This window comes from Achromobacter pulmonis, assembly GCF_002885955.2.
Classification (GTDB): domain Bacteria; phylum Pseudomonadota; class Gammaproteobacteria; order Burkholderiales; family Burkholderiaceae_B; genus Achromobacter; species Achromobacter pulmonis_A.
In genome coordinates this window covers 772,934-827,538 of record NZ_POQS01000002.1, presented here as the reverse complement: position 1 = coordinate 827,538, position 54,605 = coordinate 772,934, and the positions used below count along the sequence as shown (strand labels likewise).

Sequence of the window (54,605 nt, the reverse complement as noted above, 5' to 3'; positions counted from 1 at the left end):
ATTCCGCACTGGCGCGCAAAGTCGATCAGTTCAAGCAGCGTCTGTACGTTCAGTTTTTCCATAATGCGCGTCTTGTGCGTGCTGACCGTTTTGTTGCTGATGAAAAGCGCTTCGCCGATTTCTTTGTTTGACATGCCGCGGGCCAGCATCTGCATGATGACAATCTCCTTGTCCGAGAGACGGCTCAGCCGATCCACGTTGTCGGCCGTACCGGCCTGCCGCGCGGAGTGCGGGCCCTCGGTGTTGGGAAAGACGGTGTAGCCGGCCAGGACGGCTTCGACGCAGCGAAGGATTTCGGATATTTCCTGCGACTTGCTGACGTAGCCGTTGGCCCCGGCGAGTTTTACGCGCGGTGCAAAAACCGACTGGTCCTGTCCTGATACCACCAGGATGCGGATGTCCGGTTGGATGGACTTGATCCGCGGAATCACGTCCAACCCGTTGATCTTCGGAATGTCGATATCCAGAATGACCAAACCAGGGTGGTTGTCCTTGACGGTCTGTATGGTGGACTGGCCGTTGTCGGCTTCCAGTATGCCTGTTACGCCCAACACCTGACTCAGGTGCGTCTTCAGGACCAGGCGCAACGAAGGGTGGTCGTCTACGACGAGTACTGTGGTCAAGTGCGACTCCGTTCTGTAAGGGGCGGAAAGGCGGGCGCGGGGCGGGAAGGCCGGATCGTCCGGTTTGCGTCAATGGGATTCATCGGTCCATCTCCCTATGCACTTGCGCAGCGTGGAAAGGCTGACGGGTTTGACCAGGAAGTCATTGAGGCCGGCTTGCCGAAGGCGCTCCACGTATTCACTCTGGACGTCGGCGCTCAGCCCCACCACGGGGAGGGTCCGTATGCGGGCATCGTCGTGCGCGCGAACCCGACGCGTCAATTCGAAGCCGTCCATGTCGGGCATGTGGCAATCCGTTAGCATCAACGCGTATGGCGCCCGTTCCAGTTGGTTCAACGCCTGCCTGCCGTCCGAGACCACATCCGCCTGCCACCCCAGCTTGTCCACCATATTTCGAATCACGATCTGATAAGGCAAATGGTCTTCCACGATCAGTATTCGGCGCGTTTCAAGAACGGCGCCATTTTCCCGTAGCGCCGCCGGGGATTTGGTAACAGGATGCTCCGTCTGCAACGCACTGAGACAGGTGCGCGCCAGTTCGCCAAACAACACCGGCCCGCCGGCCAGCATCTGCGCCGGGGACGTCCCTGGCGGCAAGGTCTCCGGCGCATATCCGCCCGGCGCGAAGTAAAGCGTGGCTGGCAGCGGCGAGGGTCCCGGTTGCGGCAATTCGACGATATGCAGGTCGGCGGCGCCGGGAGGCTCGACCGGCCGCATGCCCAATGCGCGCGCATATGCCTGAAGGGCGGCGTCGTCCGCTGCGCGGTGCACCTCGATGCGGATACGCTTGCCGGCCAGTATGGAGTCGGGCGGATCCAGCTGCAGGATGTGCAGGGGCAAGGTGACGTCGAACCGGCTGCCGACGCCTTCGGTGCTCTGCACTTGAATGCTTCCCCCCATCAGGCGGCTCAGGCGCATGCAGATCGCCAGCCCCAGGCCGCTGCCTCCGTATTGGCGCACGGTCGACGCATCGGCCTGCGAAAAAGGGCGGAACAACCGGCTCTGCGCTTCGGCCGAAATCCCGATGCCGGTATCCGAAACCGAGATCAGGACCGTCTGAACGGATGCGGCTGCCGCGGACCCGGCGGGCGCCGTCCTGACCAGGATGCTGATTCCGCCGGCCACGGTGAACTTGATGGCGTTGCCGATCAGGTTCAGGAGAATCTGCTTCACCCGCACCGGGTCGCCCCGATATTGCGCCGCGATCTCGGGTGCGACGCATGCGTCCAGCGTCAATCCCTTCTCCCGGGCCTTGGCCGAGAAGATATGCGTCACCTGGTCCAGCACCTCGCGCAGGCTGTACGGTATCGATTCGACCGGCACCGGACCGTCCTCCAGGCGGGAGAAATCCAGGATATCGCCCAGGATTTCGATCAGAAGCCGGGAGGCGCTGTCCGCCAGGTCGACCTGCTGGCGCTGATAGTCGTCCATGGGCGTATCGCGCAACAACTCGAGCGCGCCCAGCGTCGTCGCCAGCGGCGTGCGGATTTCGTGACTCATCGCAGCCAGAAAGCGGGACTTCGCCTGGGCATTTGCGTCGGCCTCAGCCTTGGCGCGGCTGAGCGCCTCTGCATCACGGTGCTCCTGCGTGACATCCAGCAGGTAGCCGTTCCAGAGGACCGAGCCGTCGGCGAGACGCCGGGGCAGGGCAGTGCCGACTCTCACCCATCCGTCATCGCCCGCGCGGTGCGTTGCCAGGTCGATCTGTATCGGCTTGCCGCCGTCGCGGGATGCGTCCACTGCCGCGTCGGCGGCAGGCCAGTAGTCTTCCAGGATGTTGGGCAGATTTCCCCTGCCGGACTGCTGGCGGATCTCGCGCGACGACATACGCAGGAACCTCTCGGTTTGGCCCACCAAATACGGGATCCAGCGATGGCCGCCGGGCTCCTCGCGGATCCGGAAAAATGCCATGGGCAGGGTTCGCGTCAGGTCTTCTACGGTGTCCCGGATTTCGCGGGCCTCGCGTTCGGCCGACAGGCGCGCGCTGGCATCGACAAGCGCCACCAGGGCGCCGCGAGGCGCGTCGTCATCGCCGCGAAAGGGCTGCACGATCAACATTCCTTCGATGGCCCGGCCGTCGGCGGCGTGTACTTCGATGACTTCGGCGATCGCCCTGTCCGCCACGGCGCATTGGGCGGCGAAGGCTTCCAACTGAGCCCCCAGCGACCCGGCCGCGCCATGCAGCGAGCCGGCCTTCGCCCCAATCAGCCGGCTGCGGTCCAGCCCCACCATGTTTTCGAAAGCCCGGTTCACGGTCAGGTATCGGTTCATGCCGTCGAGCGCTGCGACGAGCGTGGGGGTGGCGTCCAGCAGACGGGTCTGCATCTCGCGAGACGCCCGGGCTTCCCGCGCGTCGAGGCGCAGGCGCCGGGCTTCGGCCAGCATCTTCCGCAGGAAATGCAGCAAGACCAGTATGGCGGCGAAAAGCAGGAGGGCAATGCCGCTCAGGAACGCTTCCATAAAGGTCGACATGGCCTCGGGGTTCTCCGAAAGGAAGCCGGCTTGCCCGCTGCCGCCGGCGGACCACAAGCCCTGCGAATTTTGTTACTACATCATCACGGTGCAATATTCGCACAACGATTTTGTAACATAATTGTCGGGTATGTCGGTGGCGTCGGCGCGAAACAGACGTGCATTCCGTGGCGGCGCCCGGAAAGGCGGCGAGAGGATCCCACGGATGGACACCGGTCAGAAGAATTCATCCAGCAAGGCGTAAAACTCGAGGCGCCGCTCGTCGCGCTCGGCGCCGTACAGCTGAAAGAATGGGCTGACCCATTCCGATCCCAGATTGCGCTCGATGCTGCGTGCCGCAAGCGCCAGGTCCTGAAAACGGTCGCTGAACCCGAGGCGGCCGCAGTCGAGAAAACCTGTGAACCGGCCGGCTTCGGCCATGAAGTTCGGCAGGCAGGCATCGCCGTGGGTCACGACCAAGTCTGGCGTGCCCCGGGGCTTCAACGACAAAAGCTCTTCAAACAGATCCGTGGCGGTTCGCCCCAGCCGTTTCTGATCGAAATCCGTTTCGTCGACGAGGCCGGCGCTAATGCGATCCTTTGCGGCGGCCATGCGCCGCTCCAGACGATGGTCGAAGGGGCATTCTGCGACGGGCTCCTGATGCAAAGCGCGCAATGCCATCGAGACAATGCCTATGATTTGCGCCGGCGAAAGCTCGCCGGCGCTGGCCAGATCCAGTCCGGGCAGCGCGCTCATGAGCAGCCAGTGACGATTGTTCTCCTCCATCGTGTCCAGAACCAGAGGGGCGGGCAGGCCACGCTGGTTCAGCCAGCGGAGGCGAGCGATCTCGTCGGGAAGCTCGCTTAGCGCGCCGACCGGCTCCGACTTCAGGAACAGATCCCGTCCGCCGCCGAGGCGAACTCGGAACACGTCGGCGCCCGACTCTCCAATCGACTGGCGTTCGATTGGCGCTCCCCGGAACTTTTCGCCCCATTTGGCGGGAATACTCATGTGCTCGTCACTCCTTCGATGGCGGGATGAATAGGGGCAGGTTACTGCGCCGGGCCGGCGCAGAGGCGCGCGTAGCTCTGGAGTCGGCGGCATCGTCGCTCGCTGATCCTCACCAACACAAACGCGTCTTTCCGACATATATGTCCGCCTTCGGGCGGTCGTTTCTAATTATGGAGGCGGCGGTAGCGGTGCTGATAATTGGGGTTTATCGCGCCCAGTCGGTCCCGCAAGGCGCCTTGGGCTATTTCGTCCTGTACGAGATCCATAGAGGGGGAGAACTGCCGATACCAGTATTACCTATGGCCTTGTTATAGGACGGAGCCAATAGAACAATCCACTTCGAACTTTACTTCGAATGGATAGGCCGTATGAGAATCTCGTTTTTGCACACCATCGACACTAGCGAAGCCGTCTTCGGACTCGCGGCGATGAAAGCCGGTTGGTCATCGGATCAAATTCGTCATGCGACTCGCGAGGATCTGCGGCAGGCAATGGCGCAACAGTCGGCGCCAAACTGTGGCGCGCACGGCCGGGTCCACGAAGCGGTGCGGAGTTTGATGGCCGAGGCCGACGCGGTAATCGTGACGTGCGCGACGCTCGGCCCCGCAATCGACACGATGGGAGAAACCTCCGTTCCCATCATCCGGGCAGATGCGGCCCTGGCCAAAGCGGCGTCGCGCGCCGGCAGAAACCTCGTCGTGCTCTGTGCGGTCGAATCGAGCGTTGCGCCGAACCGAGAGCTCTTCGAGCTCCATGCGGCCGCCACCGGCGCTAGTGTGACTGTTCGCTTGATACCCAACGCCTGGGCGCTCTACCAAGAAGGCGAAACAGCCGCATGCATGGCGGCATGTGCGGAAGCGGCGGATGAAGCGTATGCCCAAGGCTTTGATGTCGTGGCGTACGCTCATCCATGGATGGCTGAGTCTGTGGAATTGATGAGAAGCAAGTGCCGACCGGTCCACGGTGTACAAGCGGCGCTGGACGCCGTGACTGATGCGCACTAACCCCCGCAACGTCCGCCAATGCAACGGGCCGCCCTAGGGCGGCCTGTATTGATTGTGGCGCTGGTCTCGTGCGGCTCTGCCATCCCCTCGCAGCGCGGACGTTATCGACGTAGGCGATCTGATCTGATCTGATTTCCGGCGCGCTGCGCAAAATCCCCGCCTCAATACTTCTGATTTCCGACCGGACGCCGCACCGCGGGCTCTAGAGTGATTCCCGACCTAAACGGACCGGGGAATCGCCATGACCAAACTGGAAATCTACGACCACCGCGCGCTGGCGCTGGTGCCTCCCGACGCCGTGCTTGAAGTCCTGGCCACAGGCTGCACCTGGAGCGAGGGGCCGGTCTGGATGCAGGAGGATGGCAGCGTGCTGTGGAGCGATATTCCGAAGAACCGCATGATGCGCTGGCATCCCGACGGCGGCGGGCGCGTGTGGCGCCAGCCGGCGGATTTCGTCAATGGCCATACGCGTGAGGCGGGCGGGTCGCTGCTGCATTGTTCGCACGGCCGGCGCGCCGTTCTGCGTACGCGCTTCGGGCCCGACCTGGCGCCGCTGGGTAATGAAATCGTGGTCGACCGCTACGAAGGAAAGCGGCTCAATTCGCCCAACGACGTGGTGGTCAAATCGGACGGAACCATCTGGTTCACGGATCCCCCCTACGGCATTCTCTCCAACCATGAGGGATACAAAGCAGATTCCGAGTTGGGAGACAACTTCGTGTTCCGGTTCGATCCGGCAAGCGCCATTCTGGAAGTCGTCAGCGACTTCGTCGAGGAACCCAATGGCCTGGCTTTTTCGCCGGACGAGTCGGTGCTCTATGTGTCCGACACCTCGGCTGCGCTGCGCACCGATGGCGGCGGCAATCATCACATCGTGGCCTTCGACGTCGCCGGTGGCCGCCGCCTGCAAAACCCCAGGGTGTTCGCGCAGGTCGACCCGGGTGTGCCCGATGGTTTGCGGGTCGACATGCAGGGCTGGGTCTACACCAGCAGCGGCGACAGCGTCCAGGTCTATGGCGCCGACGGAAGGCGGCTGGCAAAGATTCCGGTGCCGGAGAAGGTCGGCAACGTGGCGTTTGGCGGGACGGGGATGAACCAGCTGTTCATTTGCGCCAGTACGTCGTTGTATCGCATCACCCTGAACACCAAGGGAATTCCATGAAGACGAAGCGCAAACACGGCAGGGCGGAACATCGGGCTGTTGGGCGGGAGGTCCTGTTGCTGGTCGAGAAATGCAGCCACTGCTTCAGCACCTATGACCTGGCCACGGGCGAGCGCATCGCCTCCGTCGCGCTGCCCGACTATCCGCACGAATTCGTCATCGACAGCCATTGCCGCTACGCCTATGTCGGCCACTATGGGGTGGAGCATTCCGGCGTGGCCGGCCCTGGCGGGCATTCGGTGTTCCAGATCGACATCCGCGCGTCCGAACTGGTGCGCACCATCGATCTATCTCCCTACAACCGGCTGCACGGCCTGCAGATCGACGCGCAGGACCGCCTGTACGCGCTCAGCGAGGAACGCTCCACGCTCTTGGTGCTGGACACGCCGCAGACGGACGCCGCGCCCAGGCGCGCGGTGGGCAGCGGCGGGGTCAAGAGCCGTCTGCTGGCGCTGTCTCGCGACGGGCAGACGGCCTATTGCATGAACCTGCTGTCGCATACGGTCGCCAAGGTGCGTCCCTGGGACCCGCTGGCCGCGCCGGTGCTGTGCCAGCCCGGCGAAAAGCCCGAGGGCTGCTGTCTCAGCGCGGACGAGCAGACGCTCTATGTGACGAACCGCTGGAGCAATACGCTGGCGGCGATCGACACCGCCTCGATGACGGTCAAGCGCGAGGCGCCGTCCAGGAACGATCCCACGCGCCTGTACCGCTATCGCGACGGCCGCATGCTCGTCACCAACTACGGCGAGCGCAGCCTGTCCATCGTCGATCCGGACACCTTGCAGGAACTGGCGCACGTGCCAACCGAAGCGCGCGCCATCGCCTTGTCCTTCCATCCGTCCAGGCCGCTGGCCTATGTCTCGCTGGACGATGACAGGGTGGGGCTCTTCAACCTGGAAACCCGCGCGTTCGAAAGCTATATCGCCACGCAGCGCGAACCCGACGTGTCCAGGGTCGTGTACCTGTAGGGGGCGGCGGGACCCGGGAGGAGCGTGTCGCGATGACCAAGTCTATTTGGGCCTGGCTGATGATGCCGCTGTCCGGGTCGGCCACGCACAGCATCGCGGATTGGGCCGCCTGGCATGCGCGGCTGATGGTGCTGGCCTGGGGCATCCTGTTTCCGGTGGGCGCTTTCGCGGCGCGCTTCTACAAGGTATCGGCGCATCAGGACTGGCCCAGGCAGCTGGACAACAAGGCGTGGTGGCTGGCGCATCGCGCGATCCAGAGCCTTGCCGTGGCGACCATGACGGCGGGTTTGCTCCTGGCCTTCGGTTCGGGCCGGGGCGAGAGCGCGGCCGCGGTGGTGCACGGCTGGCTCGGTTGGCTGCTGTGCGCGGCGGGGTGGCTGCAGGTGGCGGCCGGCCTGTTGCGCGGCAGCAAGGGCGGGCCTACCGATGTCCGGATGCGCGGCGACCACTACGACATGAGCCGCTGGCGGCTTGGCTTCGAACGCCTGCACAAGGCGGGTGGCTGGCTGGCCATCGTGGTCGCGGTGCCGACCATCGCGATCGGGCTGGCGGTGGCGGACGCGCCGCGCTGGATGGCGCTGGTGCTGGCGTGCTGGTGGGCCGCGCTGCTCGTCTGGTTCTGCCGGATGCAGCGGCAGGGGCGCTGCATGGACACTTACCAGGCCATCTGGGGGCCGGACGAGCGCCATCCCGGCAACCGGATCGCGCCCGTGGGCTGGGGCGTGCGGCGCTACTCGGCGCAATCCTGGCTGGAGCGGCCGGGCCGCTGCAAGAAACACTGACGGCGAGGTGGCGGCATGCCTGGGCTCGAACTGAACAATGTGGTCAAGCGTTATGGCGACGTGACCGTCGTGCAGCAGATGAATCTGTCGGTCCATGAGGGCGAGTTCATGGTGCTGCTGGGCGAGTCGGGCTGCGGCAAGAGCACGACGCTGAGGATGATCGCCGGCCTGGAGGAGGTCTCCGAAGGCGAGATCCGCATAGGCGGGCGCGCGGTGACCCATCTGGCGCCCCGCGACCGGGACATCGCGATGGTGTTCCAGAACTATGCGCTGTATCCGCACATGAGCGCGGGCGAGAACATGTCGTTCTCGCTGCGCCTGGCCCGCCAGCCCGCGGCCGAGGTCCAGGTCCGGGTGCAGGAGGCCGCCAGGATCCTGAACATCGAGCATCTGCTCGACCGCAAGCCCAAGGCGCTGTCGGGCGGCCAGCGCCAGCGCGTGGCCATCGGCCGGGCCATCGTGCGCGAGCCGCAGGTGTTCCTGTTCGACGAACCGCTGTCCAACCTGGACGCCAAGCTGCGCGGGCACATGCGGGCGGAACTGGCCATCCTGCATCGGCGCCTGGGCAAGACCACCGTATACGTGACTCACGACCAGACCGAGGCCATGACCCTGGCCACGCGCATCGCGATATTCGACCGCGGCCGGATACGGCAGGTGGATACGCCGGCCGAGGTGTTTTCCCGGCCGGCGAATCTGTTCGTCGCGGGTTTCATCGGCATGCCCACCATGAATTTCTTCAACGCGCGCGCCAGTGTCGAAGACGGCCGGATGCTGTTGCGCGGCGAAGGCTTCGCCTGGCCCGCGCCGCAATGGCTGGCGGCGGCCGCGCCGCGGCCGGACCAGGCGCTGACCCTGGGACTGCGGCCGCAAAGCCTGCGCGCCGGGGCCGGCGGACCGGCGCCGCTGAACGTGCTGGTCGACGTGGTCGAGTACCTGGGCACCGAGAGCCTGGTGACCGGGCACATGAATACCCCGGGCGGGCAGCGCGTGTCGGCAGTCTTGCCCGGCAACGCGAAAGCGCGGTTGCAGCAGGCGCTGGCGCTGCAATTCAGCGACGAAGACCTGCACGTATTCGATACCGACAGCGGCCTCAGCCTGCGCGGCTAGAAAAGGCCCATTGCATTTCTTTCCACCTATCAGGAGACAAGCATGAAGCGACGCGATTTCATGAAAAGCAGCGCCATTGCGGTATTCGGCGCCGGCCTGCCGTTGAGCGGCGCGATGGCGCAGAACCGTTACGCCAAGTACGCGGGGCAGACGGTGGTGTTCAGCATTCCGGCGCACCCGCACTATGACGCCATGCTCAAGATCCTGCCGCGGTTCACCAAGGAGACGGGCATCAAGGTCGAGACCGACCGGCTGGCCATGGGCCGCATGAAGGAAAAGCAGCTGCTGGAGATGGCCAAGGCCCAGGGCGACTACGACCTGGGCTGCTATGTGGTGATGTGGAAGGGCGAGTACGTGTCCAAGGACCTGATCCATCCGCTGGACCCGTTCTTCCAGAACGCGGCGCTGGTCGATCCAGCTTACGACATTCATGACATCGTCCCGATCTACCTGGAGAACCTGGGCCTGGTGGGCGGCCCCAAGGGCTATCTGGCCGGGCCGGGCGCCAAGCTGTATGGCCTGCCCTATGGCGCGGAAACCTCGGTGCTGGCCTACCGCCGCGATCTTTTCTCCAAGCATGACCTCAAGCCGCCGGCCAATTACGACGAGTTCCGCGCCTTGCTGCCGCTGGTCAGGCAAAAGACCGGCATCGGCGCGCTGGCCTCGCGCGGGCAGGCGGGCCACCAGGCGGTGCACGCATGGCTGCTGCACCTGAATCCGCTGGGCGGCAGCGTGTTCGACGACGAATGGCATCCGCGCTTCAACGACGAAGCGGGCCTGGCGGCGCTGAAGTTCCTGCAGGAAGTCGTGGCCACCGGCCCGGCGGGCATTCCCGGCTATGGCCAGGGCGAAAGCAACACCGCTTTCCTGCAGGGCCAGGCGGCCATGTACCTGGATTCCACGCTGCTGGCCGGCCTGGTCAACGACCCGGCCAAGTCCCGCGTGGCCGGCAAGGTGGGCTGGGCGCTGCATCCCATGGGCACGCGCCGCGCCTCGCAGTCCGGCGGTCTGGGCCTGGCCGTGGCCAAAAACGCCAGGAACGCCGACGCCGCCTTCCTGCTCATGCAGTGGCTGACTTCCAAGGCGCAGGACAAGGCGGTGACGGCCGCCGGCGGCGTGCCCATCCGCAATTCGACCCTGGGCGACGCGGAACTGATGCGCAAGTATCCGGAATTCGTCATCTTCAAGGAGGCGCTCAAGTACTCGAACCCGGACTGGCGGCCCATCATCGCGGTCTGGGACAAGATCAACGTGCAGGCGCTGGGCGTGGGCATATCCGAGGCCCTGACGGGCAAGAAGACCGCGCAGGCCGCGCTGGACGACATGGTGCCGCAGGTCACGCAGATCATGCGCGAAGCCGGCTACAAGGTCTGAGGCCCGCATGCGCACTCCCTCCTGGGCGCCTGTCCTGTACCTAGGGCCGGCGGTCGTGGTGATGGCGGCGGCCTGCCTGTATCCGGTGATCTCGGCGTTTCAGCTGGGGCTGCACGACTGGAGCATGGGCACGCCCTGGAGCGAGGCGCGCTGGACCGGCCTGGACAATTTCGTTTCGGCGTTTTCCAACGCCCGGGTGTGGTCTTCGCTGTGGACCACGCTGCTGTTCGCGGCGGTATGCGTCAGCGCCGAAATGGCGCTGGGCATCGCGCTGGCCCTGGCGCTGGAGCGGCCGGTGCGGGGCACGGCCGTGTTCCGCACGCTTTTCATCCTGCCCATGATGATCGCGCCGGTGGCGGTGGGGCTGGTGTGGCGCTACATCTTCGACGCGCAGTTCGGCCCGGTCAACGCGGCGCTGGCGCTGCTGCGGATCGCGCCCGTGGCGTGGCTGGCCGAGCCGGCGCTGGCCTTCATCGCCATCGTGGTGGCCGACATCTGGCAATGGACGCCGTTCGTTTTCATCATGATGGTCGCGGCGGTGGCCAACGTGGACGCCGCCGTCATCGAGGCCGCGCGCCTGGACGGGGCGCGCTGGTGGCAGATGACCTTCCGGGTCAAGCTGCCCATGATTTCGCACGTGATCGCCATCACGCTGATGATGCGGCTGATCGACGCCTTCCGGGTGCTGGAAGTGGTGTACGTGCTGACCTTCGGCGGCCCGGGGGACTCCACCGAGATTCTTGCGCTGCACATCTACAAGACGGCCTTCGTCGGGCAGCAGCTGGGCGTGGCCGCGGCCATTTCCGTGCTGCTGCTCGTGGTGGTGGCCGTGCTGTCCTGGGGCGCGCTGCGCCTGTCCAATCCCTTGAAAGCGGACCGCTGACGCCCGCCATGAACCGATCCGTATTCCCGCGCTGTCTGCACTATGCGGCGCTCGTCGTGCTGGCGGCGCTGTGCGTGGCGCCGATCGCCATCATCTTCGCCACCAGCCTGCGCCAGCAGGTGGACATCTTCGCCGAACCGCTGAACTTCATTTTCGCGCCCACGCTGGAGAACTACCGCGCCGTGCTGAAGGAAGAGCGCTTTTCCCGCTACCTGGCCAACAGCCTGATCGTGGGCCTGGCGTCGACCGCCATCACGCTGCTGCTGGGCTGTATGGCGGCTTATGGGCTGGCGCGTCTTCGCTTCCGCGGCCGCGCCACGGTGGCTTATGTCACCTTGCTGCTGCGCACGGTGCCGCTGGCGGTGCTGGCGATTCCGGTATTCATGATCTGGAATGCCTGGCATCTGGTGGACAGTCTGGCCGGACTGGTGCTGCTGTACGTGGCGGTCAACCTGCCTTTCACCATCTGGCTGCTGTACGGGTTCGTGCTGCAGGTGCCGGTGGAGCTGGAGGAGGCCGCCGCCATCGACGGCTGCGGCCCGGTCCGCGTGTTCGTCAAGGTGATCCTGCCGCTGATGGCGCCGGGGCTGGCCGCGGCCTCCATCTTCACGTTCCGGATCGCCTGGAACGAGTTCATCCTGGCTTTGGTGCTGAGCGGCCGGCAGACGCGCACGCTGCCGGTGGCCGCCTCGCTCTACATTACCGACATCGGGGTGGACTGGGGACGGGTCATGGCCATGGGCGGGCTGATCGCCATCCCGCCGCTCATTTTCACGTTCGTGGCCGCGCGCCAGATCATCACCGGGCTGACGGCGGGCGCGGTCAAGGGCTAGCCCGCTGCCAGCTCGCCGCCCGGGCCGGCCGGTATTTGGAGCTGCCTCGGCGGGCTTGCTATAAAGACGGCTGCAGGATTTTTGCAGGGGTAGTCCAATGTCAGTTCAATCCATGGGCCGCTACGGCGCCGCGCTGTGCCTGGCCATGCTGGTTTCCGGGTGTTCGATGTTCGGTTCGGACAAGCCGCAGGCGCAGTCGCAGCGGCAGACCTCCAGCGCGTCCAAGGTCACCGCCGAGTGCAAGGCGAACCGCAAAAAATGCCTGTACGAGGGCGCCTACGAATCCGGCGAGCGCGATTATGCGGAAGACGAAGCCAGGCGCCTGAACCTGGCCGAAGTCGAACGGCTGCGGCGCATGGGCCGCTGAGCGCGCCACGGGAGCCGGACATGGACGACGTGCTGGCGGACGGCAATTACCGGGGCTGGTCCTACGTGATCTGCGCCACGCGGTCGGGCGCCCAGGCCGAGTGGACGGTGTACATCGAGGGCATCGCCGACCCTGCCGGCGATCCGCGCCAGGACATGGCCGACGTGGGCGGCAGCTTCGCGAGCAGCGACGAGGCCATCGCCACCGCGCACTCTTTCATGCACAGCTTCATCGACGCGGCGCAGGGGCAGGACTAGCGCGCGAAACAAAAACCCGCCGGGTTTCAGCGGGTCTGGTGCTGCTAGCCTTCGTGCCTGCTTTTCTTCCTGCGTCGGTTGGCGGCTCGGAGTATTTCTCCTGATTCGAGCCGGTACACGCCGTCACCTTCCATGGCCACTGCGCCGCCGGTGGACAGGCGGCAGACCAGGACGGTGGATGCATCGGCGTCGGGACCTGTCGTGGGCTGCTGAACGAGATGCCTCTCGATCCGATACTGGACTCCCGCTGCGGAGACCGCGATCACATCCTCCAATCGTCTGCACGATATTGACATGATGACCCTCCCTCGCGCCATCTTGAAACCGATGGCGCCGGAGTCATCGTCACAACAGGGTCCGGTGCTGTCAATGCCGCAATCCCGCATTCCAACGGGCTTGCGGCGGGCCTTCCCAGGGAGCTTCGTGCATACGCACGAGCCGGGGCATGCATCTGGGCTAGGGCGTTTCTAGCCCGGATTCGCGCTTGAAAACCGGCGCGGCCTATTCCAGTTTCACTTTGGCGGCTTCGACGACCGCGCGCCATTTCTTGTGGTCGGCGGCGATGGTCTGCGAGAACTGCGCCGGCGTGGTCGGCATGGCGGTGGCGCCCTGCGCCGCCAGGGCGTTCTGCACATCCTGCAGCGCAAGAATATTGTTCAGCTCCTTGTTCAGCGTCTGGATGATGGGGGCGGGCGTATTGGCCGGCGCGAGCAGGCCGTACCAGACGCGCACGTCGAAGTCGGGATAGCCGAGCTCGGCCACGGTGGGCACGTCGGGCATGGCGGCGCTGCGCTTGAGCGAAGTCACGGCCAGCGGCACGGCCGAGCCGGCCTTGATCTGCGGCGCGGCCGAGGGAATGGAGGTGAAGATCACGGGCACCTGGCCGCCCAGCAGGTCGGCCATCGCCGGGCCGGACCCTTTGTAGGGCACGTGGACCAGCTTGATGCCGGCGTCCAGTTGCAGCAGTTCGGCGGCCAGGTGGGTGATGGTGCCGGCGCCGGGCGATCCGTAGTTGATGGTGTTGGGCGCCTTCCGCGCGGCTTCGATGAGCTGCTTGAGGGACTGGTAGGGGCCGTTTTTGGCCGCCACCACCACCAGCGGCGCTTCGCCCACGATGCCGATGGGCGCGAAATCCTTGAGCGGATCGTAGGACAGCTTGCTGTAGAGCGAAGGCGCCACCGCCAGGTTGTCGACCTGGCCCATGACGATCTCGTAGCCGTCGGGCTTGGCGCGGGCGGCGGTGCCGATGCCGATGGTGCCGCCTGCGCCCGGACGGTTCTCGGCGACGACGTTCCATTTGACCGAATCCGACAGCTTGGCGGCCACGGTGCGCGACAGGAAGTCGGTGCCTCCGCCGGGCGTGAACGGCACGATGATCCGTATGGGCTGGCTGGGATACGGGTCCGCCGCGGCGGCGGGGGCGCAGGCGGCGAGCGTGCAGGCCGAGAACATCAAGGCTCGTAGCATCATGGTTCTAGTCTCCATTACCTCTTGGTGGGACGCGTCCGGTCGTGATCGCCGGACGTCGCTAGATGGCGCCGGCGGCGCGCAACTCCTGAATCCGGGATTCGGGCAGGCCCAGCCCGCGCAGCACCTCGTCGGTGTCCGCGCCCAATGGCGGCGCGGGGCTGCGCGCCCGGCACGGCGCCTGCGCGAACTTGATCGGAAAGCCCAGCATGCGCACCTGCTGGCCGTCCGGGTGCGGGACGTCGATGGCCATTTCCTGGTCGGCGACCTGCGGATCGTCGAAGACTTCGCGCAGGTTCAGCACCTGCCCGCAGGGCACGCCGTACTGGTTGAGGCGCTCTATCCAGTAGCGGCTGCTTTGCTGGCGGGTGCGGGCCTCGATCGCGGCCTTGATGGAGGCGCGGTTCCGCATGCGGTCGGCGTTGGTCCGGAACTCGGGGTGCGAGCGCAGCGACCGCAGCTCCAGCGCGTCCAGGAACTTCTCGTACATGGCGTCGTTGGACGGCGCGATCGCGACCTGGCCGTCGGCGGTCTCGAACAGGCCGTAGGGCGCGACGATGCCATGGTCGTTGCCGGTGCGCGGCGGCAGTTCGCCGCTGGCGAAGTAGTTGGCCGCCTGGAAGCTGAGCAGGCCGATCATGCTGGACATCAGGCTGACGCTGATGGCGTCGCCGCGGCCGGTGCGCTCGCGGCGCAGCAGCGCGGCCAGCACGCCCAGCGCGCCGTTCATGCCCGCGACCAGGTCGCTGACCGGCGGGCCGGCGCGCATGGGCGGATCGTTTTCGCCGCCGTTCAGGCTCATGAAGCCGCTCATCGCCTGGGCGATGAAGTCGAAGGCGGGGCGGTCGCGGTAGGGGCCGGACGTGCCGAAGCCGTTGATGCTGCAATGGATGAGGTCGGGACGCAGCGCCTGCAGGGCGGCGGCGCCGAAGCCCATTTTCTCCATGATGCCGGGGCGGTAGTTTTCGACCAGCACGTCGCAGCTCGGGATCAGCCGGCGCAGGATGCTCTTGCCTTCCTCGGTGTACAGGTCGAGGGTGACCGATTTTTTGTTGCGGTTGTAGTTGGCGAAGTACCAGCTCAGGCCGTCGCGGATCACGCCCTGGGCGCGCACCGGATCGCCTTCGCCGGGCGATTCGATCTTGATGACTTCGGCTCCCATGTCGGCCAGGATGGAGGTGCAGTAGGGACCCGAGATGATGCGCGTCAGGTCCAGGACGCGGATTCCGGTCAGCGGCATGCGGGCTCCTCAACCGATGGCGCCGGCCGCGGCGCCGTAGTCGTGCAGATGCAGCCGCGGACCGGCCTTCATGAGCTGCCCGGGCAGTTGCCGCCCGACCACCCGTTCCAGCCGCCGCGCCACCTCGATCAGCGCGCGCAGGTCGATGCCGCTGTCCACGCCCATTTCGTCGAGCAGGTAGACCAGGTCTTCGGTGCAGATGTTGCCCGTGGCGCCGGGCGCGAACGGGCAGCCGCCCAGGCCGCCCAGCGAGGACTCATACGACGTCACGCCCGCGCGCAGCCCTTCGGCCACGTTCACCAGGCCGATGCCGCGCGTGTTGTGGAAGTGCAGCGAGATCGCCACGTCGGGATGCGCGTCGCGCAACGCCTCGACCGTGCGGCGCACCAGCCGGGGCGCGGCCATGCCGGTGGTGTCGCCCAGGGTGACCGCATCGAAGCCCAGCCGGGCGAAGTGGCCGAAGATGCTCTTGACGCGCGCCAGGTCCACGTCGCCTTCGAACGGACAGCCGAAGGCCACGGCGATGGCGCCCTTGCGGCGGATCGGCCGGTCCTGCAGGGCTTCGGCGATTTCCTCGATGTCGCGCAGCGACTGCGCGATGGGGCGGTTCAGGTTCTTGGTGTTGTGGCTTTCGGTGGCCGACACGAACACGACGATCTCGTCGGCCTGCGATTGCAGCGCGTTCTGCACGCCCTTGAGATTGGGCGCCAGCGCGCCCAGCACCACGCCCGGGCGCTTGCGGACCTGCGCCAGCAGTTCGCGGGCGTCGCGCAGTTGCGGGACCGCGCGCGGCGAGACGAAGGAGGTCGCCTCGAAGTGCCTGACGCCCGCGTCGATCAGCGCGTTCAGTATCTCCGCCTTGGTTTCGGTGGGCACGAATTCGGGCTCGATCTGCAGCCCGTCGCGCATGCCGACTTCGACGATTTCAACCCGGTCTGGAAGGCTCACGGCGTTTGTCTCCTGGTATCCGTTCCATTGATTGCCGCCCATATTCAGGGATGGGCGGGCGCCGGACAATTCGCGAATATTCAGCGGGCCATCGCGCAACGCGATGGCTCGGGCCGGGGCGCTACCGCCGCGCCGCGGCTTCGGCGATCAGGTGGTCGAGCAGCAGGCGGGCGGCGCCGGACAGCGATTCATTGCTGCGCACGCACAGCTTCAGCTGGCGCCGCGCCCAGGCGTCGGTCAGCGTAATCATGCGCAGTTCGTCGCAGGTGTATGCGGACAGCGCCTTGACGGGCACGATGCCGATGCCGAGTTCGGCGCGCACCATGGACACCAGCGCATCGTAGGACGTGACCTGGAAGCGCAGCCGCAACCTGCGGTTGATGGCGGCGGCCTCGCGCGTGAACAGGTAGTTGGCCGCGCTGCCGCGGTGCATGCCGACGTGGTCGTAATCCAGCGTGTCGGCGAACGCGACCCGCTCGTGCCGCGCCAGCGGGTGCCCGGCGGGCGCCACCAGCGCCATGACGTCGCGGTGGTAGGGGTAGATGTCCAGGCCGCTTTCGTCGTCGGACTGTGTGTAGACGCCGATGTCGGCGGCGTTCTCGGCCACGGCGCGCGTCACGCCGGCGCTGATGGATTCCTCCAGGTCGATCTGCACCTGGGGATGCCGCAGCATGAAGCGGCGCAGCTCCATGGGCAGGAACTGGGCGATGGAAGACAGGTTGGCCGCCACCCGCACCCGGCCGCGCAGGCCGGCCGAGTAATCGCGGATTTCGTCAGCCAGGTCCTGTGTCTGGTGCAGCAGCATGCGCGCGCGCCGCGCCAGCGCATGCGCGGCGCTGGTGGGCGCGACGCCGCGCGCATGGCGCTGGAACAGCGGCACGTCGAGTGTGCGTTCGAGTTCGGAAAGGCGCTTGGACAGGGCAGACGGCGCGATATGCTCGCGCGCCGCGGCGGCCGCGATGCTGCCTTCTTCCAGCACGGCCAGGAACACCTGCAGGGAATACAGGTCCAGGCGAGGGTTCATGCGGGCGCTTGCGCTTCCCAGGCCGGATTCCAGACGACTTCCCAGACGTGGCCGTCGGGGTCCTGGAAGTAGCCGGCGTAGCCGCCCCAGAAGGTGTCCTGGGCGGATTTGAGGATATGGGCGCCGGCGGCCCGCGCCCGGGCCATGACGCGATCGACTTCCTCGCGCGAGCCCACGTTGTGGCCCAGCGTCAGATCGGTCGGCGCCGCCGCGCTGCGAGGCAGGCCGGTGTCGTGCGCGATGCTGCTGCGCGGCCACAGCGCCAGCCGCAGGCCGGGCTGCATGTCGATGAACACGACCGCGCCGTGCTCGAACTCCTGTCCGATGATGCCCGGTGTGGGCAGGCCCAGCCCGTCGCGGTAGAAGCGCAGGGCGGCGTCGAGATCGTCGACGCCGAGGGTGATGACGCTGATGCTGGGGCGCATGGCATCTCCTTGGCTGGGCGCGCCGGCGCGTCAGGAACGGGCCCGGCGGACGGCGGCCTCTTTCTTGGCGCGCGGCTTGGACGCGGTTTTGGCGGGTTGATCCGGGGCGTCGAATTCCTGTTTGTTGCGTTCGCCGCGCGGGGTGTTTTCGGGATGGGGTTTGGGAAAAGCCCAGGGCTTGGTTTTCTGAACCATTGCATGTACTCCTTGCACAGGCGGAACAGTAGCATTAGCCGCGGCCATGGGTAACTGAGGGTTGACGTCAATATTCATTACATCGCGATGCGGGAAGGAAAAAATACGATCGATTCGACCCTATCCCGCATGCGATTGTTCCCGGCGCCTGCCGGCTTACGCGGCGTCCTCGGGCAGTCCTTCCTGGCGGATGCGTTCGAACTGTTCGCGCACCCGGCGCGCCCACTCATCGACGGCGCTGCGCATGTCGTCCACGGTCGGCTCGTGGTCGGCCGGCAGATTGGCGCCGGTCACCGTTCCCACCGAAGCGATCAGCAGTTCGTTGCTGCCGGCGTCGCGCACCGTGGCCTCGACCAGCAGGCGCACCGATTGGTCGCGGAATCCGGCCGCCTTGACGCCCTGGCCGATCAGAAAGCCGATGGGGATGTACTCCATGGCGCGCGGGTCGCGATCGTTCCTGAAGGTGCCGGTAATGGCCGCGCGCACGCGCATCGCGCGCGGCGCGGGCGTATCCAGCAGTCGATAGCCGGCCTGCGAGAATTCGCGCCGCAGCGCTTCGTTCACATAAGCCAGCGCGCGCTCGCGCAGGGCCGGGTCGCTGCTCAGCTTCAGATCGTCGGGCCGGTCGCCCTGGATGTATTCCACTTTTTCAAGAATGAGTTTCTTGTCGTACTGGCTGCTCAGCGCCGGACCCGGACGCACCCAGACCCGGCCGGCGCTCCATTCGGGATCCTCGCGCATTTGCTGCTGGCTGGCGCCCAGCGAGGTGGAATAGTCCTGGGCGTCAGGCAGGTTGGTGCAGCCGGCCAGCCCGACGGCCGTGCAACAGGCGGCAATGGTAAGGCGGATATTCATGTTTCTTTTTTTCCAGAATAGACAAATGCCTGGTGCGCAAAGGGATGCTTGGCTGCATCTTTATTGCGTAGCGGGCGGGCAATTATTGCTTGCCTAGGCGCAAAAACAGGCGTGGCTCCATTGCAAAACACTTTTGTGGCGTTAGATGTGGGGCCACGATGGTGCTATGTTGCCGTTTCCCCCATTCCTCCTACTGAGCGCACCATGTACCTGCCGTCCGCCTTCAAGGAAACGTCGCTCGACGTCCAGCACGATTTCATCCGCGCCCATCCGCTGGGCGTGCTGACCACGGCGGGCGAGGGCGGCTTGATGGCCAACCACATTCCCTGTCTGCTCTATTCCGAAGGGCCTTGCGGCGTGTTGCGCCTGCATATGGCGCGCGCCAATCCGCAGCTGTCCGACCTGGCCGCGGGGCGCGAATGCATGGTCGTGTTCCATGGCCCGCAGGCCTATGTTTCGCCGTCCTGGTATCCCAGCAAGGCCGAGACGCACAAGGTCGTGCCGACCTGGAATTTCGTCGCCGTGCATGCCTGGGGCACGCCGGTCATCCAGGACGATCCGGCCTGGCTGCGGGCCCAGCTCGACGCGCTCACCGACAGCCAGGAGCGGGGCCGCGCGCAGCCCTGGCGCGTGGACGACGCGCCGGCAGATTTCATCGCCGCGCAGATGCGCGCCATCGTCGGCGTGGAGATCCGCCTTTCGCGCACCGAAGGCAAGTGGAAGCTCAGCCAGAACCGCACGCCGGCCGACCGCCAGGGCGTGGCGCAAGGCCTGGCGCAGGACGGCCTGGAACTCATGGCCGGACTGGTTGCGCGCGCCGGCCGGCCGGATTGAGCCGCCCGAGCGCGAAGCAGGCGATGGCCGCGGCCTGCAGGCAGGCCGCCACGGCCAGGAACCAGGCCAGCGGATAGGCGGCCTGCGCCGAAAGCGCGCGCAGCACGCCGAACAGCGCAGGCGCGAATGCATAGGCGCCTTGCGCCATCGCCACGATCAGCGGCACCACGCGCTGCGCGTCCTCGCGCGAGAATTCGGCCTGGGCGATCAAGGGCGGCAGCGACGTGGCGTTGCCGATGCCCGAGCCGAACAGCAGCACGCCCAGCCACACGGCCCACAGGTGCTGGCCGGCCAGCATCAGGATCAGCGAACCGCAGATCTGGATGGCGTAGGCCAGGCAGGCCACCTTGCGGCGGTCGGCGCCGGCGGGCATCAGCCATCCCACCAGCGTGCGTCCCGCGATCGCGGCGGCCGTGGCCAGGCCCATCGCCACGCCGGCCGTCTGCGCGCCCAGCAAGGGCGCCAGCAGCGACAGCAGGTGCGCGATCAGCCCGATCTGCGCGAACAGGCCCAGCGCCATGCCCGCGGCCAGCGTCAGGAACGCGCGGTCGCGCCACAGGTCGGGCACCGGCGCGATCGGCGCGGCTGCGGCCTGCGCCTGGCCCTGCGATGCGGCGCCATCGGGCTGCTGGCCGAGTTGCTGCGGCGTGACGGCGAACACTTTGCGCGACAGCACCGCGATGATGGCCACCATCGCCAGGCCCACCCACAAGGCGGCCTGCGCGAAACCGGCATGGGCGATCAGATAGACCCACAAGGGAGAGAACACGATGCCGCCGACGCTGGCGCCGTTGTAGGCCATGCCCAGCGCCGCGGGCCGGCGCCGGACGAACCAGGGCGCGATCAGCGCATTGACCGCGGCGGCGCCCAGCGTCACCCAGCCCATGCCGCTGAACAAGGCCGACGCATACAGCTGCCACGGCCGCGCCGCGACCGCCCAGCCGGCCACGCCCAGGGCTAGCAGCACGGCGCCGCCCAGCGTCACCGCCGGCACGCCATGGCGCTTGTACAGGCGCGGCAGGTTGGCCACCACCAGCGTGCCGCAAAGAAAGTGCAGGGTCACCGCGCCGGACACGAGCGCGACGCCCCATCCGGTGCGCTGCGCCACGGCATGCAGGAACACGGGCGGGCCGTAGAAGCCGACGCCCCAGCCGAAGACCGCCAGCACGAACGTGGCGCAAAGAACGGTCCAGCCGAAGAATGCCTTGGGTTTGCTCATGGGTATCCGGCGAGGCCGGCTGTCTTGTTGAAGGAACTCGCAGTATGCTTGAGCCTGCACACGATACTTTGGCCTATAGCGAATCATGGAATCCACGTTCGCCGACATCAATCTCTCCGCGGTGGCCGGCGCCATCGCCGACCCGGCGCGCGCGCGCATGCTGTGCGCGCTGCTCGACGGCCGCGCCCGCACGGCGACCGAGCTGGCGGCGCTGGCCGACATCGGCGCGTCCACCGCCAGCAGCCATTTCCAGCGCCTGCGCGAGCAGGGGCTGGTGGAAATGGCGGTGCAGGGCAAGCACCGCTATTTCCGCCTGGCAAGCGGCGAGGTCGGCCACGCGCTGGAAGCGCTGCTGGTGGTGGCCGGCGCGGAGCGCGCGCCGTTCAAGCCCAACACGCCTTCGGCGCTGCGCGAGGCGCGCACCTGCTATGACCATATGGCCGGCACGCTGGCCGTGCGCATCCACGACGCGATGCTGGCGCGGCGCTGGCTGGAGGCCGACGGCCGCGACTACGCGCTCACGCCGCTGGGCGAGGCCGCGCTGGCGCAGATCGGCGTGGACGTGGCGCAGGCGCGCCAGCGCCGCCGCCGTTTCGCCTGCCCCTGCCTGGACTGGAGCGAACGCCGCTCGCACCTGGGCGGCGCGCTGGGCGCGGCCCTGCTGGACGCGCTGCTGCGGCGCGGCTGGATCGACAAGGACCTGGATTCCCGGGCGCTGGGCGTCACGAAAAAGGGCGAACGCCAGTTCCCCGCTTTCTTCGGCAAGCCCGAGGCCGATGGCGGCGCATGGACGCAGGGAGCGCGCGATGTCGCCGCGTAGCCGCGTCCGGTCCGCCGCACATTCCGCCGCCCGTTTCAGGCGGCGCATTGAACACAACCATTCCAAGCCGCGAATGCGGCTTTTTTTTCGTCAACCCCGACTTTGATCTGTACAGGAGGTGGCCTTGCCTACGCTGGCGCAGCACGCGCTTCGTCATGCCATGAACATCGTGACGGAGCTGCGCATCGACGTTAACCATTCCCCCCGCGAGGTGGACAACGAACTCGATGCCATACACAACCGGATGAATCGTCCTTTGGATCGCCTGCATGCCTTGCCGGAGGTCAAGACCGACATCCCTGGCATCGTGCTTCGCTATCGCGAAGCCGACGGCGAGTACTACGTGTATGTGGTGGACCTGCAGCGCGACCGGGTGGCCGGCTACACGGTGTTCAACCGCCTGATCGAAGTGGGCCGGCGCGCCGATCCCTACGTGCGGGCGCCGCACTCCAAGTACGCCGAGCCCTACCAGGGCATGGGGCTGGCCACGGCGGTCTATCGCTGGGGGCTGGACGCCGGCCTGTGCATCATGAGCGGGGCGCGCCAGTCCACCGGCGCCCACCGGCTGTGGATGCGCCTGGCGCGCGACTACGAACTGGGCTACGTGGACCTGCGGCGCAAGCGCCTGAGCTACCTGGGCAGGCAGGTGCCCGAGGCCGTGCTGCAGGACCTGCATACCCGCATGGTGCTGCTGGGCAGGGGCTGGACGCTGCCGGATTACATGCGCGCGACGGGCATGGCCTCGTGTATTGGTGTGGATATGCAACAGGTTTAGGGAAATCCCCGTGCCGCGGCTTCCGGGCCTGCGCCAGCGCGCCCGCGCATCGGCGCGCAGCCCGCGTCAGGACTGGTCCTAGGTCCGACGCGGCGCTCGCGCAAGCCGGCTTTTCATGGCCGGGCGGCAGGTTCCGCGGCGCAACAGTGTTTCAATTTTCTGCCGGAGTTACAAAACATATCTGAACTGTCATGGACAGCCGGAGTATGCTGGATCGCAGATAGAGGGATCCGAAGTGCATCAGAACAACTTGATCTACAAGGGATACCGGCTGACGGCCAAAGTGTCCCGGGGCGCCGGCGCAGAGGTCGAAGCGCCGCCCAACAGCCCCGTATTCATTGCGTCGGTGACGGTGGTCCAGGCAGGCGCCGTGCTCGAAGGCGGCGACGAATATCCGGTTCCGTGTTTCGCCGACGGCGGTTTCGTCTTCAGTCCGCGCGAAGCCGTGCATGCGGCCATTCTGCATGGCCGCGAAATCGTCGACGGCCTGACCGGCACGCCGTCCTAGCTGGAAAAGACCTCGCGCCAGTCGCGCGTCTTGGCCAGGGTGTGCACCGTGGCCGATTGTTCGAGTATGGTCACCGCCTTCTTGAACTCGTCGGCCGAAGCGCCGTCCTCCAGAATCACCATGCGCGAGTTGCGGGCGTCGGCCATCTTCACGTCAGACATCTTGCCGTGGGTCTGGTAGACCTGCGTCCAATCCATTTTCTTGCCGGCCTTCAGCGCGATCGGCTCGATGTACGTCAGCGCCGAGCTGCCCGGGGCCCGCACCCCGAAGGCGAAATCCGCGGCATGGCCGCTGCTGCCCTTGGCGCGCGCGCCCTTGACCAGCCGGTTCGCGCCCAGCGCCTGCGCCAGCGTCCGGCCCACCTGCGCGCGAAAGCGCAGCTGGCTGAACTTGGGCATCCATTTGGCGCACTGGAACGACAGCGCCATGGCCAGCTTCACCGCGTCCCACAAGGCTTCCTGCAGCTGCTCGTTGGGACCGGACGCGACGATGGCGCCGCTGTCGTCGAAATGCGCCAGGCTGACGCCGGGCGTTTCGTTCAGCAGGTCGATGCGCTTGGCCGCCAGCTCGATGCCGTAGCTGGACGCGTGCATCGCCGTCTCACAGGCGTCGGTCAGGTAGAACGAGGACTCGTCGGGATGCGCGATGAAGAACGCCGCATGCTGTCCGTCCAGGCCCAGCGTCATGGGCGATACGGCGCGGATGGCGTGCTCGCCGGCCGGCAGGACTGTCCAGCCGGAGGCTTCCAGAAAATTGCTCATAGAATCAGTTCGATTTGGCGGCCTTTGAGGGGATGCGCGAAACCGCCGGTCAGCGTCAGGTTCGCCCGCGGCAGGAAGTGCTGCATCAGCGCGGCGATGGTGTGCAGCGCGGGCACGACCGGTTCGGCATAGCCTTCGCCCTCGTCCACCCAGATGTGTTCGTGGCTGCGTTCGGCAAGCGGCTTGCGGAACTGCGGCCGGCCTTCGCCCACCAGGCTGGTGTGGAAGGAGTCGTCGGTGTCCACGCCGTACACGCGGTGCGGGCCCACGAAGAGGCTGGCGCAGAAGGCCTCGGGCAGGAAGATGGTGGCCTGCCCGTGCACGGCGGTGCGCGCGCCGCGGTAGGTCGTGCGGAAAATCACGTCTTCGCGCACTTCCCCCTTGATCCGGCAGGGGCTGGCGAATTCCATCCAGCGGATTTCGTTGGCGGCGGGCTTGGCGATCCAGGCGATCGGTTTTACGGTTTCCTTGGGTTCGGCAAGGATCTCTTGCACCTCATCGACGGTGATTAACGGTTCGAACTTCTTGGCCATGGAACGGATCTAGGGTCTGGAAAATGCGCGCGCCAGCCGGGTGCGGCGCGCAGCTGCGCGCGCGACACGGCGAGGGGGCGTAATCTTACAAGATCGCGACAGCGCCCATGCGCGGGCTGTATGGATATACAGCCGCGGCCGGCGCTACAGCGAACTGGCGGAGAAGGTGTCGCACTGCTTGAGGCTGCCGCTTTCCAGGCCGCGCTTGAACCAGCGCACCCGCTGGGCCGACGAGCCGTGCGTGAATGCGTCGGGCACCACATAGCCCTGGCTCTGCTTCTGCAGCCGGTCGTCGCCGATCGCGGTGGCCGCGCCCAGCGCCTCTTCGACGTCGCCGCCTTCAAGAATGTTGCGCGCCGCGTCGGCGCGCTGGGCCCACAGGCCCGCGAAGCAGTCGGCCTGCAGTTCCATGCGCACCGACAGCGCGTTGGCCTGCGCGGGATTGCGCCGGCGCAGGTTGTCGACCTGTTCCGAAATGCCGAGCAGATGCTGCACGTGGTGGCCGACTTCGTGCGCGATCACGTAGGCCTGGGCGAAGTCGCCCGGCGCCTTGAAGCGGTTCTGCAGCTCGTCGAAGAAGGACAGGTCGATGTAGACCTTGCTGTCGCCCGGACAGTAGAACGGCCCCATCGCCGACTGGCCCGTGCCACAGGCCGTGGGCGTGGCGCCGCGAAACAGCACCAGCTTGGGCGCCACGTACTGGCGGTTCAGGTCCTTCTGGAAAATGGCTTCCCAGGTGTCTTCGGTTTCGCCCAGCACCTTGGACACGAAGACCGCCTGGGGATCGTTGGCCGGCGGCCCCGAGGCCGGCGCCTGCTGCTGCGTGGGCGGGCCTTCGGCCATCTGCAGCACCACGCTGGGGTCCACGCCGAAATACATGGCGACCAGGGCCAGCACGATCGTGCCGATGCCGATGGTGCCCCGTCCTCCGATCCGCGGGCCGCTGGCGCGGCGGTCTTCTACGTTGTCGCTCTGGCGCGAGTTGTCTAGGCGCATTCTGATTCTCCGGGCGGGGCGGCGCTCCCGCGTTTTGCATCGCCGCGCTTCAGCCTTGGGCTTTATTGGGCTTTACTGGGCGACCTTCAAGAGTGTTAGGATAAACCCATGGCCCTGTATTTCTCCATCCATCCTGCGAATCCCCAACCGCGCCTGCTCAAGCAGGCGGCCCAATGGCTCAGCCAGGGCGGCCTGGTGGCGGTGCCCACCGACTCCAGCTACGCGGTCGTCGCCCGCCTGGACGACAAGAACGCCGCCGACGGATTGCGCCGCCTGCGGGGCCTGGACGAACGTCATCACCTCACGCTGCTGTGCCGCGACCTGGCCGAAATCGGCCACTTCGCGCGCGTGGACAACCGCCAGTACCGCCTGCTCAAGGCCGCCACGCCCGGCCCCTGGACCTTCATTCTCGAAGCCACCAAGGAAGTGCCGCGGCGCGTGTCGCATCCCTCGCGCAAGACCATAGGCATCCGCGTGCCGGACCATCCCGTCATGCTCGGCCTTTTGGAGCAGGTCGGGGCGCCCCTGCTTTCCACCACCCTCATCCCCAAGGACGAAACCGAAGCGCTGAACGACGCGGAAGTCATCCGCGAGCGCTACGAACACTCCCTGGCGGCCATCATCGACGCGGGCGCCTGCCCGCAATCGCCGACCACCGTCATCGACCTCACCGGCGACGAGCCGGTGGTGGTGCGCGTCGGGCGCGGCGATCCGGCGACGCTGGGCCTTGCCTGACCGCAGCGGCAACGCCGTCTTGCGGACCGGCGCGCGCCGGCCCGCGGCTCATCTACAATCCGGTTCGCCATGAACGACATCATCCAAACCATTGCGGTCTACGCGATTCCGGTCATTTTCGCCATCACGCTGCACGAGGCCGCGCACGGCTTCGTGGCGCGCATGTTCGGCGACCCGACCGCCCATGAGGCCGGCCGCATCAGCCTGAATCCCGCGCGCCACATCGATCCCGTCGGCACGCTGCTGGTGCCGGTGGCGATACTGCTGGCGTCCAAGCTGATGGGCAGCCCGGGCCTGCTGTTCGGCTGGGCCAAGCCGGTGCCGGTGGACTTCGGCCGGCTGCGCCGACCCAAGCAGGACATGCTGTGGGTGGCGCTGGCCGGGCCGGCCGCCAACCTGCTGATGGCGATCCTGTGGGCGTTCTCGCTGCGCCTGTTCCTGGATTCGGGCCTGCAGGAATCGTTCTGGTTCGAGATGGCGGTGGCCGGCGTCAACGTCAACCTGGTGCTGATGGCGCTGAACCTGCTGCCGATCCTGCCGCTGGACGGGGGACGCATTCTGTTCAGCCTGCTGCCCAACCGCATGGCCTGGCAGTACTCGAAAATCGAACCCTACGGGCTGGTGATCGTCATCGTGCTGCTGGTGACGGATGTGCTCTGGCTTTTCATGCGGCCGGTGCTGGCGTTGGGAACGACAATCGTTCAGTGGTTTCTATAAGATTTTGGCCAATATCCGTTAAACTCACCTGTTTCACAGATTCTGGCCTTGGGGCATCCTGCCGCGGGGCCTTGGAGCCCTACATTTATGGCATCCCCTGCAACCGCCGCAGGCGTTAATTTCCAGGGCAGCATGGTGGCCCTGGTCACCCCAATGCAGCCCGACGGCAGCCTCGACTACGCTGCCTACCGGTCGTTGATCGACTGGCATGTCCAGGAAGGAACCGACGCGCTGGTGGTGGTGGGCACCACCGGGGAGTCGCCCACGGTCTCCATGGAAGAACACGCGGAGCTGATCCGCGTCGCCGTCGAACACGCGGCGGGCCGCATCCCGGTCATCGCCGGGGTCGGCGCCAACTCCACCGACGAAGCCATCCACCTGAGCCGCCACGCCAAGGCCGTGGGCGCGCAGGCCGGCCTGTCGGTGGTTCCGTACTACAACAAGCCTTCGCAGGAAGGCCTGTACCGCCACTTCCGCGCCGTTTCGGAAGCGGTGGACCTGCCCACCATCCTGTACAACGTGCCGGGCCGTACCGTTGCCGACATGAGCAACGACACGATCCTGCGCCTGGCCGAGGTGCCGGGCATCATCGGCATCAAGGACGCCACCGGCGACATCGCGCGCGGCGGCCTGCTGCTGCGCGAGGCCCCGGCCGGCTTCCAGGTCTTCAGCGGCGATGACCCCACCGCGGCCGCCCTGATCCTGCTGGGCGCGCGCGGCAACATCTCCGTCACGGCCAACGTGGCGCCCAGGCTCATGCGCGAGCTCTGTGCCGCCGCCCTGGCCGGCGATGTGCCCAAGGTGCGTGAACTTAATGCACGCCTGGCGCGTCTGAACAAGGCTTTGTTCGTTGAAGCCAATCCCATCCCCGTCAAGTGGGCGCTGTCCGAACTGGGCCGCACCGCACTGGGCTACCGGCTGCCGCTGGTGGAACTGGGGGCGCAGCACCACGCGACGGTGCGCGCAGCGCTTCAGGATGCGGGCCTGCTCTAAATATCGTGAGGATACGTATGAACAAACGTCATGCCGGTTTGTCGGCATTGATGTCTCTGGTGTTGTTGGCCGGCTGCAGCGAGGTCAACCAGCTCCTGGGCAATGAAGAGTCCGTCAATTACAAGAGCGCAGTCACGCAGCGCGGAGAGCCCCTCAGCATTCCGCCCGATCTGACCCAGGCCAACAGCGATCCGCGCTACCGCGCGCCCGCCTCGGGCTCGACCACCTATTCGCAATTCCAGCAGCAGGGCCAGGCCCAGGCCAGCGCGCCCAAGACCAGCAACGTGCTGCCCGCGCGCAACGACATGCGCGTCGAGCGCGACGGCGACCTGCGCTGGCTGGTCGTGGACCGTCCGCCCGAGGACGTGTTCCCGCGCCTGGTGGACTTCTGGACCGAAAACGGCTTCACCGTCGCCAGCAACAACCCGAGCGCCGGCCTGATCGAAACCGACTGGGCGGAAAACCGCGCCAAGATCCCCGAAAGCTGGCTGCGTCAGGCCCTGGGCATGATCCTGGAATCGGCCTGGGATAGCGGCGAGCGCGAGAAATTCCGCACGCGCGTCGAACGCGTCAACGGCCACACCGAAGTCTACGTCAGCCATCGCCAGATGCTGGAAAAGCGCGTCGGCGTCGACGGCGGCCAGGTGCAATGGCAGAACGGCAAGGAAGATCCGGGCCTGAACGCCGCCATGCTGGCGCGCATGATGGTGTACCTGGGCTCCGACGTCGACAACGCCCGCAAGCTGGTGCAGCAGGCCGAGGCCTCGCCACAGAAGCCGGCCGTGCAGCAGGACGTGCGCGCGCAGGGCACCTCGCTGGTCGTCAGCGAATCGTTCGACCGCGCCTGGCGCCGCGTCGGCGTGGCGCTGGACGGCGGCGGCTTCGCCGTGGACGATCGCGACCGTTCGGCCGGCGACTACTTCGTCCGCTACGTCGACACCGACACCGGCGAGAAGATCGAGCAGCCCGGCTTCTTCAGCCGCATGTTCTCCGGCGACAAGAAGGCCGAGGCGCCGCAATACCGCATCCACCTGGCCGGCTCCGGCGACCAGACTCTGGTGACGGTGCTCGACGCCAACGGCGCGCGCGACAACAGCGCCACCGCCCAGCGCCTGCTGAGCGTGCTGAAGGACAAGATGTAATCGGTACGGCGCGGCGCTCGGGCGCCGCCCGGATCGAGCAAAGAGGCCCCGTCGTCATGACGGGGCCTCTTTTTTTTGCGTCCTGCCTGCGCGTGGACGCCGACGCAAGCAGGCCCCGACAGTTCGCACTGTCGGGGCCTGCCTGCTTCCTCTCCGAGCGGGGGTTCGTCGCTGAGTGGAATCAGGAAGCGGGCGTGGTGGATCCGCCCGGCGTGGTCGTGCCGCCGCCCGGCGTGGTGCCCGGGGTGGGGGCCGGAGCCGGCGTGGTGGGGGCAGGCGTGCTGGCGCCCGGAGCGGGGTTGGTCGCGGGCGCCGAAGCATCTTCCTTCTTGTTGCAGGCGCTGAGCGCAACAGCCAGCACCGACGCAATAATCAAGGTTTTGCTCATCATTTTTAGACTCCTGTAGATGACGACTCTTGAAACCCCGTTAGGGGAAACCAGTATTCAGGCTACAGGAACACGCAGGCCGATCGCGTGTGAAAGTTAAAAAGGTGGCTTCCCAACGGCAACAAACCTTTCAGCTTCGTGTTATGTCTTTCTTGATGTGACGCCGCGCACAGACCTGATTTCGTTCTGTGCAGGACGGATACGTACCCGTTTCCAGATGCTACGCCGCCACGTAGTGGATCCAGCCCGAATCCAGCCAGTCCGCCAGGCACGAGCGCGCCTCGTCGGACAGCCGCGCGCAGGACGGATCGGCGCAGTCCAGGCTGCGCGCATCGGCCAGCGCGCGCAGCGCGGTTTCGGCCGGCGCCATGGCCGTCTCGCCGTTGATGAACAGCTGCTTGCCGCGATACAGCATGCGGCTGCGGCGGTCCAGCACCAGGCGGCCGCCGGCGGGCCAGTCCTCTTCCAGATCCACGTCCATGCCTTCCGGGGCGTCGAACACGCTGAGGTTGTTCGGCTCGGTCAGCCAGCAGCCCAGAAAGCGCGAGGCCAGGGCGTCGTCGAAACGCAGCTTCTCGACGGTTTGCAGCGTCGCGGCGACCAGCGCGTCGGGCAGCGCGGCCGGCGTGTCCACGGCCGGCTGGCCGGGGTCGCGGTAGACCGCGGACAGCTTCGGGCCGGGCAGGGCGGGTTCGCCGTAAGGGCCGCCCAGGAGGCCGACGCGCGCCATGACCTGGTCGGCGGCCGCCTCCAGCAGGCCGCGCGCCAGCGTGGCCTGCGTGGGCGCGCGAAAGCCGATGGAGATGGTCATGCAGCCGTCGCCCACCGCGACGCCGTCGTGCGCGGCCTGCGGCGGCAGGTACAGCATGTCGCCGGGGGCGAGCACCGCCTTTTCCTCGGGCTCGAAGCGGCTCAGTATCTTCAGCGGCAGGCCGGGCGTGAGCGACAGGTCCTTCTGGCGTCCGTAGCGCCATTCGCGCTCGCCGGCGGCCTGCAGCAGGAACACGTCGTAGCTGTCGAAATGCGGGCCCACGCCGCCGCCGTGGCTGGCGATGCTGATCATCACGTCGTCAAGGCGGGCGTCGGGTATGAAGCGGAACAGCTGCATCAGTTCCGACGCGGCGTCGCTGTGCAGGTCCACGCTTTGCACCAGCAGCGTCCAGTCGCCTTCGTTGTCTTTGGGCAGGCGTGCGAAGGGGCCGTTCTCCATCTGCCATTCGCCGTTCTCGCGCCAGATCAGGCGCGACTCCACGTCGTCGCGGCGCGCCAGCTTCTTGATGGCGGCGATGGTGACCGGCGGCTTGAAGCCCGGGATGGCCTGGCGGATCAGGAGCGGCTTGCGCTGCCAGTAGCGGCGCATGAAGTCGTTGGGGCTCTGGTCGCCCAGCAGCGTCAAGGGTCGGTCGAGGTTCATTGGAGGTGCTTCTTCAAGCGGTAAAGGGCGTCCAGCGCTTCGCGCGGGGTGAGGCTGTCGGGGTCGATGGCGGCGAGCTCCTCGCGCAGGGCGTCCAGGACCTCGAAGGCATCGGAGCGCTCGGCCGCGGCGTCGGCCTGGGCGTCGGCCTCGGCGGCGGCCGCGAACAGGCCGAGCTGCGGCGTGGGCGCGCCCTGGGCTTCCAGGCGTTCCAGTTCGCGCGTGGCCTGGCGGATCACCGCCGGCGGCACGCCGGCGCGCTGGGCCACCTGGATACCGTAGCTGCGGCTGGCGGGGCCTTCGCGCACTTCGTGCAGGAACACGATGCCGCCGGCGGATTCGGCCGCGGCCAGGTGCACGTTGGCCGAGGCCGGCTGTTCGGCCGGCAGGCGGGTCAGTTCGAAGTAGTGGGTGGCGAACAGCGTCAGCGCGCGGTTGTGCGCCAGCAGCCGGCAGGCGATGGCCCAGGCCAGCGCCAGGCCGTCGTAGGTCGAGGTGCCGCGGCCGATCTCGTCCATCAGCACCAGGCTGTTGGGCGTGCTGGCCGAGAGGATGGCGGCGGCCTCGGTCATCTCCATCATGAAGGTCGAGCGCCCGCCGGCCAGGTCGTCGGCCGCGCCGATGCGGGTGAAGATGCGGTCGATCCGGCCGATGCGCGCGCGCGCCGCCGGCACGAAGCTGCCGATGCGCGCCAGCAGCACGATTAGCGCCACCTGCCGCATATAGGTCGATTTACCGCCCATGTTCGGGCCGGTGATCAGCAGCATGCGGCGCGCCGGCTCCAGCCGGCAGCCGTTGGGCGTGAAGCGTTCGATGGCGTGCTCGACCACCGGATGGCGGCCGGCCTCGATGTCGATGTCGGCCTGCTCGGACAGCTCGGGCGCGACCCAGTCGTGGCGGCGCGCATGCTCGGCCAGCGCCGCCAGCGTGTCCAGCTCGGCCAGCGCGGCGGCGCAGTCCGACAGCGGGCGCACGTGTTCGGCGAGCACGTCCAGCAACTGCTCGAACAGCCATTTCTCGCGCGCCAGCGAACGGTCCTGGGCCGACAGCACCTTGTCTTCCCAGGTCTTGAGTTCGGGCGTGATGTAGCGTTCGGCGTTCTTCAGCGTCTGGCGGCGGCGGTAGTCCTCGGGCACCTTGGCGGTCTGGCCCTTGGTGACTTCGATATAGAAGCCGTGCACGCGGTTGAACTCCACGCGCAGGTTGCCGATGCCGGTGCGCTCGCGCTCGCGCGCTTCGAGCTGGACCAGGAAGTCGCCGCCGTCGGCCGCCAGCGCGCGCAATTCGTCCAGCTCGGCGTCGAAGCCCGCGGCCAGCACGCCGCCGTCGCGGATGGCGACGGCGGGCTCGGCCGCAATGGCGCGCGCCAGCAGCGCGGCCAGCGCCGGGTCGACCGACAGGTGCGAGATCAATTCGCCCAGCCGCGGCGAGTCGGCCATGGGTTCGACCAGGTCGCGCAGCGCCGGCAGGGCCTGCAGCGCGTCGCGCAGGCTGGCCAGCTCGCGCGGGCGCACCGAACGCAGCGCCAGGCGCGTGGCGATGCGCTCGATGTCCGGAAAGGCGTTGAGCGCGCCGCGCAGCGATTCCAGCAGCCCGGCCGAGCCAAAGCCGGCCGCACCGAAGGTCTGCTCCACGTCCATGCGGCCGGCCAGCAGCGCGGAAATCGCCTGCTGGCGCGCCTGTGCCTGCTGGTTCTCGCGCAAGGGGTGATGCAGCCAGCGGCGCAGCAGGCGGCTGCCCATCGGCGTGCGGCAGCCGTCCAGCAGCGAGAACAGCGTGGGCGAATCTTCGCCGGACAAGGTCTGCGTCAGCTCCAGGTTGCGCCGCGTGACCGGGTCCAGCAGCACGTACTGCCCGGCGCGTTCGGCCGACAGGCTTTGCACGTGGGCCAGGGCCTGCGACTGCGTGCGGGCCGCGTAGCGCAGCAGGGCGCCGGCGGCGCAGACGCCGGCCGGCATGTCCTCGACGTCGAAACCGGCCAGCGTGTCGGTCTTGAAATGCGACAGCAGGTGCGCGCGCGCGCTGTCGGCCTCGAAGTGCCAGTCCGGCACGCGCGTGCGCGCGCATTCGAACGGAAAATCGAACTCCGCGCTGTCCGCGCAGATCACCTCGGCCGGCGCCACCCGGTGCAGTTCCGATTCCAGCTGGGCCGGCGCGCATTCGGTCACGCGGAACTCGCCGCTGGCCAGGTTCAGCCAGGCCAGGCCGGCGCGCGGCGCCCGCGCCGGGCCGGTGACGAAGGCGGCGGCCAGCGCGCGGTCGGCCTTGGCCGGCAGCAGCGCGTCATCGGTCAGCGTGCCGGGGGTCACGATGCGCACGATGCGGCGCTCGACCGGCCCCTTGGACGCGGCCGGATCGCCGATCTGCTCGCAGATGGCGACCGACTCGCCCATCGCGACCAGGCGGGCCAGGTACTGCTCCATGGCGTGCACCGGCAGGCCCGCCATCGGGATCGGCGTGCCGTTGGAAGAGCCGCGCTTGGTCAGCGTCAGATTGAGCAGCCGCGCGCCGCGCTCCGCATCTTCGTAGAACATTTCATAGAAATCGCCCATGCGGTAGAACAGCAGCAAAGGACCGGCCTCCGCCTTCAGGCGGAGGTATTGCTGCATCATGGGAGTGTGGCCCGCGAGGGCGTCGGCGGCGGAGTGGGGCGTTGCAGAATTCATGCCCGTGATTGTATCGGGCGGCGCGTGGGATGGGGGCGGCGCACGATGCCCATCCCACGGCCGGCCAAGCGTATACGGACTTGCCGCAAGCAGGATTGAACCCGCCATTCGGGGCCGGCTACAATCGACGGCAACACGGCCCGCCCCTCTGCGTCGAAAGATGTACGGGCGGGTTTTCTCGTTTTTGGGCCAGTCTCGTTTTGGGGCCAGCAATGTACGCCTATGACAAGCCCTATCTGAGCTTCGAACAGCAGCTGGCCTTGCTGAAAACGCGGGGCTTGACCGTCACCGATGACGCCGCGGCGCTGTCCTGCCTGCAGCGGATAGGGTATTACCGCTTGAGCGCCTACTGGTATCCGCTGCGCCGGATCGGGAAGTCCGCCGGCACCAGCGGACAGCCGTTACGGCGGCTCGATGAGTTTCAACCGGACAGCAGCTTCGAGCAGGTCTTGTCGCTGTACGTTTTCGACAAACGGCTGCGCCTGCTGGTGCTCGATGCCGTCGAACGTATCGAAGTTGCCTTGCGGGTGGATGTGTCCTACCTGCTGGGGGCCAGGGATCCGTTTGCGCACTCGAATCCCGCGCTGCTGCATGGCAACTTCGCCAGGAAGGTCATTCCCGCCAGCGGGCGCACCCGTCACCAGGTCTGGCTGGAGCGGTACCGGAACGTGGTGTCGCGTTCGAAAGAGGACTTTGTCAGGCACTACCAGCAGAAGTATGGCGAGCCGTTGCCGATCTGGGTGGCCGTCGAGCTGTGGGAGTTCGGAATGCTGTCGACCTTTTATCAGGGCATGAAGGTGGACGATGCAAGCGCAATCGCGGCGAAGTACGGGCTGCCCGGATGGCAGTTGATGCAAAGCTGGCTGCGGTCGGTGAATTTCGTTCGGAATGTGGCGGCTCACCATAGCTGGCTCTGGAACAAGAATCTAATCGATCAGCCCAAGTTGCCCGCGCCGGGACAGGTTCGTGCTTTCGATGTTCTGCTGGGGCGGCCGGCCGTGGGTTCGCGCTTGTTCATCGTGCTTTGCATCCTGCTGCATTTCGTCCGGATGGCAAGCCCGAATTCGAGCTGGCCGGTCCGTCTGCGGCAGCATCTGGAGAGTTTTCCGGCGGGCTCGCGCCTGTCGCTTGCAGACATGGGATTTCCGTCCGACTGGCGCAAGCATCCGTTGTGGCAGCCATGACGCCTCAAGTACGCTAGGCTGCAAGCCTCGATAGACCGTACTCACTTATGCAGACCCTCACCATTGCCGAAACGCTGGACGCCAGCGCCCGCATCACCATCGCCAGCGGAGCGCATATGGCCGAGTTCGCGCCCGACGGCGGCGGGCGGCTGACGCGGCTGGCCACGGGCGGGCATGACTGGATCGTGCCGCTGACCGATACCGCGTGGCCGGCGGCGCGTTGGCCGCGCGCCGGCAGTTATCCGCTGGCGCCTTACGCCAACCGCATCCGCGACGGGGTGTTCGTGTTCGACGGCGCGCGCCACGCGCTGCAATCGCTGCCGGGGCGGCCGCACGCGATCCACGGCGCCGGGCTGTACCTGCCCTGGCGCGTGCGCAACCATGCCGCGGACAGCGTCGATCTGGTGCTGGAGCAGCCGGCCGGCGTGCTGGGCTGGCCCTGGGCCTTCGAGTGCGTGCAGCGCTACCGGCTGGATGCGCGCGGGCTGAGCGTGGCGCTGTCCATCGTCAACCAGGGCGAGACGCCGATGCCGTTCGGGTTGGGGCTGCATCCTTATTTCACGGCGCAGCGGGTGACGCTGCATGCCCGGCGCCTTTGGCCGGCGGACGCCGAGGGGCTGCCGACGGGCAGCCGGGTGGGGCATGTGCGCGAGCTGCGGCTTTCGGCCGAGGGCTGCGATACCTATCTGTCGCAATGGGAGGGGCGCGCCACGCTGCACTGGCCGCAGGGCCACCGGTTGTCCATGCACGCCGATCCGGCTTTCGCGCACCTGGTGGTGTACTCGGCGCCGGGGTCGGACTTTCTTTGCGTGGAACCGGTGACCAACGTGGCGGACGCTTTCAACCTGGCGGCCGGCGGCGATGCGCGCACCGGCATGCGGGTGCTGGAGCCGGGCGCGCGTTTCAGCGCGACCGCCTTGCTGGGCCTGGAACCGGCGTTTTGAAAGCGCCCCCGGCTGCGGCGATAATCCGGGCAAACCAAGTCCAGGGAGTCGCGTCGTGAAAAAGCTCAGCACCGAACAATTGCAGGCCGCAGCCGAGATCCTGCGCAGGGTTCAGGCCAGGCTGGCCCGCAGCGGCAACCTGCCGCTGGAGCCCACGCTCTACGCCTGTGCCAAGGGCTTTCGGCGCAGCGTGCCGGACTATCTGTGGGCATGGATGTCCGGCCTGCTGGCGCCGCACAAGAGCCTGTCGGCCTGGATGGACGCGCACCAGCCGGGCTGGCGCGAAGGCAAGATTCCGGCCGCCGCGGTCTACGCGCGCACCGAGAACGGCTGGTTCGAATGGCTGATCGCCGAACTGGAAGCCGAGATCAAGGACCCCCACGCCCGCGCCAGGCGCCAGGCGCAGGGGTAGGGCTAGAACCCCTCCAGCACGACCTTGCCGCGCGCCTTGCCGCTTTCGATGAAAGCGTGGGCGCGGCGCAGGTTTTCGGCGTTGATCCTGCCGTAGTGTTCGCCCAGCGTAGTGCGCAGGGTGCCGCCGTCGATCAGCCGGGCCGCCTGGTTCAGCAATTCGTGCTGGGCGATCAGGTCGGGCGTGTCGTGCAGGGGCCGGGCGAACATGAATTCCCAGTGCAGCGAGGCGGACTTGGCTTTCAGCAGCCGCACGTCGATGGCGGCGGGATCGTCGATCAGGGCGACCCTGCCTTGCGGCGCGATGGCCTCGGCGATCTGCGGGAAGTGCTGGTCGGTGTGGGTCAGCGCGGCAATGTCGCTGACGTGCTCGAAGCCGATGCGCTTGAGTTCCCCGGTCAGGGGCCGGGTGTGGTCGATGACGTGATGCGCGCCCAGCTCGCGCACCCAGGCCTGGGTTTCCGGACGGGACGCGGTGCCGATCACGGTCAGGCCCGTGAGCTGGCGGGCCAGCTGCACGAGTATCGATCCCACGCCGCCGGCCGCGCCGATGACGAGCAGGCTGCGCTGGCTGGGCGCGCGGTTGTCCAGCACGCGCAGCCTGTCGAACAGCAATTCCCACGCGGTGATGGTGGTCAGCGGCAAGGCGGCGGCCTGGGCGTAGTCCAGGCTGGCCGGCATCGCGCCGACGATGCGTTCGTCGACGGCATGCAGTTCGCTGTTGGCGCCGGGGCGGGTCAGCGCGCCCGCGTACCAGACCCGGTCGCCGGGCTTGAACAGGCTGGTCTTGGGGCCGACGGCCCGCACGACGCCGGCGGCGTCCCAGCCGATGATCTCAGGCTGGCCGTCCTTGGGCTTGCGGTTGGCGCGGATTTTCACGTCCACCGGATTGACGGAAATGGCGCGGACTTCGACCAGCAGGTCGCGGTCGCCGGGCACGGGATCGGCGGCGGTGATGTCCTGCAGGGACTCGGGGTGGTCGGCGGGCAGGTTCTTGAAGTAGGCGATGGCTTTCATGGATGGGCTCGCTTCGGGTCAGAGGGTGGCGCGGACGACGGGTTAGGAACACAAGCATGATTACCCAGTCCGCAACAATGAAAAACGGGCTAGCATCGCAGTCAGTTTCAAACATCCGTTGAAAATGAGAGCGGGCATGGTGCGCTTCGAGGACCTCAGGATCTTTCTGGCCGCGGCCGACCAGGGCAGTTTCTCGGCCGCTGCGCGCGAGCTGGACCTGACGCCGGCGGCGGCCAGCGCCGCGCTCAAGCGCCTGGAGCAGGCGCTGGACGCGCGCCTGTTCGTGCGCTCCACCCGCAGCCTGCGGCTGACCGGCGACGGCGAGCGCTACCTGGAGTACGCCCGTTCCGCCATTTCCACGCTGGAGGCGGGCAAGAACGCGGTGGCGCGCAGCAAGACGGAGATCTCGGGCGCCTTGTCGGTGTCGATCCCGTCGGACCTGGGCCGGCACGTGCTGCTGCCCTGGCTCGACGAGTTCCAGCAGCAGCACCCGCGCGTCAGTTTCCAGGTGCGGATCAGCGACCGCCTCGCCGATCTTTACCGCCAGCCGGTCGACCTCGCGGTGCGCTACGGCCAACCCGCCGATTCGGGGCTGGTGGCTTTGCCGCTGTCAGAGCACAACCGCCGCACGGTCTGCGCCTCGCCCGCCTATTTCGCGCGCCACGGCATGCCCCAGGCGCCGGCGGACCTGCGCCGCCACAACTGCCTGTCGTTCGTGCTGGGCGAAACGCTGCACGACCGCTGGACGTTTCTGCGCGCCGACGGCTCCGCCCTGACGGTGCCGGTCAAGGGCGACCGCGTGGGCGACGACGGCGAGCTCGTGCGCCGGTGGGCGCTTGCAGGCCACGGCGTGGCCTACAAGTCGCGCTACGACGTGCTGTCGGACCTGCGCGCCGGCCGGCTCGTCGAAGCCTTGCCCGATTACACCGGCGAATCCTCGCCGCTGTATCTGCTTTGCGTGCACCGCATGCTGCTGTCGCCGGCCGTGCGGCGCCTGCGCGAATTCCTCCAGGAACGCTTCAGGCAATTCGAGGCAGGCTAGCTGACACGCCGCGCGCTCAATGGTGCGCGTGGCTGGCCCGGTTGGCCGCGCGCGTGCGGGCGGCTTTCTTGGCGGCGGCCGAGCGTCCCGCGGCGCCCTTGGTGGCGGCGGCCTTTTTGGCGGCGGCCGAACGCGCGGCTGCGCTGCGCTTGGAGGCCGACGCGCTTGCATGGCGCGACAGCGCGGAGCGCGACGCCGGCTTGGCGCTCTCGCGCTTCAGGGCCTTGGTGGTGGCGCGGGCGCGCGTGGCGGACTTGGCATGGCCGTCGGCGCCCGCGTGGTTGTCCTGCTCGGCCTTGCGCTTGGTGGCCGTGCTGGCCTTCTTGGGCGCCGGCAGCTTGACGCCGGCGCGGCGGGCCTTGGACAGCCCGATGGCGATCGCCTGCTTGGTGGAGCGCACCCCGTGCTTGCCTTCGCGCACGTGCTCGATTTCCTCGCGCACGAATTCTCCGGCCTGCGTGGATGCGGATTTGCCTTGACGTTTGTCGCGCGCCGCTCGTTCCAGGGTTTTTCGTTCAGGCATGACGATACCTCCTTGCTTGCGTTGCGGATGCGGGTCCGCGTGCGCCGAGTCCGGCGCGACGGAACTCGTAACACCACTCTAGCGCCGTGGGCGTATGCTGTGTGTTCGAATGGATTGCCGGTCGTAAGCGCCGGAACATCGCCGCCGGACCTGCGATTCACGACTCACACCCCTACGCGGAGACGAGCTATGTCGAATCATGTCTACAAGCAAATCGAACTGGTGGGTTCCTCCACCAAGTCCACCGACGACGCCATCACCCAGGCCATCGCGCGCGCATCCGAAACCCTGCGCAATCTGGATTGGTTCGAGGTCACCGAAGTGCGCGGCCACATCAAGGACGGCAAGGTGGCGTACTGGCAGGTCGGCTTGAAGATCGGCATGCGCCTGGAAGGGGACAACTGAGCCCGCGGGCTGCTTCTTTCTTGAGCACGGCTTCCAAGTGACTGTCGGATAAGCGTTTTTTCAGCTTGTCATGCGACTGTTCAGAGGTTTGTCCACATCCGGTGGGGACAAGCCCGGGACGCCGATGGCGTGCGCGAGGCCGCGCCGCCGATGCGCGGACCGGTGCGGGGCGCTGCGCGTTTCTTGCCCGGCTCCCCCAAGTCTTTGGCGGGCAAGGGAATTTTGCAGCTGCGCAGAGACTGTCCTCAGGCTTATCCACATTTCCCGGGGACAACCGGCGGGCCGCGGCGAGGTGGCTGGGCCATTCTTGACCACCGTCTGCAGGTCATTGATGTGCAAGGGGAATCCCAAGCTGCCCTCATGCTGTCCTCATGCTTTTCCACAGAATGCGGGGACAAATCCACACCGGCGGTCCGGCCAGCGCGCCACCGGCGCTTTCCGGTGGATAAACCCGCCCGAAATCATCCAAAAGACGGATTGCGCAGTTTTTGATCGCCGCTTGCAAGTGCTTGGCGCGACAGGGGATTTCGGTTCTACCCCAAGGCTTTCCTCAAGTTTCTCCACAGTCGGCGGGGATAACCGGCAAGGGGGTATCCGCCCCGGCGAAAAAAAAAGCCCTCCGACGCATCGGAGGGCTCGATCGCCTGGAGGTAGGGCAGGCGATCTCTGCCGGCTGGAGCGTGGCTCGCGGCCGGCAACGGCGGCGATCAGGCGTTGAACTTCTTGATCCAGTCCACGTAGCGGTCGATCCAGCCTTGCAGGAACTTGCGCGTGCCTTCGTTGGTGATGTTGTACTGGTCGTCGATGAGGTCTTCGTGGAACTGCAGGAACACCTCGGGCGTGGTCAGGACGTTGGCCCCTTCGGCGGCCAGAATGTTGCGCAGGTGCTGCTGCATCAGCGCGGTGCCGGCGGCGCTGGGCGAGGTGCCGACGATGCCGGCGGCCTTGCCCGCCCAACAATTCGTGCCGTAGGGACGCGTGCCCCAGTCGATGGCGTTCTTGAGGGCGGCCGGCAGCGAGCGGTTGTGCTCGGGGGACACGAACAGGACGCCCTGGGCGTCGGCGACTTGCTGCTTGAGCTTGGCGGCGGGCGCGGGCATGTTGTTTTCGTTGTCCTGGTTGTAGAGCGGCACGTCTCCCAGGCTGACGTAGTCGAACTTGAAGTCCGCGGGCATCAGCTTCTCGAGTGCGCGCGCCAGCCGCAGATTGAACGACGCGGCGCGCAGGCTACCGACGAATACGGCGATCTTGTAGGTGCTCATGAGGCGCATGCTCCAGGCGGTAGAGGAACGGTCAGTGTAGACCTGTCCTGGAGCCGGCTCAATGCGGATTACGCATTTTCTTATTCGGAAAGAGAGCCTGCGGACGGTCTGCGCACTTCGCGCTGGAAAATCTCCAGGCTGAGTTTCTTCGTCCGGATGAAGCTGGGTTCGGACAGCGTTTCCACGGTGCGGGGGCGGGCGTCGCGATACTCCAGGATCTCGGCGACCCGGGTCGGGCGCCTGGTCAGCAGCAGGACCTGGTCGGCCAGGTATACGGCTTCTTCCAGATCGTGCGACACCAGCAGCATGGTGGTGCCGGTCTGCATGAAAACCTCTTGCAGCTTCTCGCGGATGAACAGGGTCATCTCGAAGTCCAGGGCGGAAAAGGGCTCGTCCAGGAACAGCACTTCGGGCCCCGGAGCCAGCGCGCGCATGATGGATGCGGTCTGTTGCTGCCCGCCGGACAGCTCGTACGGATAGCGCTTCAGGTCGAACTTGACGTCGAACGACGCCACCAGCTCTTCCACGCGCGCGTCGACCTGGGCCTTGCTGCGGCCTTCGAGGAGCAGGGGATAGGCGATGTTGTCGATGGTGCGCAGCCAAGGGAACAAGGCTTCGCGGTAGTTCTGGAAGACATAGCCGATCTTGGTCTGCGCGAGCGACTTCCCGTCGAACAGGATCTCGCCCGAATCGACCGGGATCAGGCCGGCGATCATGTTGATCAGGGTGGATTTGCCGCAGCCGTTGGGGCCGAAGACGGACACGATCTTGCCTTTGGGGATGTCGAGGTCGAAGTTCTCGTACAACGGCCAGCCGGCGAAGTATTTGGTCAGCCCGCGTATCGTGATGTGCGTGCCCAGCGGGCCCGGGGTGAAGGGGGCGGCCGCGGGGGCCGGGGCGATGACGGGATTGATGACGGTGGACATTTACCGGCCGCTCCAATGGACGACGCGCTTTTCAAGCACGAGAAAAAGAATGTTCAGCGCATAGCCGAGCGCGCCGGCCGCCAGGATCGAGGCGTACATTTCGCGCACGTTCAGCACCTGCTGCGAGTTGATGATGCGATTGCCCAGCCCGCTGTCGGAACCGATGAACATCTCCGCCACGATGACGATGACCAGCGCCATCGATACGCCGCTGCGCAGCCCCACGAACGTGGGCTGCAGGCTTTCCCAGATCAGCACGTCCTTGAAGATGCGCCAGCGCGACGCGCCCATCACGCGCGCCGCCATGACGCGCTGTTTGCGCGCATTGATCACGCCATAGGCGCTGTTGAACAGGATCACCAGCACCGCCGCGAAGGCGGCGATGGCGATCTTGTTCATGTCGGTGACGCCGAAGATCATCAGAAACAGCGGGATCAGCGCCGAGGACGGCGTGGAGCGGAAGAAGTCGACCAGGAACTCGACGCTGCGGTAGGCCTTTTCGCTGCTGCCCAGCAGCACGCCCAGGGGCACGCCGATCACGCCGGCGATCAGGAAGGCCTGCAGGGTCCGGTTCAGCGACGACAGGAAGTCGCCCAGCAGCGGTCCGCCCGCCATGCCCCTGGCCAGCGCCGCGAGGGCGGCGCCCGGGGTGGGGAGCAGGACGGGGCTGACCAGCTGCAGCCGCAGCACCAGATCCCACACGATGAACAATGCCAGCGGCCCGATCAGCGGCAGCAGGCGGGCGGCGCGGAACCTGCGCGGGGGCCGTTTCGCCTCGGGCGTGGCGGCGGTCAATGCGGTCGCGGTCATGGCTCAGCCCTTGTAAAGCATCGTGGAGACGTCGACCTTCTGCGCGAAGACGCCTTTTTCGGCGAAGAGGTCGAAGTACTTCTGGAAGTACTGGATGTCGCTTGGCGTGAATTCGTCGTAGAGCGTGTAGGCCGCGAGCGGCACGGCCTGCGTCATCGGGCCTTCGATCGCGGTGTAGCCCTTCATGTAGGGGCGCGCCTCGTCGGGCTTGCCGCGGATCAGCTCGATGCCGCGGGCATACGCGGCGATGAATTTCCGGCTTTCCTCGGGATGCTTTTCGAGGAAGGCGGTGGTCAGCGAGGCCGATCCGCCGAACCACGGCGCCATCGGATCGCCCAGCACATACTTGGCGATGACGCCCGCCTCCAGCACGCGGGTGGTGCCGTTGAGCCGGCCCACGGTGCCGGTGGGCTCGAGCGTGTAGCAGGCATCGAGCTGACCGGCGGCGACCGCGGCGACGTGCTGGCTGATCGCCAGTTCGACCACGGTCGCCCCGGTCACGCCGGCGCGCTCCAGCACCGCCTTGGCCAGCGTGGAATTCTGGATGCCGGGCCCGGTTCCCACCCTTTTCCCCTTGAGGTCCGCCATGGATTGGATGGGGCTGTCTTTCGCGACGATGAATTCATCCAGCACGTTGCGCGCGTTGCTGGGATTGGACGCGAAAATCTTGAACAGGCCGGGCGAGGCTATCTCGCCGATGGCCAGGTTGGCCGATCCGGTGCCGTTAGCGCTGCCGTCCGCGCGGCCGGCCAGCATGGCTTCCATGACTTGCTGCGGGCCGGCGAACTTCAGCGCCTCGACGTTGAGGCCAGCCTCCTTGAAGTAGCCCTTTTCCAGGGCCGCGTAGAAGGGCAGGCCGGCCGCGACGGGCCAGAAGCCGATGCGGATGACCGGGCCCGATTGCGCCCGCACAAGCGCGGGCGCCGCCATTGCCGCGGCGCCCAGCGCGGCGCCCCGGATCAGCCGGCGGCGGCTGGCGTTGAAGGCAAAGGGCTTGTTTCGGTCGATCATGCGAGGCTCTCCTGGTCGGCAATGGATATGGCGCTTGTGAACACGCGTGCATATGGAGGACATCAAGCAAGAGCCATGCCAGGCCGCATCCGGCCTGCCGCAACGGCGGCGCAAGGCAGAGGCGGCGTTCGGCTGGTGCGCCGCATGGGCCGTGTTGGTGCATGGCGCACCACCGCAGGGGCTAACAAAAAGCCCGGTATCTGACGGTATTCTGAACAACAAACGAAAATTGTTTACACTCGCATCCTCAAAATCCAAAGACCAGGGAACCGCCGCGGGGGCGGGGCCCTGTCCAGATACGGGAGAACGTCGATGCGCAAGTTGTTGTTGGGAGCGGTGTTGGCCGCCACGGTATTCGGAGGCGTGGCCCAGGCGGCCGTCGAACCCAAGGCCGTGGTCGCCACGTATTCGGACCTGGCGCTGGCCGGCTACGAAGATTCGCTGGCTTCCGCCCGGACGCTGCGCAAGGCCGTCGACGCCTTGATCGCCAAGCCCAGCGCAGAGACGCTCGCGGCCGCGCGCGCGGCCTGGCTGGCGGCCCGCGTGCCGTACCAGCAGACCGAGGCCTACCGCTTCGGCAACCCCATCGTCGACGACTGGGAAGGCCGCGTGAACGCCTGGCCGCTGGACGAAGGCCTGATCGACTACGTCGACGCCTCGTACGGCACCGAGAACGACGAGAACGCCTACTACGCGGTCAACGTCATCGCCAATTCGAAGATCTCGGTCGGCGGTAAGACGGTGGACGTCAGCAAGATCACGCCCGAGCTGCTGTCCGAAGTGCTGCACGAGGCCGATGGCAACGAGGCCAACGTGGCCACGGGCTATCACGCCATCGAATTCCTGCTGTGGGGCCAGGATCTGAATGGCACCGGCCCGGCGCCGGCCGACCGCAAGGGCACGCCGCAGGAGCGCCATTCGGGGAACCGCCCGCATACGGATTTCGATCCCAAGCAATGCACCGGCGGCCATTGCGAGCGCCGGGTCGAATTCCTGAAGGCCGTGACCGACCTGCTGGTGTCCGACCTGGAAGAGATGGTCGGCAACTGGAAGAAGGACGGCGCCGCGCGCAAGGCCGTCGAGGAAGATCCCAAGGCGGGCCTGATCGCCATGCTGACGGGCCTGGGCAGCCTGTCCTACGGCGAACTGGCCGGCGAGCGCATGAAGCTGGGCCTGATGCTGCACGATCCCGAGGAAGAGCACGACTGCTTCTCGGACAACACGCACAACTCCCACTATTACGACCAGATCGGCATCCGCAACGTCTACCTCGGCGCGTACACCCGCATCGACGGCAAGACGGTCTCGGGCGCCAGCCTGTCCGACCTGGTCCGCGCCAAGGACCCCAAGCTCGACGCCGAAGTGCGCGCCAAGCTGGACGCCACGGTCGCCGCCATGCAGGCCATGAAGACCCGCGCCGAAACGGTGGAAACCTACGACCAGATGATTGCCGACGGCAACAAGGAAGGCAACGCCGTGGTGCAGGCCGCCATCGACCGCCTGGTCGACCAGACGCGCAGCCTGGAGCGCGTGATCGCGCTGCTGGAGCTGGGCAAGGTCTCCATCGAAGGTTCCGACAGCCTGGACAAACCCGACGCCGTATTCCAGTGAAATTCGCATTAGCCGCCGTATTGGCGGCGTCGGCGCACGCCGTCGCCGCCGCCGCGCCCGACCTGCCCGCCGGGCGCGACGACCTGAGCGCCGAGGACCGCAAGCGCGTCACGGCCATCACCGCGCCCACGCGCGACTTCTCCAAGGTCGAGAGCTTCGAGACCATGCAGGCCGGGGCCGCCACCATCAACAAGCTGATCAATGCCGACATTTTTTCGCACCCGTCGGCCAACATGAGCTTCGAAGGGCGCCAGCAGTTCCTGGTCGGCAACGGGCTGTTCCGCAAGGACTGGGTGTCGGCGCCGGCCTCGACGCAGGCCTCCGACGGGCTGGGGCCGCTATTCAACGCGCGTTCCTGCCAGGCCTGCCATACCAAGGACGGACGCGGCACCGTGCCGGGCTTCGATCCGCTCGAACGCACCGACGCCGTGGCGCTGCTGCTGCGCCTGGCGGTGCCGCAGGGTCCCGACCGCGGCCATCCCAGGCTGGCCCCCGACGAGATCGCCTCGCTGCCCGAGCCGGTCTACGGCGTGCAGCTGCAGAACTTCGCGGTGGCGGGGTTGCCGGCCGAAGGCCGCATGGAGATCGAGTACGAGCCGGTCACGGTGGCGCTCAACGGCGGCGAGACCGCCACGCTGATGAAGCCGACCTACCGCATCGAGAACCCCGGCTACGGTCCGCTGCGCGCCGATACGCAGATCTCGCCGCGCCTGGCCCCGCCCATGATCGGGCTGGGGCTGCTCGAAGCCATTCACGAGGCCGATATCCTGGCCAACGTGGGTTCGGACCGGCGCGACGGCATCGTCGGCAAGGCCAACTGGGTGACCGACGCCCGCACCGGCGCGCGCGTGCTGGGACGCTTCAACCTGAAGGCCGGCCAACCCACGGTGGAGCAGCAGAGCGCGGCCGCGTTCTCCAACGACATGGGCCTGTCCACGCCGCTGTTCCCCAGGCATTCCGGCGACTGCACCGCCGCGCAGCCGCAGTGCCTGGACATGCCGCACGGCGCGCAGCCGCGCTTCGGCGACGAGGAAGTGCCGGGCAAGCTGATGGATTTCGTCACCATCTATTCCACCAACCTGGCGGTGCCGCAGCGCCGCGAGGCCGACGACGCCCGCGTGCTGGCCGGCAAGAAGCTGTTCTACGAATCCAATTGCATCGCCTGCCACGTGCCCAAGTACGTGACCAGCCGCAACGCCAGGCAGCCCGAGCACCGCTTTCAGCTGATCTGGCCTTATACCGACATGCTGGTGCACGACATGGGCGACGAGCTGGCCGACGGCGTGTCCGACGGCGAGGCCACCGGCCGCGAATGGCGCACGCCGCCGCTGTGGGGCATCGGCCTGACCAAGACCGTCAATCCCAACGCCACCTGGCTGCACGACGGGCGCGCGCGCAGCCTGCTGGAGGCGGTGCTGTGGCATGGCGGCGAGGCCAGGCCGGCGCGCGACCGCGTGGTCGCGATGACGCCCGAAGAACGCGCCGATCTGATCCGTTTCCTGGAGTCTCTGTAATGGCGGGATACGCCAAGCACGTACTGAAACTGGCCGCCGCGGCGGCCTTGGCGGCGGCCGCGCCGTGGGCCGCGGCCAACGGGCTGCCGGCCGACCTGGGCGAACGGCTGGCGCGCGACTACGCCCGTCCGGCCGTGGCCACGATGGCGGACGCCGCCTCGGCCCTGGAGGGCGAACTGGGCAAGTGGTGCGCCCAGCCCGGCGCGGCCGGCGCGGCCCGGATCGAAGAGAACTTCGAGCGGCTGGCGCTGGCCTGGTCCGGTGTGGAGATCCTGCGCTTCGGGCCGCTGGTGCAGGCCAACCGCTATGAGCGCCTGGCGTTCTGGCCCGACACCCGCGGCGTGATGCCCAGGCAGGTGCAGGCGCTGCTCGCGGCCGAAGACCAGGCGCTGCTTGCGCCCGGCGCGCTGGCCGGGCGCAGCGTGGCGGTGCAGGGCCTGCCGGCGCTGGAATACGTGCTCTACGGCGAGCCGGCCCTGTTGGACAAGCACGGCACGCCGGGCTTTGCCTACGCCTGCGGCTATGCGCGGGCCGTGGCCGCCAACGTCGCCACGATCTCGCGCGACGTGGCCCAGGCCTGGAGCGCCGACGGCGGCTTCGGACGCCAGTTCGCGCGCCCGCAGCCCGGCAACGACCTCTACCGCGATTCGCAGGAAGTGGCGGCCGAGGCCATGAAGGCCTTGTCGACCGGCCTGCAGTTCGCGCGCGACGTGAAGATCGTGCCCGTGCTGGGCGAGAGCGCCGGCCAGGCGCGTCCCAAGCGCGCGGCGTTCTGGCGCAGCAAGCTGTCGATGAAACTGGTGGCCGCCAACGCCGAGGCGCTCGATGCGTTCTACCGGGCCGGCGCCTATCCGCTGCCGGCGGGCGACGAGTGGATGGCCGCGTCGGTGACCGGCGAGCTGGCCAGCGCCGCGCGCACCCTGCGCGCCGTGCCGGTCCCGCTGGAGCAGGCGCTGGCCGGCGAAGAAGGGCGACGGCTGCTGACGCTGGCGTCGCTGACGCTGCAGAACGCCAAGGCCATCGTCGACCAGGACCTGGCGCCCGCCCTGGGCGTCATGATCGGATTCAATGCGCTCGATGGCGATTGACCGGCGCCGCTTCCTTTCGCTGGCGGCCGCGCTGGGCCTGGCGCCCGGCGCGGCGCTGGCCGCCGCGCCCGCGGACGGCGCGGTCCTGTATCTCAGCGCGCGCAAGCGCGGGGGCCGCGACGAAGCGGTGCTGCTGGATGAGACCGGACGCGACCGGCTGGTGGTGCCGATGCCGGCGCGCGGGCACAGCTTCGCCATCGATCCGGCCGGCGGGCGCGCGGTCGTGTTCGGGCGCCAGCCCGGCTTTTTCGCGCTGGCGTTCTCGCTGCGCGGCGCGGGCGGCCCGCAGGCGCTGCCCATGCACGACGAGCGGCATTTCTTCGGCCACGGGGCCTACCTGGACGGCGGCCGGCTGCTGGCCGCCACCGAAAACGATTTCGAGGCCGGGCGCGGCGTGCTCGGTCTGTACGACGCCAGCGCCGGCGGCGCGTACCGCCGCGTCGGCGAGTTCGACACCGGCGGCATCGGCCCGCACGAAGTGGTGCTGATGCCCGACGGCAAGACGCTGTGCGTGGCCAACGGCGGCATCCTGACGCATCCCGACTACGGCAAGCTGGAACTCAACCTGGACACGATGCGGCCGTCGCTGGCCTATATCGACGCGGCCAGCGGCGAGCTGCTGGAGCGCCACGAGCTCGCGCCCGAACTGCATCGCCTGTCGATCCGCCATCTTGCGCTGGCCGCCGACGGCAGCGTCTGGTTCGGCTGCCAGTACATGGGGCCGGCGGCCGACCGGCCGGCGCTGGTGGGCCGCCACCGGCGCGGCGGCCGGCTGGAATTGTTCGCAGGCCCCGAACCGGTGCTGCGCCAGATGCGCAACTATGTCGGCTCGGTCTCGGTCGACGCGGCCGGCGCCGTCGTCGCCACGTCCAGCCCGGTGGGCGGGCAGGTGATCTACTGGGAGGCGGCCAGCGGCCGCTGCCTGGGCACGACCGCGCTGGCCGACGGCTGCGGCGTGGCGCCCGCCGCGCCCGGGGGCTTTCTGGTCAGCAGCGGCACGGGCGCGATGCTGCGCGTCGACGCCGCCGGCCAGGAACAGGACCGCGTCCTGCCGCCTGCGCGCGAACTCGCCTGGGACAATCATTTCCGCAAGGTCGCGGCCGGCGCCTGAGCCGTATCGGCCGTATCCTTACAAACCTTGACACGACGGGACCGCGCCGCGGCGCCAGGCGCAAGCCGCATCTGATAAAGTCCCTGGTCGTTTTTTCCGGCAACCGGCAATTACAGGAGATTCCATGGAAGAAGCCTTGAAAGAATTTAATGCCTGGGCTCCCAAGCTCATGGAGCTGGGCGGCAATCTGCTCGTGGCGCTGCTGATCCTCGTCATCGGCTGGTGGGTGTCGTCGCTGCTGGGCGGCTGGGTGCGCAGGGCCGCGGCCCGCTCCAGCAAGATCGATCCCACGATCGTGCCGATGTTCTACAGCACGGTGGTCTGGACGGTGCGCATCTTCACCGTGATCGCGGTGCTGGCGCGCTTCGGCGTGCAGACGGCCAGCCTGATCGCGGTGCTGGGCGCCGCCGGCCTGGCCGTGGGCCTGGCCTTGCAGGGCACGCTGCAGAACATCGCGGCCGGCATCATGCTGCTCATCCTGCGTCCCATCCGCGCCGGCGAATACGTGGCGCTGAGCTCGGGCGCCGACGGCACGGTCGAAGAGGTGGGCCTGTTCCTGACGCGGCTGGTCCAGGTCGACGGCATCCACCTGACCCTGCCCAACAGCACCGTCTGGAACGCGACCATCACCAACTACAGCCGCAACAAGACGCGCCGCCTGGATATCCCGGTGCCGGTGCGCTACGGCGACGACCTGGAGCAGGTGCTGTCCAAGCTGCAGGCGCTGGTCGACGCGCGCGAAGATGCGCTGAAAGACCCGGAACCGCAGGTCAAGGTGTTCGACTACAAGGAGAACGGCGTCATCGTCAACGTGCGCGTGTGGGCCGATGCCGCCAAGTACTGGGACCTGCGCTGGGGCCTTTACCAGCAGATCCGCACCGAACTGGAGCGGGCCGGCTTCCAGCCGCCGATCCCGCTGCGCGAGATCCAGAACCCCAAGACCGGCGCGCCCGCCTGAACGCGGACGCGACGCGGCAGTACGAACGGGCGCCCGGCGCCCGTTTTTTTTCGGCCGTTCAGGCCTGCACGGCGAGTCGCGCCAGTTCCGCCTTGATCCAGCCGGCGATCTCGCGCTGGCGCTGGGCGGGCATGCGGTCGATGATGGCCGTGACGCTGACCGCCAGCAGCGGTGCGCCCTGGGCGTCGAGCAGGGCGCAACCCACGCCCAGCGCGCCGCGCACCGCGTGGTTGCCGACCACGGAATAGCCGCGGGCGCGGGTGTTTTCGATCAGGCGGAACATTTCCTGCGGCGTCATGCCGCCGTATTCGTCCAGGCGCCCGGAATTGCGCTCGACGATGCCGCGCGCCGTATCGTCGGGCAGCGCGGCCAGCAGGGCCATGCCGCCCGAGCCCACGCCCAGCGGCTGGCGCTTGCCGGCGTAGGTGGCCAGGATCTGCACCGGATAGCTGCCGATCTCGCGGTGCAGGCTGATGGAATCGTCCTCGTCACGCACCACCAGGAACACCGCGTCGCCGGTGCGGTCGGCCAGCCGGCGCAGCACGGGCAGCAGCTGGCGCACCCGCGGATCGCGCGAGCGCGTGTCCGGGTCCACCGCCAGCTGGGCGCGGTATTTCTTGGTGCCGGCCACGGGCAGCACCAGCCCGGCGTCGAGCAGGGCGGCCAGCAGGCGATAAATAGTGGGGCGCTGGATGCCGGTCAGGCGCGCGATGTCGGTCACGCTCAGGCCGTCCGGGCCTTGATCTCGCAGGGCGGCCAGTACGGCCAGCCCGCGCCGCAAAGTGCGCGGGCCTGCGGCCGCGGCGTCGCTGTCTTGCATGGAATTCTCTGAAAACTAAGGGTTATTCCGGAACGGTCAAGGGAAAACCATTGTCCGTACCGTGGACTCTACCTTGATGCAGCGGCCGTGTATAGCTGAGAATGCCTCATCCAACAATTCAAATCGTCCATTTTATGGACAGTACCTGCACGGAGACACTATGACTAAGGGTCAAAAGCCTGCCCTGCGGCGTCTTGCCGCCACCGTTCTGGCCACCGCCGCGAGCGCATTCGCCATGGGGTCCGCCCACGCCGCCTATCCCGACAAGCCCGTACGCATCGTGGTGGGCTTTTCCGCCGGCGGCACCACCGACGTGATCGCCCGCATCATGGCCAAGGAACTGACCGAAAGCCTCGGCCAGTCGTTCGTGGTCGAGAACAAGCCGGGCGCCGGCAGCAACATCGCCACCGACCAGGTCAAGCGCGCCACGCCCGACGGCTACACGCTGCTGTTCGTGGCCGTGACCAGCGCCATCAACCAGACCCTGTACAAGAACGTCAATTTCGACCTGACCAAGGACTTCACGCCGGTGGCGCTGGGCGCCAAGGTGCCGAACATCCTGGTGGTCAATCCCCAGGTGCCGGTGAAGTCGGTGCAGGAACTGGTCGACTACGCCAAGAAGAACCCGGGCAAGCTGGCGTTCGCGTCCTCGGGCAGCGGCACCTCCATCCACATGGCGGGCGAGCTGTTCAAGATGAAGACCGGCATCGACGTGCTGCACGTGCCGTACAAGGGCAGCGCCCCGGCCGTGACCGACCTGGTCGGCGGCCAGGTGCAGTTCATGTTCGACAACATGCCCTCGTCGTGGCCGCACGTGCAGTCGGGCAAGCTGCGCGCCCTGGCCGTGACGACCAAGGAACGCTCCAAGAGCGCGCCGGACCTGCCGACGATGCAGGAATCGGGCTACAAGGATTTCGACGTGTCGTCGTGGTTCGGCCTGATCGCCCCGGCCGGCACGCCGCCGGAAGTCGTCAACACGCTGAACGCCGCCATGGTCAAGGCGCTGGACAAGCCGGAAGTGCAGAAGAGCTTCGAGAGCCTGGGCGCGGTGGGCGTGAAGACCACGCCGGCCGAATTCGGCCAGTTCATCAAGTCCGAAGTGGAAGGCTGGGCCCCGGTGGTCAAGGCCTCGGGCGCCAAAGTGGATTGATCTTCGTGTCGCGGGCGGCGCGCCGCCCGGCGACCGATGCGTGGGGATGGGCCATGGCCCATCCCTATTTTTTTGCGCGGCCTACTGCCCGTTCCGGCTTTTCTTCAGCATGGCCGTGCAGACGCCGCGCATCATGTCCACCTCGTCGCGGCTCAACTCCAGGCGGGTGAAAAGATGGCGCATGCGCGGCATCAGCTTCTTGGGATGGGCGGGGTCCAGGAAGCCGACGCCCACGAGCGCTTCTTCCCAGTGCGCCAGGAAAGCCTGCACCGCCTCGCCGGAGGCCGGCGCGGCGCCGCGCGCGGGTTCTTGCGCGGTCGAGGCCGGCAGCAGCGGGGCGCCGGCGGCCGCCAGCAGCGCGTAGCGCAGTTCCCAGGCGGCCAGCTGCAAGGCCTGGGCCACGTTCAGCGAGCTGTATTCGGGGTTGGCGGGGATGTGGCAGATGCGATGGCACAGCGCGATCTGGGCGTTGGTCAGGCCCGCGCGCTCGGTGCCCAGCACCACCGCAGCCACGCCCTCGGCCGTGTCCGCCAGGTGGCCGCGCGCCAGTTCGGCGGCCTGCCGGATGTCGCAGGGCGGGGGGCCGAGGTCGCGCACCCGGGCGGTCAGCGCGAAGGCCAGGGTCACCGGCGCCAGCGCCGCTTCGAGCGAATCGTAGACCTGGGCGCCTTCCAGCACGTCCAGCGCGCCGCTGGCCAGCGCCACGGCCTCGGGCTGACTGGTTACATCCGGAAACTTGGGGGCCACCAGCACCAGTTCGGAAAAGCCCATCGTCTTGATGGCGCGGGCCGCCGAACCGACGTTTCCGGGGTGGCTGGGGTTCACCATGATGAAGCGAACGCGTGAAAATGCTTGAGTCATTTAAAATGGCACGTTTGGCTTAGTGCCTTCCTGGTTTTCTGGGTCGATTTCCCCCGGCCGCAGGGGGCGGCAAGCGGCCTATCATCAAGCCAACTCATCGCATTCGTACGGAATTTTATGCACCCGATGCTCAACATCGCCATCAAGGCGGCCCGGCGTGCCGGCACCATTATCAACCGTGCCAGCATGGATTTGGAACGACTCAGCGTGGCTCGCAAGGGGCCGCGGGATTATGTCACGGAAGTCGATCGCGCCGCCGAGGAGTCCATCGTCGAGACGCTGCGCGCGGCCTATCCGGAGCATGCCGTCCTGGGCGAGGAATTCGGCCTGCAGGGTCCGGACCAGGCCGAATTCCAGTGGATCATCGATCCCCTGGACGGCACCACGAACTTCATCCACGGCCTGCCCAACTACGCGGTCTCCATCGCGCTGACGCAGCGCGGCCAGGTCACCCAGGCGGTGATCTACGATCCGTCGCGCAATGAACTGTTCACCGCCAGCCGCGGCAGCGGCACGTTCCTGAACGACCGCCGCGTGCGCGTCTCGGGCCGCACCCGCTACCACGACGCGCTGCTGGGCGCGCACTGGCCCAACTCGGGCGACCCGGAACAGGGCTCGGCGCGTTTCCGCCAGATGGCCGAAGGCAGCACGGGCGTGCGCCGCCTGGGCTCGACCGTGCTGGACCTGGCCTACGTGGCCTGCGGCCGCCTGGACGGCTTCTGCGGCGTGGGCCTCAAGCCCTGGGATTTGGCCGCGGGTAGCCTGATGGTGCTGGAAGCCGGCGGCCTGGTCGCCGACTTCGACGGCGAGCAGGGCTGGATGGACAGCGGCAACGTGCTGGCCGCCAGCCCCAAGATCTTCACGCAGATGCTGTCTTCGCTGAACCCGCCTTCGGCGGCGTGATGGCCGGGCGGCTGGCGCCGCCCAATGAATCTCGCGCTGCACCCATCCTGCGATGGGTGCCTCGAACGTAGGATGGGTGCAGCGCGCCCCATCCGACACAAGCAACCCACCGCCAAACGCGCGAAACCTATCGGGCGGCGCCAGCCGCCATCAACAACCCCTTTCAGCCCCCCGCTTCCAACACCTTCAGCCCCCCATCCGGCAACGCGAACCATGCCCGCAGCCCGTGTTCGCGCACGATGGGCCGCGCGGCGTCCAGCGGCATGTGCGAGAAAGCCGTGGACAGGGCGTCGGCCAGGGTGGCGTTGGGCGCCATGACGGACACGCTGCGGTATAGCGGACGCGCGCGGCCGGTGCGCGGGTCGAAGAGATGGGTGTAGCGGCCCTCGGCGTCCAGCGCGGTGCCGTAGCCGCCGGAGGTGGCCAGGGCCTGGTTGCGCAGGCTGGCGGTGGCCAGCAGGCGCGCGGGGTCCTGCGGGTCGGCCAGGCCGACCCGCCAGTCGGCGGCCGCGGCGCGGCTGTCCATGCCCTGGATTTCTCCCATGTCCACCAGCGCCCGCTCCAGCCCGCCCAGTTTCAGCAGCTCGGTGACGCGGTCGGTGATGTAGCCCTGGGCGATCCCGTTGAGCGTGATCCCCATCCCCGGAAGGCCCAGCGCGATGCGGCCGCTGTCCAGCGCCACGTCTTCACGCGACACGCGAGCCAGCGCCCGCGCCACCGCCTGCGCGGACGGCCCGGCGGGATCGGCGCCCGGCTGCGAGAAGTGCCCGGCGTACAGCTGCCACAGCGGCTGCACCGTGGGGTCGAAGGCGCCGCCGGTGAGCCTGCCGTAGCGCAGGCTCACGCTGAGCAGCTGCAGCAGGTCGGCGGGCGGATCGTCCAGATAACCCTGGCGGTTCAGGCGCGACAGGGCGCTGTCTTCGCGGTACAGGCTGAAGATGCCTTCGAGCCGACGCAATTCCTGCAGCGCCTGCGCGATCAGGCGCTGCGCCGCCTGCGGTTCGGGATGGTACAGGCGCAGTTCGGCGTCGGCGCCCAGGGCGACGCCGCGCCACACGGTGGGCGCGATGGAAGCCGCGGCGCGGCGCGCGGGCAGGGGGGCGAGCGCCAGCGCGGATGCGGCGGCGGCGATGCCGATGAAACGGCGGCGGGTAGGATTCATGGCGACAGGCCTGCGGAGTGGGGCGGGACTATTGGGCGAAGACATAGGCTTCCGGCACGTCGGCGAAGGCGGCGACGCGGCCGCCGTGGGCGCGGGCGAAGGCGTCGGCGCGTTCGCGCTGCGAGAACGGCATCGCGTCTTCGACGCCCATGCCGCCGATGAAACGGCCTTCGATGACGTAGTAGGCCTGGCGCGCGTCGATCCACACCGACGGATCGGGCGCGCCGTCCGGGCCGGCCGTGCCCATGTCGTTGACGTAGATGGCGCTGATGGCCTTGGGTTCTTCCGGCAGCAGGGTATAGGCGAAGACCTGCTTGATCGACGAGAACCACACCGGCGCCGCGCGCCCCTTGATGAAGATCTGGCCCTTGGGGCCGCCATGTTCGTTCAAGGCCATGCCGCAGTAGTGGCC

At 67.4% G+C, this 54,605-nt stretch carries 57 protein-coding genes (2 of these 57 running past the window's edge); 30 read left to right on the top strand and 27 right to left on the bottom strand.

The annotated features are described in order from the left end of the window. From C1I89_RS09945 to C1I89_RS09935, 3 genes are all read right to left on the bottom strand, one after another. Positions 1 to 623 carry the 5' portion of a response regulator transcription factor gene (locus C1I89_RS09945; RefSeq protein ID WP_102772572.1) on the bottom strand. Its footprint begins 10 nt before the window's first position, so only the first 623 of its 633 coding nucleotides appear in the window; the start codon lies at positions 621 to 623; its stop codon lies beyond the left edge, outside the window. A gap of 69 nt (positions 624 to 692) precedes the next feature. Next, positions 693 to 3,095 carry a PAS domain-containing sensor histidine kinase gene (locus tag C1I89_RS09940; protein WP_102772571.1) on the bottom strand — a complete coding sequence of 801 codons (2,403 nt, stop codon included), beginning with the start codon at positions 3,093 to 3,095 and terminating at the stop codon, positions 693 to 695. A 216-nt stretch (positions 3,096 to 3,311) separates the two neighbouring features. Then, entirely contained in the window at positions 3,312 to 4,085 is a 774-nt protein-coding gene (locus C1I89_RS09935; protein WP_102772570.1) for an APH(3')-II family aminoglycoside O-phosphotransferase, read from the bottom strand. Positions 4,086 to 4,453: 368 nt separating this feature from the next. On the opposite strand from C1I89_RS09935, the gene C1I89_RS09930 reads away from it, so the two are divergent. From C1I89_RS09930 to C1I89_RS09885, 10 genes are all read left to right on the top strand, one after another. Then, a complete protein-coding gene (locus C1I89_RS09930; protein WP_102772569.1) occupies positions 4,454 to 5,089 on the top strand; it encodes an arylsulfatase in 636 nt (211 codons plus the stop codon). Positions 5,090 to 5,330: 241 nt separating this feature from the next. Continuing rightward, entirely contained in the window at positions 5,331 to 6,251 is a 921-nt protein-coding gene (locus C1I89_RS09925) for an SMP-30/gluconolactonase/LRE family protein (protein ID WP_102772568.1), read from the top strand. 56 nt (positions 6,252 to 6,307) lie between these two features. Further along, complete coding sequence (locus tag C1I89_RS09920) at positions 6,308 to 7,219, top strand: YncE family protein (protein WP_308810269.1); 912 nt, start codon at positions 6,308 to 6,310, stop codon at positions 7,217 to 7,219. 32 nt (positions 7,220 to 7,251) lie between these two features. After that, a complete protein-coding gene (locus C1I89_RS09915; RefSeq protein WP_258231374.1) occupies positions 7,252 to 8,001 on the top strand; it encodes a cytochrome b561 domain-containing protein in 750 nt (249 codons plus the stop codon). Positions 8,002 to 8,016: 15 nt separating this feature from the next. After that, positions 8,017 to 9,111 (top strand): ABC transporter ATP-binding protein, encoded by a 1,095-nt coding sequence (locus C1I89_RS09910; protein ID WP_102772566.1) that lies wholly within the window; start codon positions 8,017 to 8,019, stop codon positions 9,109 to 9,111. Between the two features lie 42 nt (positions 9,112 to 9,153). After that, on the top strand, positions 9,154 to 10,485 hold the full coding sequence (locus tag C1I89_RS09905; protein WP_102772565.1) for an extracellular solute-binding protein: 1,332 nt from the start codon (positions 9,154 to 9,156) through the stop codon (positions 10,483 to 10,485). Between the two features lie 7 nt (positions 10,486 to 10,492). Next, the gene (locus tag C1I89_RS09900; protein ID WP_102772564.1) at positions 10,493 to 11,368 is read left to right on the top strand and encodes a carbohydrate ABC transporter permease; all 876 of its coding nucleotides are present in this window, start codon (positions 10,493 to 10,495) and stop codon (positions 11,366 to 11,368) included. Positions 11,369 to 11,376: 8 nt separating this feature from the next. Further along, positions 11,377 to 12,201 carry a carbohydrate ABC transporter permease gene (locus C1I89_RS09895; protein ID WP_102772563.1) on the top strand — a complete coding sequence of 275 codons (825 nt, stop codon included), beginning with the start codon at positions 11,377 to 11,379 and terminating at the stop codon, positions 12,199 to 12,201. A 97-nt stretch (positions 12,202 to 12,298) separates the two neighbouring features. Next, positions 12,299 to 12,568 (top strand): hypothetical protein, encoded by a 270-nt coding sequence (locus C1I89_RS09890; protein ID WP_168202089.1) that lies wholly within the window; start codon positions 12,299 to 12,301, stop codon positions 12,566 to 12,568. Positions 12,569 to 12,588: 20 nt separating this feature from the next. Continuing rightward, complete coding sequence (locus tag C1I89_RS09885; protein WP_102772562.1) at positions 12,589 to 12,825, top strand: hypothetical protein; 237 nt, start codon at positions 12,589 to 12,591, stop codon at positions 12,823 to 12,825. Positions 12,826 to 13,326: 501 nt separating this feature from the next. Here C1I89_RS09885 and C1I89_RS09880 read toward each other — a convergent pair. From C1I89_RS09880 to C1I89_RS09855, 7 genes are all read right to left on the bottom strand, one after another. Continuing rightward, positions 13,327 to 14,292, bottom strand: a complete 966-nt coding sequence (locus C1I89_RS09880) for a Bug family tripartite tricarboxylate transporter substrate binding protein (RefSeq protein WP_102772859.1) — start codon at positions 14,290 to 14,292, stop codon at positions 13,327 to 13,329. Positions 14,293 to 14,353: 61 nt separating this feature from the next. Beyond that, positions 14,354 to 15,532, bottom strand: a complete 1,179-nt coding sequence (locus tag C1I89_RS09875) for a CaiB/BaiF CoA transferase family protein (RefSeq protein WP_102772561.1) — start codon at positions 15,530 to 15,532, stop codon at positions 14,354 to 14,356. 9 nt (positions 15,533 to 15,541) lie between these two features. Beyond that, entirely contained in the window at positions 15,542 to 16,480 is a 939-nt protein-coding gene (locus C1I89_RS09870) for a hydroxymethylglutaryl-CoA lyase (RefSeq protein WP_102772560.1), read from the bottom strand. A gap of 121 nt (positions 16,481 to 16,601) precedes the next feature. Next, positions 16,602 to 17,504: a LysR family transcriptional regulator gene (locus tag C1I89_RS09865; protein WP_102772559.1), complete on the bottom strand. Its 903-nt coding sequence runs from the start codon at positions 17,502 to 17,504 to the stop codon at positions 16,602 to 16,604. Then, complete coding sequence (locus tag C1I89_RS09860; RefSeq protein WP_102772558.1) at positions 17,501 to 17,929, bottom strand: VOC family protein; 429 nt, start codon at positions 17,927 to 17,929, stop codon at positions 17,501 to 17,503. The genes C1I89_RS09865 and C1I89_RS09860 overlap by 4 nt, the downstream gene beginning before the upstream one ends. Positions 17,930 to 17,959: 30 nt before the next feature. Then, a complete protein-coding gene (locus C1I89_RS34040; protein ID WP_146196881.1) occupies positions 17,960 to 18,202 on the bottom strand; it encodes a hypothetical protein in 243 nt (80 codons plus the stop codon). 78 nt (positions 18,203 to 18,280) lie between these two features. Beyond that, complete coding sequence (locus C1I89_RS09855) at positions 18,281 to 18,979, bottom strand: DUF3313 domain-containing protein (protein ID WP_102772557.1); 699 nt, start codon at positions 18,977 to 18,979, stop codon at positions 18,281 to 18,283. A 204-nt stretch (positions 18,980 to 19,183) separates the two neighbouring features. On the opposite strand from C1I89_RS09855, the gene C1I89_RS09850 reads away from it, so the two are divergent. After that, positions 19,184 to 19,813 carry an FMN-binding negative transcriptional regulator gene (locus C1I89_RS09850; RefSeq protein WP_102772556.1) on the top strand — a complete coding sequence of 210 codons (630 nt, stop codon included), beginning with the start codon at positions 19,184 to 19,186 and terminating at the stop codon, positions 19,811 to 19,813. Here the strand turns inward: C1I89_RS09850 and C1I89_RS09845 are convergent. Continuing rightward, entirely contained in the window at positions 19,773 to 21,032 is a 1,260-nt protein-coding gene (locus tag C1I89_RS09845; RefSeq protein WP_102772555.1) for an MFS transporter, read from the bottom strand. The genes C1I89_RS09850 and C1I89_RS09845 overlap by 41 nt on opposite strands. Positions 21,033 to 21,117: 85 nt before the next feature. On the opposite strand from C1I89_RS09845, the gene C1I89_RS09840 reads away from it, so the two are divergent. The 3 genes from C1I89_RS09840 to C1I89_RS09830 all read left to right on the top strand — a co-directional run bounded on the left by C1I89_RS09840 (position 21,118) and on the right by C1I89_RS09830 (position 23,135). Next, on the top strand, positions 21,118 to 21,852 hold the full coding sequence (locus C1I89_RS09840) for an ArsR/SmtB family transcription factor (RefSeq protein ID WP_102772554.1): 735 nt from the start codon (positions 21,118 to 21,120) through the stop codon (positions 21,850 to 21,852). 124 nt (positions 21,853 to 21,976) lie between these two features. Then, positions 21,977 to 22,627 (top strand): N-acetyltransferase, encoded by a 651-nt coding sequence (locus C1I89_RS09835; RefSeq protein ID WP_102772553.1) that lies wholly within the window; start codon positions 21,977 to 21,979, stop codon positions 22,625 to 22,627. Positions 22,628 to 22,862: 235 nt separating this feature from the next. Continuing rightward, the gene (locus C1I89_RS09830) at positions 22,863 to 23,135 is read left to right on the top strand and encodes a hypothetical protein (protein WP_102772552.1); all 273 of its coding nucleotides are present in this window, start codon (positions 22,863 to 22,865) and stop codon (positions 23,133 to 23,135) included. Here C1I89_RS09830 and C1I89_RS09825 read toward each other — a convergent pair. The 3 genes from C1I89_RS09825 to ypfJ all read right to left on the bottom strand — a co-directional run bounded on the left by C1I89_RS09825 (position 23,132) and on the right by ypfJ (position 25,425). Next, positions 23,132 to 23,896: a DUF1828 domain-containing protein gene (locus tag C1I89_RS09825; RefSeq protein ID WP_102772551.1), complete on the bottom strand. Its 765-nt coding sequence runs from the start codon at positions 23,894 to 23,896 to the stop codon at positions 23,132 to 23,134. The two genes, C1I89_RS09830 and C1I89_RS09825, sit on opposite strands and share 4 nt — an antisense overlap. Continuing rightward, positions 23,893 to 24,429 (bottom strand): hypothetical protein, encoded by a 537-nt coding sequence (locus C1I89_RS09820; RefSeq protein WP_102772550.1) that lies wholly within the window; start codon positions 24,427 to 24,429, stop codon positions 23,893 to 23,895. Before C1I89_RS09820 ends, C1I89_RS09825 begins: the two co-directional genes overlap by 4 nt. A 144-nt stretch (positions 24,430 to 24,573) precedes the next feature. Next, a complete protein-coding gene (gene ypfJ, locus C1I89_RS09815) occupies positions 24,574 to 25,425 on the bottom strand; it encodes a KPN_02809 family neutral zinc metallopeptidase (RefSeq protein ID WP_102772549.1) in 852 nt (283 codons plus the stop codon). Positions 25,426 to 25,533: 108 nt separating this feature from the next. Between ypfJ and C1I89_RS09810 the strand changes: the two genes are divergently transcribed. From C1I89_RS09810 to bamC, 4 genes are all read left to right on the top strand, one after another. Beyond that, positions 25,534 to 26,160 (top strand): L-threonylcarbamoyladenylate synthase, encoded by a 627-nt coding sequence (locus C1I89_RS09810; RefSeq protein ID WP_102772548.1) that lies wholly within the window; start codon positions 25,534 to 25,536, stop codon positions 26,158 to 26,160. 69 nt (positions 26,161 to 26,229) lie between these two features. Then, positions 26,230 to 26,877 carry a site-2 protease family protein gene (locus C1I89_RS09805; protein ID WP_102772547.1) on the top strand — a complete coding sequence of 216 codons (648 nt, stop codon included), beginning with the start codon at positions 26,230 to 26,232 and terminating at the stop codon, positions 26,875 to 26,877. An 87-nt stretch (positions 26,878 to 26,964) separates the two neighbouring features. Next, positions 26,965 to 27,870 carry a 4-hydroxy-tetrahydrodipicolinate synthase gene (gene dapA, locus C1I89_RS09800; RefSeq protein WP_102772546.1) on the top strand — a complete coding sequence of 302 codons (906 nt, stop codon included), beginning with the start codon at positions 26,965 to 26,967 and terminating at the stop codon, positions 27,868 to 27,870. A 17-nt stretch (positions 27,871 to 27,887) separates the two neighbouring features. Beyond that, positions 27,888 to 29,012, top strand: a complete 1,125-nt coding sequence (bamC, locus tag C1I89_RS09795) for an outer membrane protein assembly factor BamC (protein ID WP_168202091.1) — start codon at positions 27,888 to 27,890, stop codon at positions 29,010 to 29,012. Between the two features lie 181 nt (positions 29,013 to 29,193). Here bamC and C1I89_RS09790 read toward each other — a convergent pair whose 3' ends face one another. The 3 genes from C1I89_RS09790 to mutS all read right to left on the bottom strand — a co-directional run bounded on the left by C1I89_RS09790 (position 29,194) and on the right by mutS (position 33,480). After that, positions 29,194 to 29,403, bottom strand: a complete 210-nt coding sequence (locus tag C1I89_RS09790) for an endopeptidase (RefSeq protein WP_102772545.1) — start codon at positions 29,401 to 29,403, stop codon at positions 29,194 to 29,196. Between the two features lie 217 nt (positions 29,404 to 29,620). Beyond that, positions 29,621 to 30,814, bottom strand: a complete 1,194-nt coding sequence (locus C1I89_RS09785) for a ribosomal protein uL16 3-hydroxylase (protein WP_102772544.1) — start codon at positions 30,812 to 30,814, stop codon at positions 29,621 to 29,623. After that, positions 30,811 to 33,480, bottom strand: a complete 2,670-nt coding sequence (gene mutS, locus C1I89_RS09780; protein ID WP_246842336.1) for a DNA mismatch repair protein MutS — start codon at positions 33,478 to 33,480, stop codon at positions 30,811 to 30,813. The genes C1I89_RS09785 and mutS overlap by 4 nt, the downstream gene beginning before the upstream one ends. A 212-nt stretch (positions 33,481 to 33,692) precedes the next feature. Between mutS and C1I89_RS09775 the strand changes: the two genes are divergently transcribed. Genes C1I89_RS09775 through C1I89_RS09765 form a run of 3 tightly spaced genes read left to right on the top strand, consistent with a single transcriptional unit; the run spans position 33,693 to position 36,020 of the window. Then, positions 33,693 to 34,664 carry an Abi family protein gene (locus tag C1I89_RS09775; RefSeq protein ID WP_102772542.1) on the top strand — a complete coding sequence of 324 codons (972 nt, stop codon included), beginning with the start codon at positions 33,693 to 33,695 and terminating at the stop codon, positions 34,662 to 34,664. Positions 34,665 to 34,711: 47 nt separating this feature from the next. Then, entirely contained in the window at positions 34,712 to 35,608 is an 897-nt protein-coding gene (locus tag C1I89_RS09770) for an aldose 1-epimerase (protein WP_102772541.1), read from the top strand. Positions 35,609 to 35,663: 55 nt separating this feature from the next. Continuing rightward, positions 35,664 to 36,020: a hypothetical protein gene (locus C1I89_RS09765; RefSeq protein WP_102772540.1), complete on the top strand. Its 357-nt coding sequence runs from the start codon at positions 35,664 to 35,666 to the stop codon at positions 36,018 to 36,020. A gap of 2 nt (positions 36,021 to 36,022) precedes the next feature. Here C1I89_RS09765 and C1I89_RS09760 read toward each other — a convergent pair whose 3' ends face one another. Further along, positions 36,023 to 37,036 (bottom strand): zinc-binding alcohol dehydrogenase family protein, encoded by a 1,014-nt coding sequence (locus C1I89_RS09760; protein WP_102772539.1) that lies wholly within the window; start codon positions 37,034 to 37,036, stop codon positions 36,023 to 36,025. Positions 37,037 to 37,172: 136 nt separating this feature from the next. On the opposite strand from C1I89_RS09760, the gene C1I89_RS09755 reads away from it, so the two are divergent. Next, entirely contained in the window at positions 37,173 to 38,078 is a 906-nt protein-coding gene (locus C1I89_RS09755; RefSeq protein WP_102772538.1) for a LysR family transcriptional regulator, read from the top strand. Between the two features lie 16 nt (positions 38,079 to 38,094). Here C1I89_RS09755 and C1I89_RS09750 read toward each other — a convergent pair whose 3' ends face one another. Continuing rightward, a complete protein-coding gene (locus C1I89_RS09750) occupies positions 38,095 to 38,601 on the bottom strand; it encodes a DUF6496 domain-containing protein (RefSeq protein ID WP_102772537.1) in 507 nt (168 codons plus the stop codon). A gap of 189 nt (positions 38,602 to 38,790) precedes the next feature. Here C1I89_RS09750 and C1I89_RS09745 point away from each other — a divergent pair, with 189 nt between their 5' ends. Further along, complete coding sequence (locus C1I89_RS09745) at positions 38,791 to 39,006, top strand: dodecin (RefSeq protein ID WP_102772536.1); 216 nt, start codon at positions 38,791 to 38,793, stop codon at positions 39,004 to 39,006. A 707-nt stretch (positions 39,007 to 39,713) separates the two neighbouring features. Here C1I89_RS09745 and C1I89_RS09740 read toward each other — a convergent pair. The 4 genes from C1I89_RS09740 to C1I89_RS09725 all read right to left on the bottom strand — a co-directional run bounded on the left by C1I89_RS09740 (position 39,714) and on the right by C1I89_RS09725 (position 43,015). Next, positions 39,714 to 40,268, bottom strand: coding sequence for an NADPH-dependent FMN reductase (locus tag C1I89_RS09740; protein WP_102772535.1), 555 nt, complete (start codon positions 40,266 to 40,268; stop codon positions 39,714 to 39,716). A gap of 80 nt (positions 40,269 to 40,348) precedes the next feature. Beyond that, on the bottom strand, positions 40,349 to 41,194 hold the full coding sequence (locus C1I89_RS09735; protein WP_102772534.1) for an ABC transporter ATP-binding protein: 846 nt from the start codon (positions 41,192 to 41,194) through the stop codon (positions 40,349 to 40,351). Next, on the bottom strand, positions 41,195 to 42,004 hold the full coding sequence (locus C1I89_RS09730; protein ID WP_181390913.1) for an ABC transporter permease: 810 nt from the start codon (positions 42,002 to 42,004) through the stop codon (positions 41,195 to 41,197). A 3-nt stretch (positions 42,005 to 42,007) separates the two neighbouring features. Beyond that, positions 42,008 to 43,015, bottom strand: a complete 1,008-nt coding sequence (locus C1I89_RS09725) for an ABC transporter substrate-binding protein (protein WP_102772533.1) — start codon at positions 43,013 to 43,015, stop codon at positions 42,008 to 42,010. 312 nt (positions 43,016 to 43,327) lie between these two features. Between C1I89_RS09725 and C1I89_RS09720 the strand changes: the two genes are divergently transcribed. The 5 genes from C1I89_RS09720 (at position 43,328) to C1I89_RS09700 (ending at position 49,297) form a co-directional block, all read left to right on the top strand. After that, positions 43,328 to 44,626, top strand: coding sequence for an imelysin family protein (locus C1I89_RS09720; RefSeq protein WP_102772532.1), 1,299 nt, complete (start codon positions 43,328 to 43,330; stop codon positions 44,624 to 44,626). Beyond that, positions 44,623 to 46,140: a di-heme oxidoreductase family protein gene (locus tag C1I89_RS09715; RefSeq protein WP_102772531.1), complete on the top strand. Its 1,518-nt coding sequence runs from the start codon at positions 44,623 to 44,625 to the stop codon at positions 46,138 to 46,140. The genes C1I89_RS09720 and C1I89_RS09715 overlap by 4 nt, the downstream gene beginning before the upstream one ends. Next, positions 46,140 to 47,228: an imelysin family protein gene (locus C1I89_RS09710; protein ID WP_102772530.1), complete on the top strand. Its 1,089-nt coding sequence runs from the start codon at positions 46,140 to 46,142 to the stop codon at positions 47,226 to 47,228. Before C1I89_RS09715 ends, C1I89_RS09710 begins: the two co-directional genes overlap by 1 nt. Further along, complete coding sequence (locus C1I89_RS09705; RefSeq protein WP_102772856.1) at positions 47,218 to 48,339, top strand: DUF1513 domain-containing protein; 1,122 nt, start codon at positions 47,218 to 47,220, stop codon at positions 48,337 to 48,339. The genes C1I89_RS09710 and C1I89_RS09705 overlap by 11 nt, the downstream gene beginning before the upstream one ends. A gap of 124 nt (positions 48,340 to 48,463) precedes the next feature. Further along, positions 48,464 to 49,297, top strand: a complete 834-nt coding sequence (locus C1I89_RS09700) for a mechanosensitive ion channel family protein (RefSeq protein ID WP_102772529.1) — start codon at positions 48,464 to 48,466, stop codon at positions 49,295 to 49,297. 58 nt (positions 49,298 to 49,355) lie between these two features. Here the strand turns inward: C1I89_RS09700 and C1I89_RS09695 are convergent, their stop codons facing one another. Next, a complete protein-coding gene (locus C1I89_RS09695) occupies positions 49,356 to 50,117 on the bottom strand; it encodes an IclR family transcriptional regulator (RefSeq protein ID WP_102772528.1) in 762 nt (253 codons plus the stop codon). Positions 50,118 to 50,277: 160 nt separating this feature from the next. On the opposite strand from C1I89_RS09695, the gene C1I89_RS09690 reads away from it, so the two are divergent. After that, positions 50,278 to 51,267, top strand: a complete 990-nt coding sequence (locus C1I89_RS09690) for a Bug family tripartite tricarboxylate transporter substrate binding protein (RefSeq protein WP_102772527.1) — start codon at positions 50,278 to 50,280, stop codon at positions 51,265 to 51,267. Positions 51,268 to 51,348: 81 nt separating this feature from the next. Here the strand turns inward: C1I89_RS09690 and C1I89_RS09685 are convergent, their stop codons facing one another. Continuing rightward, positions 51,349 to 52,128 carry an RNA methyltransferase gene (locus C1I89_RS09685; RefSeq protein WP_102772526.1) on the bottom strand — a complete coding sequence of 260 codons (780 nt, stop codon included), beginning with the start codon at positions 52,126 to 52,128 and terminating at the stop codon, positions 51,349 to 51,351. 117 nt (positions 52,129 to 52,245) lie between these two features. Here C1I89_RS09685 and C1I89_RS09680 point away from each other — a divergent pair, with 117 nt between their 5' ends. Continuing rightward, positions 52,246 to 53,031 carry an inositol monophosphatase family protein gene (locus tag C1I89_RS09680; RefSeq protein WP_102772525.1) on the top strand — a complete coding sequence of 262 codons (786 nt, stop codon included), beginning with the start codon at positions 52,246 to 52,248 and terminating at the stop codon, positions 53,029 to 53,031. A gap of 163 nt (positions 53,032 to 53,194) precedes the next feature. Here C1I89_RS09680 and C1I89_RS09675 read toward each other — a convergent pair whose 3' ends face one another. Then, a complete protein-coding gene (locus C1I89_RS09675) occupies positions 53,195 to 54,193 on the bottom strand; it encodes an FAD:protein FMN transferase (protein ID WP_102772524.1) in 999 nt (332 codons plus the stop codon). A gap of 28 nt (positions 54,194 to 54,221) precedes the next feature. Continuing rightward, a protein-coding gene (locus C1I89_RS09670) for a nitrous oxide reductase accessory protein NosL (RefSeq protein ID WP_102772523.1) crosses the window boundary here: on the bottom strand, positions 54,222 to 54,605 show its 3' portion. The gene runs 120 nt beyond the window's last position; 384 of the gene's 504 nt are visible here — the last part of the coding sequence; its start codon lies beyond the right edge, outside the window — the gene reads right to left on this strand; its stop codon occupies positions 54,222 to 54,224.

Coding starts and splice junctions, on each gene's coding strand:
- C1I89_RS09940 (WP_102772571.1), bottom strand. CDS start 3,095: ATGTCGACCTTTATGGAAGCGTTCCTGAGCGGCATTGCCCTCCTGCTT.
- C1I89_RS09935 (WP_102772570.1), bottom strand. CDS start 4,085: ATGAGTATTCCCGCCAAATGGGGCGAAAAGTTCCGGGGAGCGCCAATC.
- C1I89_RS09930 (WP_102772569.1), top strand. CDS start 4,454: ATGAGAATCTCGTTTTTGCACACCATCGACACTAGCGAAGCCGTCTTC.
- C1I89_RS09925 (WP_102772568.1), top strand. CDS start 5,331: ATGACCAAACTGGAAATCTACGACCACCGCGCGCTGGCGCTGGTGCCT.
- C1I89_RS09915 (WP_258231374.1), top strand. CDS start 7,252: ATGACCAAGTCTATTTGGGCCTGGCTGATGATGCCGCTGTCCGGGTCG.
- C1I89_RS09910 (WP_102772566.1), top strand. CDS start 8,017: ATGCCTGGGCTCGAACTGAACAATGTGGTCAAGCGTTATGGCGACGTG.
- C1I89_RS09905 (WP_102772565.1), top strand. CDS start 9,154: ATGAAGCGACGCGATTTCATGAAAAGCAGCGCCATTGCGGTATTCGGC.
- C1I89_RS09900 (WP_102772564.1), top strand. CDS start 10,493: ATGCGCACTCCCTCCTGGGCGCCTGTCCTGTACCTAGGGCCGGCGGTC.
- C1I89_RS09895 (WP_102772563.1), top strand. CDS start 11,377: ATGAACCGATCCGTATTCCCGCGCTGTCTGCACTATGCGGCGCTCGTC.
- C1I89_RS09890 (WP_168202089.1), top strand. CDS start 12,299: ATGTCAGTTCAATCCATGGGCCGCTACGGCGCCGCGCTGTGCCTGGCC.
- C1I89_RS09885 (WP_102772562.1), top strand. CDS start 12,589: ATGGACGACGTGCTGGCGGACGGCAATTACCGGGGCTGGTCCTACGTG.
- C1I89_RS09880 (WP_102772859.1), bottom strand. CDS start 14,292: ATGCTACGAGCCTTGATGTTCTCGGCCTGCACGCTCGCCGCCTGCGCC.
- C1I89_RS09875 (WP_102772561.1), bottom strand. CDS start 15,532: ATGCCGCTGACCGGAATCCGCGTCCTGGACCTGACGCGCATCATCTCG.
- C1I89_RS09865 (WP_102772559.1), bottom strand. CDS start 17,504: ATGAACCCTCGCCTGGACCTGTATTCCCTGCAGGTGTTCCTGGCCGTG.
- C1I89_RS09860 (WP_102772558.1), bottom strand. CDS start 17,929: ATGCGCCCCAGCATCAGCGTCATCACCCTCGGCGTCGACGATCTCGAC.
- C1I89_RS34040 (WP_146196881.1), bottom strand. CDS start 18,202: ATGAATATTGACGTCAACCCTCAGTTACCCATGGCCGCGGCTAATGCT.
- C1I89_RS09855 (WP_102772557.1), bottom strand. CDS start 18,979: ATGAATATCCGCCTTACCATTGCCGCCTGTTGCACGGCCGTCGGGCTG.
- C1I89_RS09850 (WP_102772556.1), top strand. CDS start 19,184: ATGTACCTGCCGTCCGCCTTCAAGGAAACGTCGCTCGACGTCCAGCAC.
- C1I89_RS09845 (WP_102772555.1), bottom strand. CDS start 21,032: ATGAGCAAACCCAAGGCATTCTTCGGCTGGACCGTTCTTTGCGCCACG.
- C1I89_RS09840 (WP_102772554.1), top strand. CDS start 21,118: ATGGAATCCACGTTCGCCGACATCAATCTCTCCGCGGTGGCCGGCGCC.
- C1I89_RS09825 (WP_102772551.1), bottom strand. CDS start 23,896: ATGAGCAATTTTCTGGAAGCCTCCGGCTGGACAGTCCTGCCGGCCGGC.
- C1I89_RS09820 (WP_102772550.1), bottom strand. CDS start 24,429: ATGGCCAAGAAGTTCGAACCGTTAATCACCGTCGATGAGGTGCAAGAG.
- ypfJ (WP_102772549.1), bottom strand. CDS start 25,425: ATGCGCCTAGACAACTCGCGCCAGAGCGACAACGTAGAAGACCGCCGC.
- C1I89_RS09810 (WP_102772548.1), top strand. CDS start 25,534: ATGGCCCTGTATTTCTCCATCCATCCTGCGAATCCCCAACCGCGCCTG.
- C1I89_RS09805 (WP_102772547.1), top strand. CDS start 26,230: ATGAACGACATCATCCAAACCATTGCGGTCTACGCGATTCCGGTCATT.
- dapA (WP_102772546.1), top strand. CDS start 26,965: ATGGCATCCCCTGCAACCGCCGCAGGCGTTAATTTCCAGGGCAGCATG.
- bamC (WP_168202091.1), top strand. CDS start 27,888: ATGAACAAACGTCATGCCGGTTTGTCGGCATTGATGTCTCTGGTGTTG.
- C1I89_RS09790 (WP_102772545.1), bottom strand. CDS start 29,403: ATGATGAGCAAAACCTTGATTATTGCGTCGGTGCTGGCTGTTGCGCTC.
- C1I89_RS09785 (WP_102772544.1), bottom strand. CDS start 30,814: ATGAACCTCGACCGACCCTTGACGCTGCTGGGCGACCAGAGCCCCAAC.
- mutS (WP_246842336.1), bottom strand. CDS start 33,480: ATGAATTCTGCAACGCCCCACTCCGCCGCCGACGCCCTCGCGGGCCAC.
- C1I89_RS09775 (WP_102772542.1), top strand. CDS start 33,693: ATGTACGCCTATGACAAGCCCTATCTGAGCTTCGAACAGCAGCTGGCC.
- C1I89_RS09770 (WP_102772541.1), top strand. CDS start 34,712: ATGCAGACCCTCACCATTGCCGAAACGCTGGACGCCAGCGCCCGCATC.
- C1I89_RS09760 (WP_102772539.1), bottom strand. CDS start 37,036: ATGAAAGCCATCGCCTACTTCAAGAACCTGCCCGCCGACCACCCCGAG.
- C1I89_RS09755 (WP_102772538.1), top strand. CDS start 37,173: ATGGTGCGCTTCGAGGACCTCAGGATCTTTCTGGCCGCGGCCGACCAG.
- C1I89_RS09750 (WP_102772537.1), bottom strand. CDS start 38,601: ATGCCTGAACGAAAAACCCTGGAACGAGCGGCGCGCGACAAACGTCAA.
- C1I89_RS09745 (WP_102772536.1), top strand. CDS start 38,791: ATGTCGAATCATGTCTACAAGCAAATCGAACTGGTGGGTTCCTCCACC.
- C1I89_RS09740 (WP_102772535.1), bottom strand. CDS start 40,268: ATGAGCACCTACAAGATCGCCGTATTCGTCGGTAGCCTGCGCGCCGCG.
- C1I89_RS09735 (WP_102772534.1), bottom strand. CDS start 41,194: ATGTCCACCGTCATCAATCCCGTCATCGCCCCGGCCCCCGCGGCCGCC.
- C1I89_RS09730 (WP_181390913.1), bottom strand. CDS start 42,004: ATGACCGCGACCGCATTGACCGCCGCCACGCCCGAGGCGAAACGGCCC.
- C1I89_RS09725 (WP_102772533.1), bottom strand. CDS start 43,015: ATGATCGACCGAAACAAGCCCTTTGCCTTCAACGCCAGCCGCCGCCGG.
- C1I89_RS09720 (WP_102772532.1), top strand. CDS start 43,328: ATGCGCAAGTTGTTGTTGGGAGCGGTGTTGGCCGCCACGGTATTCGGA.
- C1I89_RS09710 (WP_102772530.1), top strand. CDS start 46,140: ATGGCGGGATACGCCAAGCACGTACTGAAACTGGCCGCCGCGGCGGCC.
- C1I89_RS09705 (WP_102772856.1), top strand. CDS start 47,218: ATGGCGATTGACCGGCGCCGCTTCCTTTCGCTGGCGGCCGCGCTGGGC.
- C1I89_RS09700 (WP_102772529.1), top strand. CDS start 48,464: ATGGAAGAAGCCTTGAAAGAATTTAATGCCTGGGCTCCCAAGCTCATG.
- C1I89_RS09695 (WP_102772528.1), bottom strand. CDS start 50,117: ATGCAAGACAGCGACGCCGCGGCCGCAGGCCCGCGCACTTTGCGGCGC.
- C1I89_RS09690 (WP_102772527.1), top strand. CDS start 50,278: ATGACTAAGGGTCAAAAGCCTGCCCTGCGGCGTCTTGCCGCCACCGTT.
- C1I89_RS09685 (WP_102772526.1), bottom strand. CDS start 52,128: ATGACTCAAGCATTTTCACGCGTTCGCTTCATCATGGTGAACCCCAGC.
- C1I89_RS09680 (WP_102772525.1), top strand. CDS start 52,246: ATGCACCCGATGCTCAACATCGCCATCAAGGCGGCCCGGCGTGCCGGC.
- C1I89_RS09675 (WP_102772524.1), bottom strand. CDS start 54,193: ATGAATCCTACCCGCCGCCGTTTCATCGGCATCGCCGCCGCCGCATCC.